The organism is uncultured Traorella sp., from assembly GCF_944327115.1.
Taxonomy (GTDB): domain Bacteria; phylum Bacillota_I; class Bacilli_A; order Erysipelotrichales; family Erysipelotrichaceae; genus Traorella.
Window position 1 is genome coordinate 1 of the sequence record NZ_CALVGS010000113.1, and the last position, 57,671, is coordinate 57,671.

Sequence of the window (57,671 nt, forward strand, 5' to 3'; positions counted from 1 at the left end):
AGTACAAATTACTATTCACTTTTCAAAGAACAGCTCCAGCTAACATACAAAATTAGAAATTTTATATTTTCAAACTTTTTCATCTAAATCTCTTGATTTTTATATAGTTAGCTCCTTTGATTTTTACTGTTATTATGACTGTTTTTCTTTTAGGACCTTTTTTTACTAATATGAGTATTATTGATTATATTACTGACTTAGCTACTTATAAGTATTTGCTTAATGCAATCTTAATTCCAATTCATAGCTTACCTGGTGTCTTTGAGAATAATATATATGGAAATGTTATCAACGGTGCTTTGTGGACATTGCCAATAGAATTTATATGCTATATTGCATTAATGATTTGTTATAAATTGAAGTTATTAAATAAAAACATACTATATACATTTCCAATTTCATTAATTTTTTTCTATCTTTTTTATTATTCAAATATACAATTATTTTCTTCTTTATCTATATATACCTTGCCTATTTTTATATATTATATGGGTATGTTATACTATGTCTTTAAAGATAAAATTATTTTAAATAATGGATTAGCTGCCTTTTTGGTTGTTATATGGTTTGGATTAGTTTATTTTGGATTTGCTGAAATAGCTATGTTTATAATATTTCCATATATTATTTCTGTTATTGTATTTAATAAAAAACAATGTAATAGAAAATTATCAGAATTAGGTAATTTTTCATATGGAATTTACTTATGTGGTTTTCCAATTCAGCAGATAATGGTATATTTATTCGGTGGTAAGATGAATGTGTATATTAATATGATTGTATCAATAGTACTTGCAATTATCGTAGGATATTTTATTTATTTCATAAGTGAACAAAAATTAAAAAAATATAGTGTTTAATTTATTTGATAGGATATAATAAGTAAGGAGGTTTATTATGAACTTTGAAATTTATACAAAATTAAACTATGGTGTATATGTGATCACATCATCACTCAATGGTAAACAGTATGGCTGTGTAGCAAATTGTGCCATGCAGATTACCGATCAGCCTTCAACGATTGCGATCAGTATGAATCATAACAACGAAACACACAAGGCAATCAGTGAAAGCGGATATTTCGGTATCAATATATTACAGGAAAATATCGATCCTTCTTATATTGGTGTATTTGGTTTTTCGAGCAGTAAGGACAAGGACAAATTTAAAGATTTTGATTATGAGATCAAAGACAATGTACCTGTATTAAAAGAAGCTTTAGGCTATTTGACATTAAAGGTAATTAATACGATGGAAACACCGACCCATACAGTCTTTTTAGGAGAAGTTATTGATGGTGATGTCTTGCATTCCGCAACACCGATGACTTATAAATATTATCATGAAGTCATTAAAGGAAAATCACCTAAAAACGCCCCGACTCATATCGTAGATGAAAATGTTACGACAAAAGAACAATGGGTATGCAGTATCTGCGGTTATGTTTATGATGGTGATATTCCGTTTGAACAGCTTCCAGATGACTATGTATGTCCGATCTGCCTCCAGCCAAAAGAAGTATTTGAAAAAAGATAATCCATTCGTGGATTATTTTTGTTATAATGGGGACATATGAAACGATGCAGATGGGTGGATGAAACAAGCGAATTATATATTAGATATCATGATACAGAATGGGGCGTTCCTTCTTATGATGATCATTATCTTTTTGAAATGCTGCTTCTTGAATCCTTTCAGGCAGGATTGTCCTGGATCACGATTTTAAAGAAGCGTGAGGCCTTTAGAGAAGCCTTTGATGATTTTGATGTAGTAAAAGTGAGCCAATATGATGAAACAAAGATATCAGCGTTGATGAAAAATAAAGATATTATACGCAATCAATTAAAAATTCGCGCTGCTGTGAACAACGCGAAGATATTTATTCAGATTCAACAGGAATTTGATCGTTTTTCAAATTATATCTGGTCCTTTACAAATGGCAAGATCATATATAATGAGAATGATGAACTTCCTGCAACCTCTCCCTTATCTGATACGATCTCGGTGGATCTGAAACAAAGAGGGATGAAATTTGTCGGTTCAACGATCATATATTCATATCTTCAGGCCATAGGAATCATTAATGATCATGAAACGACCTGTGATTTTTATAAGAAAAATTAAAGTGTTTTAAGAAGCTTTATATAAGGACCCTGGTCATCACGATCGATCCGGATGATCCTATCAAAACCAGCTTCGATATATAATTTTAATGCAGGATAATTATCTAAATCTACCCCAATGGCTATTTCTTCATAGTCCATTTCTTTTATCTTTTCAATGGCAAAATGCAATAATTGTCTTCCAATTCCCTGATGGCGGTATTCGCGTTTTACGATCAGTCTTGATATATAGATACGCTGGTCAGTAATCGTATAATCACTATCTTTCATATCAAAGACCAAAGAAATTTCACCAATGAATTCACCATCAATCGTATAAATAAAAGTGATTCGGTTATTCGAAAGCAATTCATGATAAAACTGTTCTGCAAGTGCAGACTGTTTTTCCATGTTCCAAATATTGCCACATTTATTAAAATCAGCTATGTCTAATGCAATAATTTCATGTTTCATCATATCCTCCTATGTTAATCAGCCTCATGATTTGTATGGGTATCAATAAAACCAAAATTAAATTTTGAATACATGATTTTCTGTTCGCTGTATAATCCCTGATAGCCGGAAAGCATGTATCCGATCGCAGCTGCAATCAAAAACAGTGGAACAGCCGTGAAACCAAATAATTCAAAAGCAAGGAAAAGGGAAGTCACAGGACAATTGGTAACGGCATCAAAGACGACCATTAGTCCGATGGCGGCACCAAAAGAAGTATCGATACCTAGAATAGGAGCAATCCATCCGCCAAAGCAGGCACCTACAAAGAAACTGGGGACGATTTCACCACCCTTATATCCACAGCCTAAAGTAATTCCCGTAAAAACAGCTTTCAGAAGAAAGGCTTCAGGATGTACGCTGCCTTCCTCAATGGCTTTTTTGATCACAGACATTCCGGCACCATTATAATCCGTACCAACAAGATATGTTAGAATGACGATGATCGTTCCGCCTATAAAAATACGCAGATATTCATTCTTGAAAAGCTTGGAGAAAAGCTTGGAACATTTATGTAAGAAAATACATAAGAGTGAACCGATATAAGCACAAAGCAGGGATAGAAAAGCAATGTGCAGCATATTCAATGTATTGATGTTTGGCAACGATGCAATGATAAAAGCTTCTTTGGTAATACCAAACTGTTGGGCAACCATTGATGCTGCAACACTTGCGATCGCACAGGGAACAAGTGCTCCATAATGCATGATGCCAACGCTGATGACTTCCATTGAAAATATGGCAGCTGTCAAAGGTGTTCCAAATAAAGCTGAAAAAGCGGCACTCATTGAACACATGGTCATGATCTTACAGTCTTTGCTGTCCATCTTAAAAGCTCTGGCTAAATTCTGGCCTAAGCTTCCTCCTAACTGCAAAGCAGCTCCTTCACGACCCGCAGAACCACCAAAAAGATGTGTCAAAACAGTTGATATGAAGATCAAAGGAGCCATCACGATCGGAATTTTATCATCGGAACGAATAGAAACGATGATCAAATTTGTACCTTTATTATTTTCTCTTCCACAGAAATGATATAAAAAAACAATGACAAGACCCGCAATAGGCAGTCCAAGTATGAGCCATGGATCAGCTGTTCGAACAGAGGTTACTAAATTCAAGCTATAAGCAAATATAGCGGCAATGCTGCCTACCAATAATCCGCAAATACTGCCCAGCAGTATCCATTTCAATAAAATAAATAGATGATGAAGATGTATGCTGAATTGATTTATTTTCATTGGATCCCCCTAATTAATTACCTTTTTATTATAATGAGTGTTATAAATAAATACAAGCTGTTAAAAATGAAGTATCCTATATCATGTATGATCAAATTTGTGCTATTTTGAAGTGAATTTGCTTGATCATTTTATCTTCATAAAAAAATGGCATAAAAAAATTAAATTTTTTCTTGCAGTTTATAGAAATTTGATATACAATAGAAAAGCACATTGGGGTGTAGCCAAGCGGTAAGGCAACGGACTCTGACTCCGTCATTCATAGGTTCGAATCCTATTACCCCAGCCATATAGAAAAAGAAGTTGGCAATTGCCAACTTTTATGTTATGTTAAGTGTATGATTAAAATTAAAGATTATTGTGTATTAGATATTGAAACAACAGGATTATCACGTTTCAAGGATGACATTTTGGAAATTGGCTGCATAAAAATCAGAGATCATAAGATCATTGATCAAATGAGCGTCCTGATCAATCCTCATAAGCCGATCTCTCCTTATATCACATCGATCAATCATATTACGGATGAGATGGTTCAAAAAGAGGGAATTGAGCTGGATGAAGCTCTGATACGCTTGTATGACTTTATTGAGGATGATTGTCTGGTAGGTCATAATCTCTCATTTGATATGGGATTTATACGACAAAAGTCTTCTGAGAGTCTAGGACTGTCCTTTGATCATGTTCAATATGATACCTTGATGCTTTCAAGAAAAAGGATCAGATGTGAAAATTATAAGCTTTCAACAGTATGCCGATATTATAACATTCAAAATAAGACAGCTCATCGTGCCTTATCTGATGTGATCGCAACCTATCAGGTATTTGAATGCCTGATGAAAGAAATTTAAATACAAAAAAACTCATCACAGGGATGAGCTTTTTTAATTAGAATTCAGGTTCACCAGTATATTTGGCTCTTTCAGGACTTAGGTTATCCGTATAATAACGAACAGTCAATGCACCGCCACATTTATTTTTTGTTTTTGGAGCAACCAGTATTCGATCTCCTTCCAACAGGGCATCCAGCATGGCCTTACAGCAAACCGTCTGATTTCTTACCCCTGGTTCACATTCCTCCATCAGCTCTTTCGCATTCATTTCAATGAACAGCCACTGCATTTCATGAGCGTCCTTTTTTTTGCCATTGATAATGGAAGCATACTGTTCCTGTGTTAATTTTTCCATATTCATTTCCTTTCTTATTTATTTATGTTTATATTTTAACATATTTTATAAATGTTACAAGAAGCAATGTCCATGAAAAGAATGGGAGTGAAATGCTTGCATGAAAAACAAAGAAGAATGTATAATAAAATCAAAGGAGAAATAGAAATGAAAACATTAGATAATCGTAAAATTGTGTTAGTAGGGACAGGATTCGTGGGAATGAGCTTTGCTTACTCACTTCTTTCACAACCGGGCATTGATGAACTGGTATTGATCGATGTCGCGAAAGAAAAAGCAGAAGGGGAAGCAATGGACCTTTCTCACGGGCTTCCTTATGCTGCCAGCAAAATGCGCATCTATGCCGGTGATTATGCTGACTGCAAGGATGCCAGCATTGTTGTCGTAACTGCCGGTGCCGCTCAAAAACCGGGACAGACACGTCTTGAGCTTACTGCTATCAATACTAAGATCATGAAAGGAATTTGTGAGCAAATCAAAGAAAGCGGTTTTGGAGGTATCTTGGTAGTGGCCAGCAATCCGGTAGACCTGATGACTTATGTCGCTCAAAAGGTGACAGGCTATCCAAAAAACAGGGTGATAGGCAGCGGTACGCTTCTGGATACGGCAAGGCTAAGATATATGGTCGCTAAATATCTGGATGTTAATTCTACAAATGTTCATGCTTATATCATGGGAGAACACGGCGACTCTTCCTTTGTACCATGGATGCACGCGTATATCGGATGTAAATCACTTTTAGAGCTCTTAGATGAGCAGGGCAGAGATATGGCGGATCTATTACAGATCTATCAGGATGTCCGCAATGCCGCTTATGAGATCATCGAAAAGAAAAAAGCAACCTATTATGGCATCGGACTTTCTTTGAATCGTTTGGTTGGTGCTATTTTGAATAATGAAAATGCAATTATGACAGTTTCTGTTTACCAGAATAATGAATATGGAAAAACCGGACTTTATATCGGTGTTCCGGCTATCGTAAATCGTGAGGGAATCAGAGAGATCATTCATTTACCATTAAATGAGGTCGATCAGGGTAAATTTGATACTTCATGTGATAATCTCATGGAAATCATTCGTGAAACCATCGATCCGCTTTTATAAATTTAATAAAGGGCATTCGTTAGCGAATGCTCATTTTTTTATTTGATAAGTAAAAAGAAGATATTTTAGGTTTTTTTTGATCTGAATGTCACAGAGCTGTCATTTTTGAAATGATAAATGTGAGATTTTATTTAAATGTATATGAAAATATATCTCAATAAACGAATAAAAAAGATAATATTATTGTTTCAAATGTGTGAAAATTTGTGAAATGTGACAAAAATGTAAGTTGTGTGTTATAATAGTTCTCGTGTAATGAGGTGATAAACATGGACCATAAGAACTATCTTAGTAATAACATGACTCTAAATCAGCTGATGAAAATTACAGGAAGTGTTTCTTTGGTAACGATGCTGGCTCTGACACAGCGTGGTATTTTACAGGCTGAGGAGGTAACAGCTCCTACAACAAATCGAGTCAATCTGGAACCGATCAGTGTGAATTACAACGATACGGCCGCAATCGCAAAAGTAGCAAAAACAATTTTAAAAGATCATGTGAATTTACTTTCAGAATTCAAGATGGTAGAAAGCAGTCAGTATAGAACTGTTTATTCATTGGAAGATTATATCGTTAGCGTTTATTATGAAGCTAACAGCGGGTTAGGTGTAAAAGACGTAAAATTAACGATCGAAACTAAATTTACGCATGAACGCCCTGATGATCAGAAAATCATTGCTTTAAACGATCAAAGCGAATGTGAGGTTGTTGAAGGAACAGTAAATGTGTACAATGTGAAGATCAATGTCATTGATACGGTTGCACCTGTAATTTCATTAAGTGAGAGCTCTGTTACGATCGACGATACAGATAGCTTTGATATCAATAATTATATCAGTGTTTCTGATAATGTGGATGGTGCGATCGGTTATACCGTTGATGGTGCACTTGAAACATCGGATGATAAATATAAAGCAGGAACTTATACGTTTACGATCAGCGCCGTGGATTCAAGCGGCAATGCTTCTTCAAGCCAAATGAGCGTAACGGTCAATAAAACGGAACCGGAACCTGTAGTTGTAAGTACATCTTCGCTTTATTACGGATCAAATCCTGATCGCAGCAATTATGCTGGGGCTGATGTGCTGGTGAGTGCTGCTTATGCACAGCTGGGAAGAAGTCAGGATTGTACGATGCTGGTAACAAATGCTCTGGCTGCTGCAGGAATTAATTTCCACGGATGGCCGGCAGGTTATTTCAGTCTTGGTTATACAGTCAGTGGTTCAGAAGCCCGTCCGGGTGATTTGATCTATTATGATAATGCTGGTGCAGGGGTTCCACACATCGCTCTGTATATCGGTAACGGTATGGCAATTCATGGAGCATGGCAGGGATCTACGAAGATTGCTCCGGCATATGTCGGAAGCGGACCGGTGTTTATCCGAGTGACAAGAGGTTAAAGATGGCAATGCCATCTTTTTTCTTTTATGATATAATACATCAGGGGTAAAAGTATGATCCAAAAAATGAGTCAAACGAATGCAGAAGAAATTGCGAAGTGGCATTATGAGGCACCTTATGATTTTTATGATATGATCAATGACGAAGAGGATTTACATGAACTTCTTTATGAGCGTGGCGATCATTATTTTGAAGTGCTTGAAAATCATGACTGTATCGGTTTTTATTCAATCATTGAAGATGACGGGCAAATTGAAATAGGACTTGGGCTTCGTCCTGATCTTACCGGTAAGGGTTATGGAAAAGAATTCCTTGAAATGCTTCTTGAGTATATTTCTTTGAATTATGAAAAAAAGAAGATTGTTTTAAGTGTTGCGGCATTTAACTCAAGAGCGATTCGTTTATATGAAAAATGTGGATTTAAAAGAATCAAAAGCTTTTCTCAAACGACTAATGGTTCTATTTATGAGTTTATCAAAATGGAATTATGCAGATAAATTAATTTTGGAGATAGCAGGCCGTATTGAACTTTTACGTCAAAAAGATTATAATGAACATATTAATGGAGGCAAATTATGAATTTAAAGGATTATATCGCATCTGTACAGGATTTTCCGATCGAAGGAATTCTGTTTCGTGACATTACGCCATTGATGGCCAATGGAGAAGCTTTTCAGGAGGCTTGCAATCGTATCCGTGATTTTGCACAGAGCAAAGGAGCAACTGTAATCGTAGGGCCTGAATCCAGAGGATTTATCTTCGGATGTCCGGTAGCCAAAGATCTCGGAATCGGTTTTATACCGGTAAGAAAACCAAATAAGCTGCCAAGAGAAACCGTATCGATCAAATACGATTTGGAATATGGAAGCAATGAACTGCATATGCATGCCGATTCTATCAAAAAAGGTGATAAGGTCGTGATCATTGATGATCTTTTAGCAACCGGAGGTACGGTAGAAGCAACGATCAAGCTTGTTGAAAAAATGGGCGGTGAAGTTGTTGGCTGTTCGTTCTTGATTGAATTGTCTGATCTGAACGGACGTGAACTGTTAAAGAATTATGATGTTTATTCAGTCATGACATATTAAAAGGCGAAAGCCTTTTTTATAAAAGAGAGGTGAGAAGAATATGAAACAAAAATATGTTAATAAAAATTTTGATGACATTATGAATGAAGTCAAAAAATATATGGTGAAGCCTGAAAATCTTGAATTGATCCAGAGGGCATATGAATATGCAAACGAAAAACATTCCGGACAATTCAGAAGGAGCGGTGAGCCTTATGTCACACATGTTTTAAATGTTGGTTATATTCTTGCAACCTTAAGAAGCAGTCCGCAGACGATTGCGGCAGGACTTTTGCACGATACGATCGAAGACTGTGATGTAGATGAAGAAGAATTTAAAAAGCTTTTCGGTGATGAGATCTTTTTGCTCGTACAGGGAGTAACGAAGATCGGTAATCTGAAGTTTAAGGATGAAAAAGAATATCAGGCAGAAAATCATCGTAAGATCTTTATTGCGATGGCAAAGGATGTCCGTGTCATTTTGATTAAGCTGGTAGACCGTCTGCATAATATGCTGACCCTTCAATACATGCCGGAAGAAAAGCAGATGAAGATTGCTGCCGAAACATTAGAGGTCTATGCTCCGATCGCTCATCGCCTTGGTATCAGCGAGATCAAAAATGAATTGGAAGATCTCAGCTTTATGTATCTGAACCGAGAAAAATATTTTGAGATTGCTCATCTTGTTGAAAAAAAGAAGGCAGAACGTGATGGTCAGGTTTCAAAGATGATCGAAGAAATTTCTCAGCTTTTAAATGAACATCATATTAAATTCCGCATTTTTGGAAGAAGCAAGCATCTTTACAGCATTTATAAAAAGATGATCAATAAGCATAAGCGCTTTGATGAAATTTTAGATCTTTTAGCGATCCGTATCATTTGTGACGATGTGGGACAATGTTATGAGATCTTGGGGTATATCCATGCAACCTATCGACCGATCCCGGGACGTTTTAAGGATTATATTGCCATGCCGAAGGTCAATATGTACCAGTCGCTGCATACGACGATCGTAGCGGAGGAAAATATCTTTGAGGTACAGATCAGAACGGAAGAGATGGATCAGATTGCCGAACAAGGTATCGCGGCTCATTGGGCATATAAGGAAAATATTTCGCTGAGTCATGAAAAAGAACAGAAGGAAATTGAAGAAAAGCTGACATGGCTGAAAGAATTTGCATTGATGAGCGGTGAGGATGGTGTCAGTGATGATGCCAAGGAATATATGAATCTGCTTCAGAAAGATATCTTTGAAGCAAATGTCTATGTCATGTCCCCGAAGGGAAGGGTCATCGTTTTACCAAATGGTTCTACACCGATTGATTTTGCTTATCGTATTCATACGGAAGTCGGTCATAAGATGGTAGGAGCTACGGTCAATGGAGCCATTGTGCCTTTAAATACCGTCTTAAAGACAGGAGATGTTGTCAGCATCCGTACGAGCAATCAGTCAACAGGTCCAAGTGAAGACTGGCTGAAGATCGTCAAGAGCACGCATGCCCGAAATAAGATTCGTGCTTTTTATCAGAAAAAAGAAAATGAAAAGAAATCGGCGGCTATTGAAAAGGGTAAGGATATGCTGGCTGATGAGCTGAAACGACGCAGCCTGAATGCGGATGACTACATGGAAAGAAAAAAGATGGAGTCTGTTGTCGGTGCGCTGACCTATCCGTCATTAAATGATCTTTATTATGCCATTGGAACGAAAGCGATATCGGCTGCTGTGGTCGTTGACCGTCTTGTCAATCATACCTCCAGCAAGAGCATGGATAATGAAGAGCTTGTCAAGATGTTCAACCGCAATGAAACAAAACGTAAGCGCCCATCTAAATGTGGTGTCTATGTAAAGGGCATCGATACGATGACGGTCAACCTTGCCGCTTGCTGTAAGCCGATACCGGGAGATGAGATTGTCGGTTATGTGACCAAATCACAGGGAGTAAAGGTACACCGCTGTGACTGTCCGAACATCATCAATGAAAAATCACGAATCATTGATGTTTACTGGGATGATAATCTTGAGGAGAAGGATTATGAGGTCGAGGTCTTGATCGCTTCTACAGACAGATCTTTCTTATTAAGCGATATCGTTACAGTCGTTTCTCAGAATAAAGCAGGTTTGATCCATGTTGACAGTAAGGTCATGGATGACAAGATATCGGTAACGACGATGCTGACGGTGCTTGTGAAAAATGCTGAGCATCTGAGAACACTGATGGCCAATTTGAAGAAGGTCAATAGTGTCATTTCGGTAGAAAGAATGATTCACTAGTTGAATTTCAGCGTAAATTGTGCTATATTAAAAAAAACTGATGAAGTAGAGAATATTTATGGAATGTCAAAGAGAGTGGACGTTGGGTGTGAGTCCATACAGGAAGTAAATAGGGACACTATGGAGGTGCTGTTTGAAAAGAGCAGCCGGGACTCGCCGTTATGAGTTGAGTGCGCAGTCATGCGAACTAAGGTGGTATCACGTTAAGCGTCCTTAGATGGGCGCTTTTTTTGTTTTAAAGGAGAGAGAACATGACAAATTATCAGATGCCAAGAGGTACGCAGGATATTCTGCCAAATGAAATTGAAAAGTGGCATGCATTAGAAGAATATCTGCAGAAATTTACAACCCTGTATCATTATAAGGAAATCCGTACACCGATCTTTGAACATACGGAAGTCTTTAAGCGCGGGAATGATTCCAGTGATATGGTCAACAAAGAAATGTACACATTTATGGATAACGGTGCCCGCTCTTTGACACTGCGTCCGGAAGGAACGGCCGGTGTATGCCGCAGCTTTGTGGAAAATAAGCTATATGGCAGTCCTGATCTGCCGGTCAAACTATATTATATGGGCCCTATGATGCGCTATGAACGTCCGCAGAAGGGCAGACAGCGTATTTTTAATCAGTTTGGGGTCGAGGTACTGGGGGTCAAGAATCCTTATCTGGATGTGGAAACGATTGCTTTAGGATATTCGATTCTTAGCGGTTTAGGACTTAAGGATCTTGTTGTCCAGCTGAATACGCTGGGTGATGATGAATCGCGAAATAATTATCGTGAAGCCTTGAAAAAACATTTTCATGGTTATTTAGATGAATTGTGTGTCGACTGTCATCGCCGTTATGAGCAGAATCCTTTGCGGATCTTGGACTGTAAGGTAGATCATGATCATCCGGCGATGAAAAGCGCACCTAAGATCAGCGATTATCTGAATGAGGAAAGCCGTGATTATTTTGAAAAGGTCAAAGCAGGCTTAGATGCCTTGGAAATTCCTTATACCGTAGAAGATCGTCTTGTCAGAGGGCTTGATTATTATACTCATACCGTCTTTGAAATCGTGTCTGTCAATGAAGACATGGGCGCTCAGGCAACGCTTTTGGCCGGTGGACGATATGATGGCTTAATCGAGTATTTCGGTGGTCCTGAAATGTCCGGAATCGGCTGGGCTCTTGGAATGGAACGCATCTTATTGGCGCTTGAAGCAGAAAATATCGAGATAGCAAAGGATGAAGGCATTGATGCATATGTTCTTTGCCTTTGTAAAGAAGCACAGTTAGAAGCCTTCAAGCTTACTACGATGCTGAGAAGCCATGGCTTTATTTGTGACACCGATTATCAGCAGCGTTCTTTCAAAGCACAGTTTAAGAGCGTTGAACGTATGAAGGCTAAAATAGCGATCCTTGTCGGTGAAGATGAGCTGGCATCCCATACCCTTTCTTTAAAGAAGATCGATACGCAGGAACAGTTCAAAATTCCGGCAGATGAGATCATAACGAAGATGGATGAATTATTAGAGGAGAGATTTTAAATGGAAAGAACACATACCTGCGGTGAATTAACACTGCGTCATGTTGGTGAAACCGTTACTTTATGCGGCTGGGTCAATAAAAGAAGAAATTTTGGAGCTTTGGTCTTCATTGATCTGCGAGATCGTGAGGGTCTGACACAGTGTGTCTTTGATGAAAAAATATCAGAACAAATTGTCAGCGTTCGAAATGAATATGTTCTTCAGGTAACAGGAACAGTAGTTGAACGACAGGATAAGAACCCAAAGATGAAAACAGGCGATATCGAAATCAGCGTCAGTGAGGTAAAAATCATCAACAGTGCTGAAACAACACCTCTGATCATCGCCAATCAGACAGATGCCCTGGAAGATACACGTTTGAAATATCGTTATCTGGATCTTCGTCGTGAATGTCTGCAGAACAATTTAAAATTAAGACACCAGGTAACGATGTGTGCCCGTAATTATTTATCCGATCTGGGCTTTTTGGAAATCGAAACACCGATCCTTTGCAAATCGACACCTGAGGGAGCCCGTGATTATTTAGTACCAAGCAGGATTTCAAAAGGAAGCTTTTATGCTTTACCGCAGTCACCGCAGATTTATAAACAGCTGTTGATGATTGCCGGCATGGATAAATATTTTCAGATTGCCCGCTGCTTCAGAGATGAGGATCTGCGCTCAGACAGACAGCCTGAATTTGATCAGATCGATATTGAAATGTCATTTGCCGATGAAAATGATATCTTTTCTGTCGTTGAAGGTCTGATGAGAAAGATATTTAAGGATACCAAGGGAATTGAAGTAGATGAATTTAAGAGAATTCCTTATGATGAGTGCATGTCAAGATTTGGTTCAGATAAACCGGATCTGCGCTTTGGTATGGAAATTGTTGATCTTTCCGAAATATTTAAAGATACTGACTTTACGATTTTTAAGAATATCTTGCATGATAAGGGCATGATCAATGGTATCGTGGCAAGAAATGCCGCTGATAAGTTTTCACGTAAGGACTGTGACCACTTAGGTGAATTTGTGAAGGTATATGGAGCCAAAGCTTTATCTTTCTTAAAGTTTACGGATCATAGCTGGAGCGGTTCGATCCATAAGGTATTAAGTGAGGATGAAAAAGCACGATTGCAAGAAAAATTACAGATTGAAGACAATGATATCATCTTTATTGTTGCGGATAAGCCAAAGATCTCATTGACCGCTTTAGGCGCTTTGCGCGTTAAATTAGGCAAAGAGCTGCAGCTGATCGATGAGAAGAAATATTGTTTCTTGTGGGTCACGGATTTCCCGATGTTTGAATATGATGAAGCTGAGGCCCGTTATGTAGCGGCCCACCATCCGTTTACAGCACCTAAGGCTGAGGATGTCGATAAGCTGATCAGTGATCCTGCACATTGTTATTCAAGAGCCTATGACCTTGTTTTAAACGGTTATGAGCTTCTCAGCGGTTCGATCCGTATCCATGATCAGCAGCTTCAGGAAAAGGTGTTTGAAGCTATCGGGCTGACACCAAAGCAGGCTGAAGAAAAATTTGGTTTCTTCCTTGAAGCCTTTAAATACGGCGCACCTCCTCATGGCGGTGTGGGGATCGGATTAGAACGTTTGATCATGATCCTGGCCGGTACGGACAATATTCGTGATGTCATTGCTTTCCCGAAAACTGCCAGTGCCAGCGATCTGATGAGCGAAGCACCTTCTGAGGTTGATGAAAGTCAGCTTGAAGAGCTTGGCCTGATGATCAGAAAAAAGGATGGGAAATAATTCCTTTGCTCCCATACCAAATAATTTATAAAAAATCAAGAGTATACTTTTGATTTTTTTATAATATAATGGAATTGTCCAAAAGGTTCAAATTTTTCCTCAAAGTTGAGATAAGGGAGTCCGGACGTTGAAATTTGGTGTTGAATGCCTGTGTTTCATAGGAATCCTAAAGATTTTCACAGGACACCCACCTGTATATACAGGGAAAGATCTCACCTTTTGGGTAAGCGGGTTTAATCCCGCTTTTCTTTTGTGTAAAAAGTTGTTATAATAGGCGAGAGGTGTTATATGGAAACATGGATTGTTGAATTTATCGAACAGTTTGGATACTTAGCGGTATTTTTACTGATTGCGGTGGAAAATATATTTCCGCCGATCCCAAGTGAAATCATCTTGACCTTTGCAGGTTTTATGATCACCAAAAGCGGATTGGGATTTTTTGGAATGGCCTTTTCTTCAACGCTGGGGTCATATATCGGAGCCCTTGTCTTATATGGGCTGGGTTATTTTTTGCGGCCGGAGAAATTTGAACGATTTTTAAATCTTTTTAAATTTAATCTTGAGGATGTTGAAAAGGCACAAAAATGGTTTAATGATAAGGGATCGCTGACCGTCTTCTTTTGCCGGTTCGTACCGATCATTCGTTCACTGATCAGCATTCCCGCAGGTATGAGTCGTATGAAAATGCTTCCTTTTTCGTTATATACGGTTGTAGGAAGCCTGATATGGAATTGTGTGCTGATCTATATCGGAACAATACTTGGAGATCATTATGGCTTGATTTCCGGCTATATGGAGCAGTATGGAATCGTTGTGGGCATCGTTATCGTAATTATTGGTGCTGCATGGCTGACCATGAAGCTGATGAAAAAGAAGAAAGGTGCTTAAAAGCAGCCTTTAAGGTAGAGAAATGGAAAATCTAAACGGACTTTTACTTGTTAATAAACCGCAAAATATGACTTCCTTCGATGTTGTTGCCATCATGCGAAAAAAGCTTCACGTGAAAAAGATCGGTCACAGCGGTACATTAGATCCGATGGCCGAAGGGGCTTTGTTATTGCTGATCGGCAAGGCTACCAAGATCCTTCCTTATCTGGAAAATACCGATAAAGAATATATCGCAACCTTTGAGCTTGGAAAACAAACCGATACGGAGGATATATGGGGGAATGTCATTGAAGAAAAAGAAGTGAGGGAAATTGATGATCTTTCTTCGCTCTGTCACTCTTTCATCGGCAAGCAGAAGCAATTACCGCCAATGGTCAGTTCCATTAAAGTGAATGGTAAAAAGCTTTATGAATACGCCCGTGACAAGATCGAAGTTGAACGCCCTTTAAGAGATATCGAAATCTATGATATTGAAGTTCTGGATAAAAATAAGATAAGGGTCAGCTGTTCAAGCGGTACATATATCCGTTCTCTGATTCGTGATATGGCGCTTCAAAGCGGTAATATCGGTTGTATGAGCTCACTGATCAGAACACGAATAGGAAATTTTACGCTCGATGACTGTTATCAGCTGGATGAGGTGGACGTTGATACGGTTCAGCTTCATTCCATCTATGAGGCATTAAACTATCTGCCTATGATCGAAATTGAGAATGAACGGGATGTCATGAACGGCAAAAAGCTGCGTTTGGATACAAAGGAAGACCGGGTGTTGATGGTAAAGGATAAAGAAGCTTTGGCAATTTATCAACGTCATCATCAGAATATTTTTAGCTGTGAAAGAGGTTTATGGTAATGAAAGTAATACGTATGGATTTAAATGAGATAGAGCAATTAGAAGATTTAGCGGCCTGTATCGGCTATTTTGATGGAATGCATGTGGGACATATGCGTTTGATCGAGAAAACGCTTGAACAGGCTGATAAAAAAGGCTTAAAGAGTGCCTGTATTACTTTTGATCCGGATCCCTGGTGCGTTATCAAGCAGATGAAGGATATTGCTCATATCACTTCTATGGAAGAGCGTATCGAAATCGGACGTCAGTGCGGATTGGATTATTGGATCATCCTTTCCTTTACAAAGCAACTGGCATCTTTATCGTATCGTGATTTTGAAAAAATGCTGGATCAGATGAATGTCAAAGTATTGATTTGCGGTTTTGACTATTCATATGGCTATAAGGGTGAAGGAAATGTTGAAACATTGAGAAAACAGTCTTATTTTGATGTGATAGAAGTTGAAGAAGTCACATATGAGGATGAAAAAATATCTTCGAGCCGTATTGAGGAAACGATACAGAAAGGGGATATGCGTACGACGACACATTTGCTGGGAAGACCTTATTCTATTAAGGGAACGGTTGCTGAAGGACGTTCTTTGGGACATACGATCGGTTTCCCTACGGCGAATCTGAAGATGAAGCATCATTCCATCCTGCCTCTTGTAGGAGTATATATCGGTTATGCCTATGTGGAGGGAAGGCATTATAAATGTATGATCAATGTAGGTCATAATCCGACCTTTAATTATAAAGAGGATATTGCGGTAGAAGCCTATTTGGTTGATTTTGATCAAAAGATCTATGGCGATGAGATGGAGCTGATCTTTATTGAAAGAATACGGGATGAGAAGCGCTTTGCCAGTAAGGAAGAACTGGTGGAACAGCTTAAATGTGATGTGCTGAAGGCAAAAGCACTTTAGGTATAAACCTCCTTTTGTTTCATATAATGAAATGCAAGGAGGTTTTTTTGATGAATAAACAAGCCCTCGCTTTTATCAGCATGTTTACATTAGTGCTGATGCTTTCGATTTATTATGTATCGCTGGAAACGATCACTCCTCAAGACAATACGCCTGTCAGTGATGTTACGAGCGTGATGGCTGTTTTAAATGAGCAGAATCTGGAAAAAAAGAATGCTTTGGTATTGCAGCTGAAGGAACAGCTGGGAAGCAGTGAAACAAGTGAAGAAAAGAAGAAAGAGGTTCTTTCGAAGATCGAAGCGATCGAGAGTAATAAACAGATAGAAGAAAGGATCGTCGATGCACTGGAACAAAAAGGTATAAAAGGTGTTGTGAATATTGAAGATGACATCGTAAAGACCCATGTTTTTGAAACAGAGAAAAGCAATGAAAAAGCTGATGAGATCATGCGTTTGATTTATCCGCTGATTACCTCGGATCAGACGATCGAATTAGTTTTTAGTTGAAAGATGTTCCACTTTCAAGTATAATAGCAATAGAAGGTGATAAAAGTGGCACAAGAATATATTTGTATCAAAAAATCAAATGATTACGGACAGATAGCAATCAATAAAAAAGTATTTGAATCAATTGCATTGATCGAAATCGGAGAAGAAGAAAAAAAGGTCGTACCGGATTCTTCAAGATTTAAGAATGCTGTAAGCTGCAGGGTTTCTAAGAATTCGCTGGTACTGAATGTTGATGTGAAGGTAAACTATCAGCTGAATGTGAATGAGATCTGTTCACGTCTTCAGGATAAGATTTATAATTCGATCCTGCATATGACAGGTGTGAAGATGGATATGATAGATATCAAGGTGACCGGATTCATTTTCTAGCTTAATTACACCCTAACGGGTGTTTTTGAATGGCATATGTGTTAAAATGAATAAACGGAGGATATTATGAGCAGACATACATTACGAGAAACAGCGATGACCTGTCTTTATCAGTATTTTCTTTTACATGGTGATATCAAGTCGATCGTTTATGAAAATGCCGGAAATGAAATCGATCCGTTTCTTTATACGGTAACGATCGATGCATTGAAGCATAAGGATTATTATATACAGAAAATCAATGATGTATTGAGTGATGATTGGGAATTTGACCGTCTGGGCTGTGTTGAAAAGGCAATTCTTTTAATGGCCGCTGCAGAGCTTGATTTTGAAACGGCAAATAAGGCCATCGTCATTGATGAAGCTGTGACCCTTTCTAAAAAGTATTGTGACAGTGATACTTATAAGCTGATCAATGGAGTGCTGGATAAGCTATGATGAATCGGATGTGGTCAGTTTCCGCATTGGTTTCTTATATCAAACGAGGAATCGATCATGATGAGAATTTAATGCAGCTTCTGGTACGTGGTGAAATCAGCAATCTTGTGAAGCATCGTTCAGGACATTATTATTTCACATTAAAAGATGATAAAGCTCGGATGAGCTGTGTCATGTTTTCAAATTATGCAAGACTCGTTCGTTTTGATCTTGAAAATGGCAGCAGGGTGATCGCACAGTGCAAGGTCAGTGTCTATGAGGCTGGCGGCAGCGTGCAGCTTTATGTCAATGGTCTGCAGCCGGATGGCATCGGTGAGATGTATCTGCAGCTGGAGGCCTTGAAGAAAAAAATGATGAGTGAGGGTTATTTTGATCCCGCACATAAAAAGAAGCTGCCGATGTATCCGATGGATATTGCTTTGATCAGTGCGAAAGAAGCTGCTGCGGCAAGTGATGTCCGAACAACGATCGCCCGTCGCTGGCCATTAGCCAAAATTACGTTCTACCCATCATTGGTCCAGGGAAGTGAGGCTGCAGCGATGCTGATCGAAACGATAAAAAAAGCAGATCAAAAGCACCATGATGTTATTTTGCTGGTGCGGGGCGGCGGCAGCATCGAAGATCTTTGGGCCTTTAATCAGGAGGCATTGGCAAAATGTATTTATGATGCGGCAACTCCTATCGTTACCGGAGTTGGTCATGAAACGGATACAACGCTTGTCGATTATGTCAGTGATGCCAGAGCAGCGACACCTACTGCAGCAGCAGAATTGGTGACGCCGGATATTCAGGAAGTGAGCGATCAGCTTCAGCGGTATAAAAAGATGATGGCGGATCGGTTAAAGATGCTTCTGGATCGTTCAACGCATCGTCTTGATAAGGTGAAAAGCCATCCTTATATAAAAAATCCGATGGCATATATCGAAAACAGCATGATGAGCCTTGATCTCAAAAGAAATGCTTTTGAAACATATATCCATGGTATGATGAATTTACATAGTGATGTTGAACAAAAACGTATCCGTTTTGCACATGCAGGCAGTCTGATGGTACAGAAGATGGAAAATCAGCTTTGGCAGCAAAATGATAAGCTGCTTATGCATACAAAGCGATATGGTTTGGACAGTGAAAGAGAATTAAGAGGGAGGATCCAGCTTTTAGATGCTTATTCGCCCTTGAAAATACTGCTTCGCGGTTATTCGCTGACAAAGATAAACGGACATTGTATCAAAAGCATTGATGACGTACAGGTAAATGACAGGATCGTAACGACTTTAAGTGACGGTGAAATATATTCAAATGTTTTGAAAAAGGAGAAGAAACATGAGTGATAAATTATCTTTTAAACAGTCTATGAATAGAATAGATGAGATTTTGGATCTTTTGGAAAAGAACGAAATCGATCTGGAGGAAGCAATCTCTCTTTTTGAAGAAGGATTGAAGCTTGTTCATGACTGTGATCAGCAATTAATTGCTTTTAAGGACAAGATGAATGAGCTGATCCAAAGCTATGAAGGTGAAGACCATGCATGATTTTGAAGAAAAATTGGCACATTCACTCGATCATCTTGAAGCATCAAGAGTAAAAGAGGCCATGCTTTATTCATTATGTGCACCGGCCAAGCGCCTGCGTCCACAACTGCTTTACGGCGTTTTGAAAGCATATGGGGTCAATGAATCACAGGGTGATAACTGTGCCATTGCGATTGAGATGATTCATTCTTATTCTTTGATCCATGATGATCTTCCTTGTATGGATAATGATGATCTTAGAAGAGGACAGAAAACCTGTCATAAACAGTTTGATGAAGCCACTGCTCTTTTAGCCGGTGATGCTTTGTTGAGCGAGGCTTTTGGATATGTGGCCAATGCCACTTATCAAAACAGCATCAATAATGATCTGGTAGGAGAATTTGTAAAGGCGATCGGTGCTAACGGGATGATCTTAGGACAGATGATCGACCTGTTAAGCGAAAACATAAAAACGGATCTGGATACGATCAGCAAGATCGATCTTCTGAAGACCGGCTGTCTTTTTTCCTTAGCGCTTGTCAGCGGCTGCTTGATTGCCAACAAGAAGGGGGATATCGAGGTTTGGCGAAATATCGGTTATAAGGCAGGTTTGGCTTTTCAGATTCAGGATGACTGCCTGGATATCACGAGCAATGAAGAAAAGCTTGGAAAGAGCATCAGTGATGAGAAAAATCAAAAAAGTACCTTTGTTTCCGAGCTGGGTTTTGAAAAAGCCCAAAAGCTTTATCTTCAGTATTTTGATGAAATTGAAAATGATCTTAAAAAATGTAATATTCACAGCGAATCAATTTTAAATATCTTTCAGATGATAAAAAATCGCGATCATTAAGGAGTCTTATGAAAATCAATGAATTAAAAAGTCCTCGTCAGCTAAAAAGTCTGAATATAAAAGAACTGAACGAATTGTGTGATGAAATTCGTACTTTTCTCATAGAAAATATCTCTCATACAGGCGGACATCTTGCCAGTAATCTGGGAGTCGTTGAGCTGAGCGTGGCCATTCATAAGGTTTTTGATTCACCGAATGATAAGATCATTTTTGATGTAGGTCATCAAAGCTACGTGCATAAGATATTGACCGGAAGAGCCAATCGTTTCTATACGCTGCGTCAATATAAGGGACTCTCCGGCTTTCAGAAGCGTGCTGAAAGCGAACATGACTGCTATGAAGCAGGTCACTCCTCGACAGCTTTAAGCAGTGCTTTGGGCTTTGCGATGGCTAGAGATTATAATCATGAACAGCATCAGGTCATTGCAGTGGTCGGTGATGCCTCACTGATGAGCGGCATATCCTTGGAAGCTTTGAATACGATCGGTGAACGGCAAAGCAAGATGATCATTATCTTAAATGACAATGGGATGTCGATATCAAAAAATGTCGGGGCGCTAAGTGATACTTTGACAAAGATGCGTACTTCTGAAGTATATAATAAAACAAAAAAAGTGGTCAGCAGCTCACTCAACAAGAATAAGGCCGGCCAAAATCTTTATCATACCATTTCAAATATAAAAAATTCAGTAAAGCGTAATGTCGTGGAATCCAGCTTTTTCGGTGATTTTGGTCTTGATTATCTTGGACCAATCGACGGCCATAATCTTCATCAGCTGATCCAGACGCTGGAAACGGCAAAGAATCATCAAGGACCGATCGTTGTCCATGTATGTACGAAAAAAGGCAAGGGATATAAATACGCTGAAAATGATACAACCGGCAAATGGCATGGTGTTTCTGCTTTTAATGTCCGTACCGGAGAGCTTTTACATCAGATTCCGAAAAATGCGCTGTCATGGAGTCAGCTGATCAGTGATACGCTTTTGCAGTTGGCGGCTGACAATCCGGATATCATTGCGATTACACCGGCCATGATCACCGGCAGCAAGCTTGAAAATTTTCAAAAAAAATATCCGGATAGATTGATTGACTGTGGAATTGCGGAAGATCATGCGGCTATTTTGGCGGCAGGACTGGCCTGTGCCAAAAAGCGTCCTTTCCTGGCAATCTATTCTAGTTTTTTACAGCGTGCTTATGATCCGATCAATCATGATATCTGTCGAATGGATCTGCCGGTCGTCATCGGTATCGATCGTGCCGGTCTTGTCGGTGAAGATGGAGCTACGCATCATGGCTGCTTTGATATACAGCTGTTAAGAAGCCTGCCGAATATGATCCTCTCACAGCCCAAGGATGCACATGAGGCCCGCAATCTGCTTTATACGGCTTTTTCTCAAGATCATCCTTTTGCGATACGTTATCCGCGAGGAAATGTAATAAAAGATGAAGAAAAAATGGAAAAAATTGAAATTGGCAGCTGGTGTGAATATCCGATCACAGGCAGATGTGAACTTTATGTCGTTTCATATGGAAGTGATGTCGATGCCGTTATTTCAAAGGCTCAGGCAAATCATTTAAATTTAAATGTGGTCAATGCTCGTTTTTTCAAGCCATTGGATACGATCATGCTGGATCATATGGCAGCGAGTCATCTGCCGATCATTGTTTATGAAACCGATATTCTTGCCGGCGGTTTATCAAGTGCCATGCTTGAATATTATAATGATACACGGCAGACGGTACCTTTGATCCGTATCGGCATTGATGATCATTATGTTGCCCAGGGAAGCATCAGTGAATTAAGAAAGTCTGAAAAAATTGATTTAAATTCACTTTTTGAAAAGATCGGAGAGCTTCTTCATGAGGCTTGATGTTTACTTATGTGAAAACAAGCTGGTCAAGTCACGCACCTATGCACAGGATGCCATTCGTGAGGGAAGGGTCAGCGTTAATGGAAAGCTTATTTTTAAGCCTTCGTATGAAGTAAATGATGGTGAGGTTCAGCTGCTGTCCAAAGAAATCGAATTCGTTTCCAGGGGCGGTTATAAGCTGTATGATGCCTTAAAAGATTTCAATATTGATTTAAAAGATAAGAATGTTGCCGATATCGGTGCCAGTACCGGTGGCTTTAGCGATGTTGCCCTTCAAAGCGGTGCTAATCATGTATATGCCATTGATGTGGGTACTTTGCAGCTGGATGATTCATTAAGACATCATCCGCGTCTGACGAGCATGGAAAATACCAATGCTCTTGATTTAAGCGCTGATGATTTTATGCATGAAATCAATTTTGTGGTCATGGATGTTTCCTTTGTTTCTGTAAAGGCGCTGTTGCCTCATTTGATTGCTTTATTTCCTAAGGCTCAATTTCTTGTTCTTATCAAACCTCAATTTGAGGCGGGAAAAAAATATATCGGAAAAAACGGTATCGTGAAAGATAAAAAGGTTCATGAGAGGGTTTTAGAAGATATCTATTATTTTCTTTTATCAAATCAATGTTCACTATTGCATATAGGTAAATCTAAAACAAAAGGAAAAGATGGAAATCAGGAATATTTCATCGACTTTATCGTTCAGCCTTCCTCTTCTTCTTTTCCGATATCAGAGATAAAAAAGCTAGTCAGATAGCTTTTTTTCTTTTTATCTTTTGGTTTTCATTATCTTTAAAAGATGATAAAATAAGTAAGGATAAGTAGAAAGGAATCTCATGTTTAAAGAAATATACGTTAAAAATTTTGTTCTGATCGATGATCTTCATCTGGAATTTTCTGAAGGACTCTCTGCTTTTACCGGTGAAACTGGTGCCGGTAAAAGTCTTTTGATCGATGCAATCTCTTTATTGTGCGGAGCAAGAGCCAGCAGTGAATATGTTGCGATAGATAAGGATTATGCACTGATCGAAGGAGTCTTTACATTGGATGAGAAGCATCCGGCAGCAGTGCTATGTGAGGAGATGGGGATCGAATTGGAAGATGAAATGATCGTCACCAGAAAAATAAACAGTGACGGCAAAAGCAGCATCAAGATCAATCAGCGAAGCATTCCTTTATCATCGCTGCGTATGATCATGTCCCAGCTGATCGACATTCATTCCCAGCATGATACACAGTATTTATTGAATAAACAATATCATATCACTTTGCTTGATGAATACTGTCACATGGAAAAGAAGCTGGATGAGTGCAAAAAGAAGTATCAGAGCTATCAGAAGGCATTACATGCTTATGAAGAATTTCAGAATAATGAATTAAGTGATGATCTTGATTTTCTAAGGTATCAGGTCAATGAGATCGATCAGGCAGAATTGAGTGAAGAGAAGCTTTCTGACATGAATGAAGAGTTGAATCAGTTAAATAACTTTGAAAAGCTGAATGAACATCTTTCAAATGCCTATGAACATCTGACTAATACCGATAAAACTCTTGAAAATCTTTATGAAGCCATTCATTCGCTTGAATCATTAAAAGAATTTGAATGGGTCGATGAGCTGACTGAGAAGCTGAATGATTGTTACTATGAAATTGAAGAAGCTTCATCACAGATCAATGATCACCTGCAGCATTTGGATTATGATGAAAATCGTGTCAATGAGATCAATGAATATCTTTTTCTCTACAATAACCTTAAACGCAAGCATGGAAATAGCGTAAAAGAAATTCTGGAAAAACGGGATCAGCTCATGCAGCGGATCGAAATGATCGAAAATCGTGCAGAGATGCTTGAAAAGCTGAAATATCAGGTGGATGAAGCCTATGGCAGCTTTGAAAAGACGGCACTTGAAATTTCTGCGATTCGTAAGGAAAAGGCGAGATTGCTGGAAAATGAGATCATGAAGGAATGTTGTGATCTCTATCTGGAAAAGGCACGTTTTGAGGTTCGCTTTGAAGCGTGTGATGCGAATGTGCGAGGACTTGACAGGGTAGAGTTTTATGTTTCAATGAATCCCGGGGAACCTTTAAAACCTCTTTGTAATGTCGCAAGCGGAGGGGAATTGTCACGCTTGATGCTTGGACTAAAAACGATCTTTACGGATCTTACCTCGATTGAAACGATCATCTTTGATGAAATCGATACCGGTGTTTCGGGAAAGGTTGCTTTAGCTATCGGCAGAAAAATGCGTCAGATTGCCCAACGTCATCAGTTATTTGCAATCACCCATCTTTCCAGTGTCGCAGCCTGTGCCCACCATCATTATGTGGTAGAAAAGACGCAGTCTGCCGATTCGACAAAGACGCATATTCGTGAGCTGGACAAGGAAGAAATCATCGCTTCACTTGCCCTTATGTCTACAAATTCGATGAGCGAGAGTGCACTTATGGCCGCCAGAGAGCTTTATGAAAGTGCTCAGGTAAAATAAAGAATAAAGATATGACCTCCCATCCATACTAGATGTGGGAGGTTTTTATATGAAAAGAAAATATGTCATATTTCTACTTCTCCTAGGACTTTTTACGGTTTCCGTTCAGTCCAGAGAAGTTTATCTAGGCGGTGAAAGCATTGGCATTCAGCTGCAATATGAAGGTGTGCTGATTACTGCCACTTATCAGGTGGATACCAAAGATTTTTCGTATAATCCTTCACAGAGTGATATTCAAAGCGGTGATACGCTCAAGGAGATTGATGGCAGAAAGATCGACACCTTGGAACAGCTCAATGAAATTCTATTACAAAAAAAGAATCAGACAGTTGTATGTACCTTAAAAAGAAAAAATGAAATCATTTACCGTAATCTCAAGGTCATCGAAGATCATGGCAAGATCAAAACCGGCTTATTCGTAAAAGATGAGATCATGGGCATAGGTACCTTGACTTATATCGATCCTGCAAATTCTACCTATGGATCCTTAGGTCATGAAATCATCGATCAGGACACTAAACAAACCATTCGCTTTGATCAGGGAATCCTTTATACATCAAGCGTGAAAGATATACAAAAAGCCCAAATATCACGTGTTGGCGAAAAACAGGCCTTGATTCATTTTGATCATTCTATCGGTAATATTTTAAAGATCAGTCGCTTTGGTGTATTTGGAAACAGTTATGAACCTTTGTCAGAGCGTTTGATCGAAACAGCTTTACAGGAAGAGATCAATATAGGAAAAGCAACAATGTATACCGTATTAAATGATGAAAAAGTAGAAGCGATCGAAATTGAGATCATAAAAAAATATAAGCAGAGCGAAGCAGATATCAAAAGCTTTGAATTTGTGATCATTGATGCGCAAATATTAGAAAAAACAGGCGGTATCATACAGGGAATGAGCGGATCACCAATCGTACAAAATGAAAAGCTGATCGGAGCGGTCACGCATGTATCTGCCCAAAATCCTGCAACCGGCTTTGGTGTTTATATCGAATGGATGCTGGAAGAAAGCGACTAAAACCGACAATATGTCGTTTTTTTTCCATAAATCGTCAGCATTTGCACTTTTGAAAGCGTTCACGCTTGTTTAGTTGACGTATTTCGACACGAAATCCTATCATTACTGTTTTTTATCAGATATAATGAAGATAGGAGGACATAACAATGACCAATAAAATGAGTGTTTATGTCGTAGATGATAATAACGAAGGCTGTAATCGCATGAAGGATGAATTAAGAAAATCAGATCGGTTTGAAGTGGTAGGAAGCGCAAGCAACGGGGAGCAGTGCTTAAAAGAACTTACCAATCGCAGCATCGATTTTCTTATTTTAGATCTGATCATGCCTATTAAAGATGGCTTTCAGGTACTTAGTGAATTAAAGCAGCATCGTATCAACATCAAGCATATCATCGCCACAACTCCTCTTATCAATGACGCTATGATCGTTGATCTTCAGAAATACTCAATTGCCTATCTGCTGATGAAGCCTTTTGAGGTAAAACAGATTCTTAACAAAATGATCGCTATAAGTGGGGTTGAAACAAATGGTAATGTCATATCATTAAATGTTTCTGAGCGCGATAAGCTTTTGCATCTTGAATTAGAGAAGGATGTAACGGAAATTCTGCATGAAATCGGTATTCCGGCACACATCAAGGGGTATCTCTATTTACGGACCGCTATTCTTGAAACTTATGAAAATATTGACTTTCTGGGACAGATCACAAAGGTTTTATATCCGGAAATAGCACGTCTTTATGCAACGACATCTTCACGTGTCGAAAGAGCCATCCGTCATGCGATCGAGGTTGCATGGAACAGGGGAAATGTCGATGCCATTGACGAGATCTTCGGATATACGATTTCCGCAAGCAAGGCCAAGCCGACAAATTCAGAATTTATTGCGATGATATCCGATAAATTACGTTTGGACAATAAAGTAAAAAATAGCGACAGATATTATCGTTAAACCGTCATTGACGGTTTTTTTATTGGTAATTCATGTGAATCATATTTCATATTATAGATGTTAAATTAGATGTAAATATAAAAATATAAAATAATCATATCATAAATGATTGTTATATGATATAATTGATACAGCTTCATTCAGTTTGCTGATGATACTTGTGAAGAATGAAGATATCATTAATTTACAGAAATAAAGATCGTGATATAATACATAGTATGTGTCAGAGCAGGGAGGATGTATGGCAAGAGTCTTATTTCATATTGATTTAAATGCATTTTATGCCAATGCGGAAATATTAAGAAACAGTTCTTATGAAGGTGTGCCGCTGGTTGTCAGCGGTCTTTCAAGACGAGGGGTCGTCTGTACTGCCAGTTATAGTGCCAGAGAGCTGGGAATCCATTCCGCAATGCCGATCCAGCAGGCTCTTCAGATCTGTCCGCATTTGATAGTGGTACCTGTTGATTTTGACTGGTATGAAACACTTTCACAGCGTTTTTTTGATTATATCCGCGAATATTCGATGTATGTTGAACCTGTCAGCATTGATGAATGCTTTGTCGATGTCACAAGGATCATTCAAAACTATAAACGGCCGTTGGACCTTGCGTGGCAGATCCAGCAAGGCTTAAAAGAAAAAATCGGTCTAAGCTGTTCCATAGGGGTCGCACCGAACCGCTTTTTGGCGAAGATGGCGTCCGATATGCGCAAGCCTATGGGAATCACGGTATTGCGAAAACATGAGGTTCCTAAAAAGCTCTGGCCGTTACCTATTGAAAGTATGTGGGGAATCGGTAAAAAAACGGCACCAATCTTACGACAACATGGCATTGAAACGATCGGTGACCTGGCAGATGAGAAAAATGAAGCCATTGCCTTGCGTATCTTAGGAAAAAACGGTTATCATCGTATTGAAAATGCTCGGGGCAATGATTCCAATAAGTTAAGCTTTACGACCAGCGTCCAATCTATTTCACAAAGTACGACCATGAATCGTGATGTTGAAGATTATGATGAGATCAAGAATGTTTTAAAAACGCTGGCACATGATCTTTCACTGCGTGCCAAGGAAGAAAAGGTACAGGGAAAGACAATTTCTGTCAGTATTCGTTATGCTGATTTTTCAACGATCGTGCGTAGTTATACGATGGATCAAACGACTGCTGATATGAATACGCTGTTTGAATATGCACTTTTTCTTTTTGATAAGAATCACATCAGCAATCAGCCGATTCGTCATCTGGGAATCTCTCTTGGCTCGCTCATCGATCAAAATCATTCACTTGAACAGATTTCGATCTTTGAACCTCATGTCGTGACGCATGAGGATATATTAAATGAATTAAATAAGAATTTTGAGGCTCCTCTTTTAGTATATGCCAGTGATCTCTTGAATAAAAATAAATAACATCTGTGCCTTCTTTTGATCCATCATTTTTTCTATGGTAACGGCATAGACTGAAATATGAAAAAAATACATAAAAATCAGCTTCTTTTTATTCTGATCGTTTTATTTGGCGGTATCCTTATCGGATGTATCGGTTCCACTTTTCTGGAAATGGAAAATCTGAATCAGCTGGATGTGATCTTGCTTCCGATGAATGATGCCTTTGATCTGTATCCGACTTTTCTGTTTCAGTTTGCTTTACAGATGCTGTATATTATCGGTATAGTGATCTTAGGTACATCGATACTGGGAACCTTTCTGATTGCTTTTCTTTTATTTACGAAAGGTTTTCAGATCGGCTTGACTTGTATGATGTTCATCTATACCTATGAGCTAAAAGGAATATTGGGAATCTTTTTGACATTGCTGCCGCAAGTAGCTTTAGAAATGATCCCGATTGTGATTATTGCCATCTATTCTATAGAATCCAGCAATCACATTCTGTATTCTTGTCTAAATCCTCATAAGCTTAAATTGTCATTGGAGCTCAATAAAGGTTTAAATTACTTATTGCTTTCAATTGGCAGTGTTTTGATTGCCAGCTATTTAAAATCTACTTTAATTATCATGCTTATCCGTTTCTTTAATCAATTTTAAGTGATATAATAGATACGGAGGTTTTATGGAACTGAAGGAAGCATTGGAAAATTATCTTCATTATATTACTTCTGTTGATCAGAAAAGTCTTGCTACGATTTCGTCTTATCAGCACGATCTTGAAAGATATATCCATTATATGGAGTCAAATCATGTCCATGACATTGAAGATATTTCTTATGAAATGATTCATGGATACATATTGAATATGAATCATGGCTATGCTGCCGCAAGCGTAAATCATGCGATCACTTCGATTCGAATGTTTCATGAATATAGTGCGATTTCTTATAATATTCCGAATCCGACTATTTTTATCAAAACTAAAAAAAAGGAACAAAAGCTGCCGCGTTATTTGAGCGTTGAGGATGTCAATAAGCTTTTGGCTTATCAGAATGATAGCGATCAGGAAATCTGTGATGTAGCAATCTTAGAAACGATCTATGGATGTGGTCTGCGAGTAAGCGAATGTGTTTCTTTGAAGATCAGCCAGCTTTCCTTGGCACAGAAAGTTGTCAAGGTCATCGGAAAGGGAAGTAAGGAAAGACTGATTCCTTTAAATAGCAGAAATGTTGATGCTATAAAAAAATATGTGGAAATCGTTCGCAAAAAAAGGGATACGCATAAAAGTCCTTATTTATTTTTGAATCAGCATGGAAATCCATATGCAAGGGAACAGATACATACGATGCTGAAGAAAAGATGTCGAAGCGTTCAAGTAGATGAACGTATCAGTGCCCATTCTCTTCGCCACTCTTTTGCTACCCATCTTCTGGATGGTGGTGCAGATTTGCGCAGTGTTCAGGAACTTCTTGGTCATAGTGATATCTCTACGACCCAGATATATACACATGTCCAAAACAAACGTTTAAAAGATGCCTATGCATCGTTTCATCCACGAAACAGAAAGGATTAACATGAAATACAAACGTATATTTACTATTATTATTGACTCATTGGGTGTCGGTGAAATGCCCGATTGCAAAAAATTTGGTGATGAGAATGTAGATACGCTTTATCATCTTTCGAAAGCTGTCGATTCTTTTCATATTCCAAATATGCAGAAGCTGGGCTTTGCGAACCTGCATCCCATCGAACATGTGGAAGCGGTCGATGAACCGCTTGGCTATTATACGAAAATGATGGAAATCAGCAATGGCAAGGATACCATGACAGGACATTGGGAACTGATGGGATTAAAGATTACAACACCTTTTAAAACATTTACAGAAACAGGTTTTCCGAAGAGCCTTTTAGATGAGCTGGAAAAAAGGACCGGTCATAAGATCGTCGGCAATAAGAGTGCCAGCGGAACAGAAATCTTAGATGAGCTGGGTGAACATCAGATGAAAACAAATGATATGATCGTTTATACATCGGCTGATTCTGTTTTACAGATTTGTGGCCATGAAGAAACTTTCGGATTAGAGGAGCTTTATCGCTGTTGTGAGATTGCCCGCGAGCTTACGATGAAGGATGAATATAAGGTTGGTCGTGTCATTGCCCGTCCTTATATCGGTGACGGAAAGGGTCATTTCACACGCACGAGCAATCGTCATGATTATGCGTTGAAACCATTTGGCAGAACGGTATTAAATGAATTAAAGGATCATGGCTATGATGTAATTTCTGTCGGCAAGATCAATGATATTTTTGACGGTGAGGGTATTACGGAGGCGTATAAGTCAAAAAGCTCTGTTCATGGCATGGAACAGACCATTGAAATCAGCGAGAAGAATTTCAATGGACTTTGCTTTGTCAATCTTGTTGACTTTGATGCTTTATGGGGTCATCGCCGTAATCCTCAAGGATATGCAAGCGAGCTTGAAAAATTTGATGTTAAGCTTGGTGAACTTTTAAGCAAGCTTAAAGAAGATGATCTTTTGATCATCAGTGCTGATCATGGTAATGATCCTACTGCCAAAGGAACGGATCACACCCGTGAGATGGTACCGTTTGTGTGCTATTCACCATCGTTTAGCGGACATGGAAAAATGCCGCTTAGTCAAACATTTGCATCTCTTGGATGTACGATAGCTGATAATTTTGGTGTTAAGCTGCCGGATATCGGTGAATCATATTTGGAATATTTGAAATAATATAAATAGGAGGAATCTTTTATGTCGAATTGTGACGGATGCCCAAGTCAGGGCAATTGCGGTAAAAATCAGGATGAATGCGGTGTAAAGCTTAATCCAAACAATCATATCAAAAAGGTTATTGCTGTCATGTCAGGAAAAGGCGGAGTCGGCAAGTCAAGTATGACGACGCTTTTAGCTAAAGCGGCAAATGCCAGAGGACTTCATGTAGGTGTCATGGATGCTGATATTACAGGTCCTTCTATTCCGCGACTTTTTAATCTTCAACATGAAAAAGCATATGGAGATGGTCAGAAGCAGATCTATCCTGTTGTAGATGAAGATGGTATTAAGACCATGTCGATCAATTATTTGATCGAAGAAGAAAATACTCCTGTAATATGGAGAGGCCCGATTATCAATAGTGCGATCCAACAGTTTTGGAATGATGTGCTTTGGGGCGATCTGGACGTACTTTTTATTGACATGCCGCCAGGTACAGGAGATATCGCATTAACGATCATGCAGACATTGCCGGTGAGCGGAGTCATCATGGTATCGACACCTCAGCCGATGGTTTCGATGATTGTATCCAAAGCAATCAATATGTTGAATCAGATGAATGTACCGGTATTAGGTGTCATTGAGAATATGGCTTATGTAGAATGTCCTGACTGCGGAAAGAAGATTGAGCTATATGACAATAATGTAGATGAGTTTATTAAAGAGAATCATGTACCATTATTGGCAGAATTACCATTTAATAATGGAATTTCTCGATTAAATCATGAAGATCAGATAAATGAATCAGATACGGAAGCAATTAAGAAATGGATATTTCCGGTGGTTGATCAGCTGTTTGTCAATCAATAAATATAAAATAAAGAATGCTGTAAGTCACAGACATTCTTTTTTATTAAATAAAGATAAACAGATTTATAACATAATATAGATTATGCGAAGTAACGTAAGCCTCAATCTGAGGCTATAGATGTATGCTCTTCCTTATAAATTCTTTAGGGGATTGAAGTTGTTCTATAAGATAGTGAATCGCTGATATCCAATTAACAGGGATTTCTTCTTTATAGAAGAGTCTTTTTTCATTTGTAGAGATATAACGTATCTTTTCTTTAGGGTTGCGTATCACATGGATAGTAATCGTTTTAGAAGCAGAAAGCCCTTGTCGATCATGTGCATGATACGTTACTTCATATTGACCGATAACAGCAGTGTTAACATTCCCGCTATACGTAAGCGTATCTGATACATCGCCATCTTGTTCATCATATGCAGATACATTGTTGAAGTAATCAAATTCTTCATACTGGTAGATCGTAATATCTTCTGCCAGGATAAAAGGTGGTGTATTTCCCTGCACTACGGTGACATGTAAAATATTTTCTGCTTTTTTTCCGTCACTGTCTTTGACCTCAAGATGCAAGTCATATTCACCGGGGAGAGAAATATCAACAGGATGTTTCATAGTGACTTTATCTGTAATTATTCCATCTTCAGGATCACTTGCCTTTATGTATTCTTTAAAATTAAATTCATGTACTTGTAAGGTTGTAATCGTAGGATGGTTTAAAATTTCGATCATTGGCGGCTGATTGGTGTCAATGACATGAATCTTTAAAGCCTCTCCAGAAAAGTCTACCCAGTTTCCGGCAATCCATGAATCAAATGCATTTCCCTCAGAAACAACATTCCTTCCAAGCTTGCAGACACTGCTATTCCCTGTTTTTACCTTATAGTAGATTGTAGATTCATTGACATGACGATCATAGACATGAGTGAAGGTACTGCCTTCATCAAAAAAACGATTATATCCGTACATTGCATTACATAATGATGAAGCTTGTCTTATCTTTGAACTTTTTGCCGGTGAAATACGCTCAAAAACTGCATAATCAGCAACAGTTAATCTTGTATCATAAAGATTCGAAGATATCTGATACTCGATTTTGCCTTTTTTTAAGACGACCGGTGTAAGTATTGGATAGAACACATCTGTATATTTTGTAAATCCAAGGATATTGGAATGTACGGCAAGCTGTGCTTTATACGATTCATCAATTTTTAAATCTTTTAACGGAATATTAAAAGAAAATCCTACCTGATCATAATTATAGTAGCAGCTGCCACCCTGCTGATAATACTCATTCTCTTTACATCTTCGTACATTTAAGACCTTCATGGTATTTGTCTGTGAATTGTATGAAGGCTTTGAGTGATAGGTAATCTTATCATTGGCAGAAGTTAGGATCAATGCATAATCATGTGTTGATGATGTGTTGTAATGATGTGTATTTACAGCCATTCCCCACCCTTGTATCTGTATAGAGGAATCGGTGATCCTTACAGAAGTAATTTCAAAAGGAAAATTCTTTTTGTCTGTTGAAGATGCTTTGACAGGCATGGTAAAAAGGACAATAAATACAAATAAAAATAGTAGAAAAGTTTTTTTCATAAAATACCTCCTACTATTTTATATGCATCAAATGTTCAAAATTCCCAAAATTAATCTCGATTTCTGCTTCCGCGAATCAATAAAATACGCAGAATATTTAAAACTGTCGTAATCAATGCTGCAACATAGGTAAATGCTGCTGCTCTGAGCATCTTTTTCGAAGAAGAAATTTCACTATCCTCGATGATACCATTTGCTTTCAGCTGAACGATAGCACGACTGGAAGCATTAAATTCAATCGGTAATGTTACCAGCTGAAACAACATGATAAGTATTAGGGCGAAGATACCAAACATCAGCAAGAAATCAATATTCGATATGAGTCCGATAAAAATTGAAACCCATCCGAGCTGAGAAGCAATCTGTGTTGCCGGGAGCATCTTATTACGTAAAGCAATAAAGCCATAACCTTCAGCATGCTGGAGCGCATGTCCCACCTCATGGGCAGCGACAGATACACTGGCAATTGATGAATTGTAGTATATATCACTTGACAGATTAACAACCTTTTTCGTTGGATCATAATAATCTGATAATGTTCCTCTATTGCTTGGAACGATTGAAACGTCGTAGATACCGTTTCTTTCAAGGATCAGCTTGGCAGCATCACATCCGCGCATCTGATGAAGCGTTGGCATCTTACGATATTTTTGATAAGAGCTGGAAAGAAAAGACTGCGATATCATCATGATGACGATAATAAATATCCAAATGAAATAGTCCATATCTATTCTCCTTTCTTTTTATTCTATTATACCACAGTTAACAAATATTTATATGACAGAATCGTAACCGCAGATTAGAATCGATTTTCTTTTCAAATATGCATTTTCTTATATATAAAAAAGAAGCGCTGTGCTTCTTATTTAACTGCTTCTTTTAAAGCCTTGGCAGCCTTAAAACCAGGAGCCTTTGTTTCAGGAATCTGGATCGTTTCTTTTGTAGCAGGATTGATACCTGTGCGTGCAGCACGTGTTTTTACTTCGAATTTTCCAAATCCGCTGATATCTACTTTATTTCCTTCTACTAATGAAGCAGTAATCGTATCGAATACTGTTTCAACAGCTACCGTAGCATCCTTTTTTGTCATATCCAATTTATTTGCTACTACATCAATCAGACTTTTTTTGTTTAAAACTTCACTCATTTAAATTACCTCCGTGACAGGGGTATCATACCATTATCACAGACATTATTCAATCATTTTTAGGAATTTTCATAAAATTTTCACATTAAAGAACGATTGCGATAACATTGCCTTTTCCTTTATTTACCAGCTTTGTCAAAATATCCTGCAAACGGACGCGTGCGGTTTCCGGAATCATGGATAATTTTACATTCAGACCATCTTTGATCAGATCAGAAAGCTTACGCCCAAAAATATCTGATTCCCAGATTGTCTGTGAATTTTCACTGTCCCTTGTCAGATATCGAATCAATTCTTCGCTTTGCTGTTTGGAGCCTATGATCGGTTCAAAGCTGCTTTCGACATCTACCTTGATCATATGGATGCTTGGTGCAACAGCCTTCAGCTTGACGCCATAGCGGCTTCCCTGCTTGATGATTTCCGGCTGTGATAGCTCGATCTCATCCAGTGATGCACTTGCAAAGCCATAACCTGTAAGCTTCACCATCTTTAATGCATTGGAGATAGCATCATATTCCTTTTTAGCTTTTGAAAAATCCTGCATCAAAGAAAGCAATGAAGCTTTATCTACGACATCGACATGGATGATTTCCTTCAGGATTTGGCTGTATAAGCCTTTTTGTACTTGGATTTCGACATTGACATTACCGGTTCCGGGATCAATGCTGGCAAGATGCGATGACTCGATGTATTCATTTTCATTTAAAGCGAGGGTCAATGTTTCGACTTCCTTTAATTTTTCAATGATCGACATTCCCTGTTGGATCGAATCATTGATCGTCTTTTTCAGCCAGTGGCTCTTATCCAGTACATCGACCCATGTCGGAAGCTGAATGCTAATTTGAGCGACCGGAAATTCATACAAGGCTTCCTTAAGCAGCTGTAAGATATCGCTTTCCTCTAAACGGTTGACAGCGAGAGCTAAAACAGGAGCATGAACTTTTTCCTTTAAACGGGCAACGACATTTTCACATTGCGCAGAGGCAGGATTTTTTGAATTAACGATGATGATAAATGGTTTTCCGATCTGATCCAATTCTTCAATAACTTCCATTTCTGCCTGTAAATAGGCTTCTCTTGGAATATCGGTAATCGAACCGTCGCTTGTGATGACGATACCGATCGTTGAATGATCTTGAATGACCTTCTGGGTCCCTACCTTTGCGGCCTCATCAAATGGAATCGCATCATCAAACCATGGTGTACGAACCATTCTTATACCGTTTTCATCTTTATAGCCCTTTGCTTCTTCAATCACGTAACCCACACAGTCAACCAGACGTACATTGACCTTAAAACCATCTTCAAATTCAATTTGTGCTGCACTATTTGGCACAAATTTAGGTTCAGCAGTAAGGATCGTTCTTCCTTCGCCCGATTGTGGCAATTCATCCGTCATGCGGGCTTTTTCATATTCATCATGTACGTATGGAAGGACTGCCTTTTCCATAAATTTTTTAATAAAAGTACTTTTACCGACACGCACAGGCCCTACGATTCCTAAATATATGTCACCGCCGCACCTTTGTGCAATATTTTTATAGACTTCCAGTGTATTCATTTCAATCCTCCTAGTCATTAAACCTTATGAGAATCGGTAGTCCTTTATTACAATAAAAAGCAGATTACTCTGCTTTTAGTTCTCGTAGCATCAAATCCTTGGCACTTTGGGAAGGCTTTTTATTTTCATAAAGAACCTGGTAGATTTCTTCAACGATCGGCATTTCGACATGAAGATCTTTCTTTAACTGATGAAGCACCTGAGTCGTACGGATTCCTTCTACGGTCTTATGATTATTCTCCCAGTACACCTTTGATGTATCTGCTTTTCCGATCTGATAACCGGCTTCAAAATTACGGGAATGGGTACTTGTACAAGTAACGATCAGATCACCCATGCCTGTAAGCCCCATAAACGTCTTTTCCTGACCGCCGCTGGCAACCCCAAAGCGGATCATCTCTGCCAGTCCTCGGGTAATCAGGGCAGCTCTGGTGTTGTCACCATAGCCCAAACCTGCCAGCATCCCGCTTGCTAAAGCAATTGAATTTTTAGTGGCAACTCCCAATTCACTTCCAATTTCATCATTTCCGGTATAAACCCTGAAATAATTGTTGGAAAAAACATTCTGAACAATTTTAGCGTCCTCTTCATTTAACGAAACAGAGCATACGCTTGTCAGCATACGGATCACGACTTCCTCAGCATGTGAAGGACCGATCAAAGATACGACACTGCTTAATTTCTCTTTATCGAAAACAGAACGTATGGCTTCTGACATTCGCTTTCCGGTTGTTGGATCAAAACCCTTTGATGTATTTACAAGAATAATCTTTTTGTTAAGAAAAGGCTGTATCTGAGCACAAACTTCAGATGTGACCGCACTTGGAACAGACATGACGACAATATCGGCATCAGCCACTTTAGAAATGTCCAAGGTTCCCTGCAGTTTTTCATTTAAGACTACATCATCGAAATATTTGGAATTTGTATGAAACGTATTGATTTCATTAATTTCTGCAGCATTATTTCCATAAATCAAGACCTCATGTCCATTATCCACGCAAATCTGTGCAAGGGCGCTTCCCCAGCTCCCACTTCCAATTACAAATACTTTCATCTTATTTCTCTCTTTCTCTAGCAATGATACGTAATGTCGTACCGGTAAAATTAAAGGCTTCACGAAGCTTATTTTCTAAAAATCTGCGATAAGAAAAATGCATCAGTTCAGGATCATTGACAAACAAAACAAATGTCGGCGGTGCAACGCTTACCTGTGAAGCATAATAGATACGCAGACGTTTTCCATTGTGCGTCGGTGGCGGCGTCATCAGCTGAGCATCCATGATGACCTCATTTAACACATTGGTCTGTATGCGCATCAGGGAATAATCATGCACCTCATCGATCAATGGCAATATCTGATGGATCCGTTGTTTTTTCAAAGCACTTACAAACAAAATCGGCGCATAACCTAAATAAATAAATTCATTTCTGATCTTCTTTTCAATTTCAATCTGGGTATGACTGTCCTTTTCAACACAATCCCATTTATTATACAGGATGATGATGCCCTTTCCTGCCTCATGCGCATAGCCGGCAACATGCTTATCCTGCTCCCTTATTCCTGTTTCACCATCCAGCACCACACAAACAACATCGCTTCTCTCAATAGCACTCATAGCACGCAATACCGAATATTTTTCGATATTCTCATAAACCTTGCCTCTTTTTCTTATCCCTGCAGTATCAATGACGACATATTCCTTGCCATCATGCTTAAAAGGCGTATCAATAGCATCACGCGTAGTCCCTTCGATATTGGAAACGATCGTTCGGTCTTCATTTAAAATAGCATTCACTAAGGAGCTTTTACCGACATTAGGCCGTCCGATAAATGCAAAAGAAGTAATCCCTTCATATTCACGGCGATTTTTTTCAGGAAAAGTTTTTACAAGCGCGTCCAGCATATCACCGATACCGATGCCGTGAATACCGCTGACCGCAATAGGATCACCGACTCCTAAGCTGTAAAATTCATAAATATTTGAAAGCAGATGATTGTCATCAATCTTATTTACCGCTAAAATCACAGGCTTTTTTGAACGTATCAGCATTTTCGCAATATATTCATCATCATGCGTGACACCCTCTGTTCCACTGACGATGAAAATAATAGAATCAGCTTCTTCAATCGCTATTTCAACCTGCATTTCAATTTCTTTTTGAAAAGGCTGGTCCGCCAGCTGAATACCTCCGGTATCGATTACTCGAAACTCTTTCGTCAGCCATTCTACCTTGCCGTAAATTCGATCACGGGTCACACCCGGAGTATCTTCGACAATGCTCTTTCTTTCACCGATAATGCGGTTAAAAATCGTACTTTTGCCCACATTCGGTCTTCCTACGATAGCACATACACCATTAATCATATACGACTCCCAAACGATTCAATTCGTTTTCGATCTTTGAAACGACTTCATCGATCGTTAAATCAGAGCTATCAATTTCAATAGCATCTTCAGCTTTTTTTAAAGGCGAATGTTCACGATGCATATCCTGATAATCTCTTTTTTCAATATCTTTGATGATCTCATCTCTATCAAAATCAATTCCTTTTTCTATGTATTCCTTAATACGACGATCTGCCCTCGCACCAGGTGAGGCAACCAGATATATCTTTAATTCGGCATCCTTCAACACAACCGTACCGATATCACGTCCATCAAGGATGTAACCTTTGTTTTTGGCAATCTGCTGCTGGAGTTCGACCAAACGCTTGCGTACCTTGAAATGTCTGCTGACACAACTGGCACCCATAGAGATATCATTCGTACGAATCTTATCCGAAACATCTTCATGATCCAGATATACATGACCTTCTTTATCAAAATCGATCTCCATTCCTTTGATCATTTCTGCCAGCTTTTCTTCATCATCCCAGTCAATACCTTCTTTTTTTGCTTTATAAGCCACACAACGATACATGGCACCGGTATCCAGATGAGAATAGCCTAACAGCTTGGCACACCTTTTGGCGATGGTACTTTTTCCGGCAGCACTTGGCCCATCAATTGCAATATTAATACGCATGAAACCACCTCATCATATTCTTCCGCTATTACGAAGGATCATAAATACCGTAAAACCGATCACCGCAAATAAGGCAATGACCAAAATCAGCAGGATGATGTTCAAAAGGCGATTGGTCTTATCAATATCGCTGCTTAGCTCATTCATTTCTTCTTCCTGCTTTTCTATTTTAATCTTCATCTGCTGTGTCTGTTCATTCAGCATCTGGATATGCTGGGCAGCCTCAATGTCCTTTGATACCGCATTTTCATCTTCATCGGCTTTTAGCTCCTCATCGCTTTTAGATGCTGTTGCTTCTTCAGCAGGTTCAACCTTGGTTACGTTCATTCCGCTCGTATTTTCTTCCTTCAGAAGCTCCTGAATCTGCATCGCAATTTCCTTTTTTGACTGGACAAGAGTATTCTCATCGATCTTTGGTTCTTCTTCAATTGTTTTCACATAATCCTCTCTTCTTAACCGAGCCGGATTTTTCAATTGATTTAAAATGTCGATTTCTGTAATATCGCTTTGTAAAAGTCCTTTTTCACGATTATACTGCTTCACATCCCTGATCAGATCATCCATATATTCGTTTACAAAGGTATCTGAATCTTTTTTCGGCAATGAGAATTCCCTCTCTCTGCGTGGCGGGACTTCTTCAGTCAGCTCCATTTTTTTAAATAATACAGGATCGCTTTTTTCAGTATTGTTTTCTTCAATTGTATTGGTATCGATCTGACGGCGCAGATTCTCATATTTTTTCACTCTGGATAATTTTTCCATAATGGCCTCCTCAACTCTCTTTATTATAACAAATTTCACTCTCTATTGATATGAATTTTTATTTTTATTTCAATATAACTGCCGATAACATTTCTTATCCCACCGCTGATAAAAATAAAAGAAGATCAAAAGAAAGACACCTAAAAGTAAAATAAGGATCCAAACAAAATGAATCGAATAGATATCGACAAGAGAACCCACAGTAACGTTTCCCAATGACCCGATGATCATAGAAGTGATATTTTGAATGGAAAGGATACGTCCGCGATGGGTCGAAGGAATTCTTTTGGTAAGATAAGGTGTCGATGAAATCGTACAGATGATCTCTCCAAAAGTAAAAAGAACCATGGAAATGATACATAAGTAAAACTGATCACGTATAAAGATATAAAAAGATAATGCCAATATTTCTAAAAAATTCCCCAGATATAAGCGATGAATATCTTTCCAAGCTAAAAAGATTCTTGTAAGCAGCGGTGTCCCTATGATAACGACAGCAGCATTGATGCTTGTCAGAAAGCCAAAATACAAGGCACCTTTTTCAAAAAAAGCAGCTTCCAGATGAAGCGGGATCAAAAAATTAAACTGTGCATAAATCAAACCGCTGATGCTGGCTATCAAAAAATAAACAAGCAGCAGCTTTCGTTTGCAAAGCACTTGCCATAATGCATCGCTTTCCTTTTTTTCATAAAAGCCTTCCTCCGCTTCTGTTTCTTTTTTTATATCTTTGACAAGGAAAAAGATCAGGATCGTTGATGATAAATCAGCGAATCCGCTAATGATAAACGCCAGGGCGAGATAATTTTCAAAAAGCAAACCACCAAGGGTCGGTGCCAGAACAAGTCCCAGATTCATCGAAAGATAGCTCAGCGAATATGCCCTCTCACGCTCATCGGCACTTGTCAGATCAGCAATCAAAGAATCAAAGCTGGGTCCCTCCATCTGTTGAAAAATGCTTCCTAAGGCATAAATGAGGATGGTCACGATGGAAAGCTGCATGAATCCGCATATGAGGAAACATGTCACACCTAATAAATCCAGGGTCACGATGATCGTCTTTTTATTATAACGGTCTGCCAGTTTACCGCCAATCAGATTACAAGGAATCATGATCAGTGAAAGTACCATCATATAAAAACCGATCTGGGTTGCATCAAATCCAAGCTTATTTTTCAGGATCAAGGTCAGCATGGGCCATATCAGCGAGCCCATCGAGGTCACGATGCGTCCGAAACATAAGATATATATTTCTTTTTTTAAACCGCCATACATGGCAAACAGATGTCTTGCTATATTCATGAACCTATTTTATCACATCCAAACACAAAGAAAAAGGAATCTTATGATTCCCTAGTCTTTTGCTCTTCCTGAATATTTTCCATCTATTGTTGTTACTAAAACCGTTTCACCTTCATTGATAAAAAGCGGTACACGAATATTTAAACCGGTTTCCAGAACGGCATTTTTCTGAGCACTCGTTGCGGTATCCCCTTTAACTGCCTGTTCTGCTTCCGTAATCTTCAAAGCCACCTTATCAGGTAAGATCACTCCAAGCACTTCTCCCTCATATAAAGAAATGTTCACATTTGTATTTGGTTTGATGAAATTTAATTCCCATGTCAGTCGTTCCATCGGAATTTCCAGCTGATCATATGTTTCATTATCCATAAAGATACAGTTTGTTCCATCATCATATAAAAACTGCATCTCTCTTTTATCGATATGAGCCGGCTCTACCTTATCGCCGCCCGTAAAAGTCAGATCAGAAATCGTACCGGTACGAAGATTTTTGCTTTTGACCTTAACGATCATCTGACGCATAGCTGTCTTGTTATGGGAAACATCAAGAACAGTATAAATACCATTTTCATATTCGATCGTATTGCCCGGTTTCAAATCATTTACAATAATCATAGTTTTCTTCCTTTCGATATCCTCTTTCATTGTAATGAATTTATGATTTTTGTCAATCTTTTTGGTAAGATTCCATCCTGATCCTTCGGGTACAGCCAACATTAACCATTGCGATAAATACTGCACTCAATAAGATCATGAGCTGATCTGAATCAAGCGTTTTATGAAACAAACGGTAAAACAGATACAAGAGGAACACAAAGCATAAGGTAAAGATTCCATCCTTAAATTCAAGTATTCGCCCGTTTGCTTCATAATATTGAACAAGCATGAGCTGATATAAAGAAAATAAGAGGGTGATCAATAGGACAGACGGCTCGAAAAAACCGGTTAATACAAATGGAAACAAAATGAGTAATAAAAGAATTGAAGCTGCGATATTTTTCCACATGCTGATAGTATGCTCATCTTTCATAAACATATTCCACTGATGCAATGCACAAGTAAACCTCATCATATTGAATGATCATGCGGAATTCTGCCTTACCGCTAAAATCAAGCGTGCATTGGCTTCCTTCATAAGATGCACTTACGGTAATATCCTTTTCTTCAAAGACAAAGTCATCGCAATTTTGTTCATAAAAGTCATTTTTGATACGTCGAAGCACTTTTATTTTAACGACTTCAAGATCCGTATCTATATTTTTCAAGGTCGTAAGATGAGCAAGCTGTAAGGAAAAGTAAATAGCTCCGGCAGCCAGCAAATGAAAAAGTCCAAGGGCCAGTATCAATACATTCCCTTTATCAGTTGCATCCAAGAAAGCGTTCTTTTCTCTTTGCGTCTTTTTCATAGCTGATATAGAAACAATCTCCTTTCTGAATAAAAGAACCTTCTTTGATATTTTCCATATAGATCACATAACCGTCTTTACGGACAAGTCTGTTTTTTTCCAAGATCAAACGAGCCTCTTTTTCAAGATAAAAGAAATTCAATTCATCTTCATGGCAGCGAATCTCACTAGCGATGAGAAGGAGATGGCGAAGCTGGTAAAGAGCAATCTCATCCTCAACGGCCACATGAAAATTCTGAAGCTTATGCATAAGCGGCAATACCATCGTCAAAAGAGAGATCGAAAGCGAGAAGACAAAAAGACTTAAAAGCATTTCAAGCATGGTATATCCCTTACTGGCTGGCTTTTTCATAAATGGGATCATGATTGATTTCAACATTTTCTATCCTTTCGATAACATGAATGGTCATCAGCAGATAATTGATGATGAGAAGCACGCTGCTGAATAGAAGCAGGCTTTCAAGAAGACTGTGCCCCTTCTCATTCATTGCTGATCCACCCGCTTCCAAGCTGAAAAACAGCTTTATATCCATTGCATCTCATTGTAAATGCTTTTGAGATATTGCCCTGTTCATTGTAGTGGAACAGCAAGGGATCACAGACAAGGGGTGAAAAGAAATAATCTTTATCATTGATGGTGACCTTATTTTGATTGATGTGGATCTCATGACGTTTCTGCTTGCTGATCCCTTCAAGCTGGCTCTGTCGCAAAAGTGCTTGCAAAGCTTTAAAATGAAGATAAGAGGAATCAGGAATATGGCGGATCGTCATGCCTGTCATCACAATGAGCATAGTAAGTACAAATATCATTTCTATAAGCGTATATCCGCTATTTTTGTACACTTGCCTGACCATTGACGATTTCGATCATAGAACCGTTTGGGCAGCGGTTCTGTCCTTCCTTCAAATAGCCTTTTTCAATCAAATCACTGATTGAACCGGGTGTGACAAGATTTTCAACCTCATAAAGAAGTATCTGAGAATCAACGACGCTTGTAAGTGCCTCACATCCTTTTGTATGGATGACTTTATTTTTCTGCTGGATATTGGGTAATGTAATTAAGAAAATCAGAGAAATGACAGATAAAACAAGGATCATTTCTAATACCGTAAAACCTTTTTTCATTTCTACCTCCTATAGTTGAGTGATCATATCCAATGGCATCAGCAAAAGCTGATAGATTGAAATAACAAGGATCGCAATCAGCGCATAAGCGATGCTGCTGACAAGCTTTGATGATGTTTTCAGAATTTTTTTAAATTCTCTTTTTTGAAATTCACAGTAATCATACAAGCATCCTTCTAAATTCTGTGTGTAAAAGCCTATTTTAAAAAAGCGTTTAAAGGTCAGATCAAGATAAGGCATCTGTTCGATCACCTGCAGCATTTCTTCACCCTGTTGAAGCTTCATGCTCATTGCTTTGATGTTGATCTGCAAGAAGGTATCTTTTTTCAATTTTGTCAGACATTCGAATACCTGTTTGGTCGAATACCCTCTTTTCATGAGGATGAGTGAATGAAGGGCAAAATCATAGGAGATGATCTTTTTGATGAGAAAAAATCTTCCAAGATAATTTAAATAAAGCTGCTGATATTTTTGGTGCTGTTTCTTTTTTATAAAAAACAGAAAGATGGACAAAAAAATGATACCAGCCATGAATATCAGCAAGACGCTTAAAATAAAATAGAAGAGCTGATGCAGATGAAAACCTTTTTGTACATCGATCATCATGCTTAGCTGAGGATAGATCTGAACTTCAAAAAATATAAAGACCATGAATGCGAAAAATAAGACAAAAAGCGGATAAGCTGTTTCTTTTAACCAATCCTCACGCAGCTGTTTTTTTATCTTATGATAATCATAAGCTGAAAGGATCGCCTGATCTAATGTCGAGATTTCCATAAAAAACTGAAGGGAGGCATAAAACGGATCCTTTGAATGGAAATCAATGAACTGTTTAAAATCAGCCCCTTCCTCAAGCTGACGCTGAATACTTTCATAACGCCCGAGAATGGTCAATGATGAAAAGAGTGAATATCCTTTGCTTAGAAGAAGAGAAAGCTGAATAAGATCTTCTTTAGTAATCGTTAAGGTCGATCTTCGCATCGGTTGAACGAATGATTTTTTTCTTGACTGCTTCTCTGATCTCTTCCTGAATCGTTTTATGATTTTCAATTTTTCCGTATTCAAGATATCTTTGAAGCTCCTGCTGGGCAAGAATTTCATAAATACAGACTCGCTCCTTTCTTTTGATATCGGGATATAGACGCTGATTGACGACAGCAGTGAGCGTTTCTTTCAGATCAAAAGCTGAAAGACCTAACTCTGAGAGCCTTTTTATTGCTTCTGTGGCACTTTTCGCATGAAGCGTAGAAAATACCAGATGTCCGCTCAAAGCAGCCCTATAAACCATTTCTGCACATCTCGGATCTCTGATCTCTCCGATCATGATGACATCCGGATCATGACGCAGTAATTGCTTGATGCCCTCTTCATATGTAAAATTCATTTTTTCATTGACCTGAAGCTGAAGATAATTGGAGCTGACGATCTCAATAGGATCTTCTAATGTAATGATCTTTAATTTCTTTTGCCGGGCAATTTCCTCAAGCAAGGCATGTAAGGTCGTTGTTTTCCCGCTTCCTGTCGGTCCGCTAAACAGGATCAAGCCGCTTCTTAATGAACACCACCGTTTAAATTGAATATTCTGTGTTTTTTTCACAGAACATTGACTGATCGTGATCGGTGAATGATTATTAAGGATACGCAAGACTCCGGTTTGGCTCTGATAAGAAGAAATACAAGAAAAGCGAAAATAATATTCTTTTTCTTTCAGCTTCATCCGAAAAGTCCCGGACTGAGGAACTGTTAAATTACCAAGATCAAGATTCGCACAATATTTGAGATATTGAAAAAGAGCGTCAACCTGATCATCTTCAAAGGGCTTGAAGCCGCTGATACCGCGCATCTCACAGGAATGCCTGGTATCAGAAATTAAAAAATGAATATCCGTAGCTTTTACTTTCTGTGATTCAAAAATCAAACGATACAATATCTTTTTCATAATCCCTCCTACTATTTTATATGCATCAAAGCTTCATTTTTCCCAAAAAAAATAAAAAAAAACAGCATTTTTTTAATGCTGTCCTAAAGCTCTTTCAAATAAGGATTATTTTTAAACTCTTCAAAAAGAGTTGTATTCTCACCATGACCGCAATAAATCTTATAATCCTTATCAATTTTCGCAATTTTTTTCAATGTTGCTTTCATCTGTGAAAAACTACCGCCATAAAGATCACATCTGCCAATGCCCTCTTTAAATAAAACATCTCCGCAAAACATCAGATCATCAATCAACAGCAATACGCTTCCCTTGGTATGTCCGCTCGCTTCTATGACTTCAAATTCAAAGGGTCCTATTTTTGTAACAGGCTGATAGTGAGATACCGCAGCCTTGACTGTAAAAGGCTCAGCCATCACGCTGGCATTCTTTTTGCTGTCGCGCAGCATCTCTTCATCATCCTCAGAAATATAAACGTCACAATGCAATTGTTTGACTAACGGATCCACAGCTTGAATATGATCAAAATGACCATGTGTCAAACAAATCGCATCAACGCAAAGTCCTTCAACCTCTTTCAGGATCCGTTTTGGATTCGCTGCGGGATCAATGATGATGCAATGATCAGCTTCCTTTAAGATATAGGTATTGGTAAATACATTTCCCAATACAAGACGTATGACTTCTTTCATCACGTACAATATAAAAAAAGCCGATAAAGGCTTTCTTTATTTCTTCTCCTTATGTTCAGTTTTCTTATTGCAGCGTGGGCAGTATTTGTTGACTACCATGCGGTCAGGATTTTTCTTTTTATTTCTTGTTGAGATGTAGTTTTCTTCTCCACAGACTGAACATTTTAATGTTAGACGATCTCTCATAATTCCTCCTATTCATTAATTTGCCTACAAATTATAACACAGTATTTCTTAAAATACCAGCCTTTATTCGTAGGTTTTATAGTATTCTACCAATGCATCATACACGATAGACATACATACGTTGGATTCCAAATTGCCTGTTGATGAGGTCGGAGCAACACAGGCAAAGGCAATGGTCGGATTCTCACTTGGTGCAAAACCGATCATGATCGAGTTTGACGTATCATCGCTGACCGTTCCTACCTCGGCAGTTCCTGTCTTTGCGGCAATGTCCTTATTCAATGAGGCAAAGCCTGCACCACAGGCACCGGAGCTGATACATTGGCGCATACCTTCCTTGACACGCTCCAGATATGCTTCATTTCCGTTCAAAACATCAATGACCTGCGTACCAAACTGTTCAACGATCGTTTCATCATCATTGATCTCATAGATCTGCTTCATGAAATGCGGTCTGACCTTGACTCCCGTACCTACCGTTGACACATATTGCAAAAGCTGAATCGGCGTATAGCTTTCATACTGACCGATTGAAAAGTCAAGCAGATGTCCGGAGGTATCATCCGTACCCGGATAGCCGCTTTCTTCATATGGAACATCTAATTGTGTTTCCGTTCCCAATCCGAACATACTGAAATATTTACGGTAAAGCTCATAAGCATTTTCAACGTTTGGCAGATTTAAGGCACCATACGGCGTATAATAGCCCCCGCCAAGACGGATCGCGATATGGAACATATAAACGTTACTGGATTGGCGGATCGCTTCGATATCGTTGATCAGGCCTTTATTGTTGTAACTTCCCTTCACAAGACCACCGGCAAAGTACATGGTCGTATCGTTGATAACTTCTCCGGGCTGTACTGCACCTTCATTAAGCCCCATATACAAGACCGCCGGTTTTACGGAAGAACCCGGAAGAAAGCTTTGCAGATAATTACCGCTGGCAAAAGGAATAAAGGACCCATCATCCTGAATTTGCTGGCCGCTCATAGCCAAAATTTCACCATTCTGCGGATTCATCATCACCAAAAACGCCTGTTTAAAGTCTTTTCGATAAACGTTGCTGCGGGCATTTGTAAGATACTTCTGCAAGATAGCATCAACCCGCTGCTGCAGATCGATATCGATGGTCAGCTGGATGTTATATCCTTTTTTACCTTCCTGGATCGTCGTAAAGATAGGACTTCCCGTATCCTCGTCATAGGTGATCTGCTTGATCGTTTTTGTGCCGCTGAGATAATTTTCATATTCTTTTTCCAAACCGCTTGTTCCGAAACGATCATTCAATGCATAATCATTTGCAAGATAATAATCTTTGCTGCCTTCTTCAAGACCTGTGGTCGATACACGGCCGAAGACATCGCGCAAAACACTGCCATAAGGATAAACACGCTGTGAATCCGTAGAAATGTCAAAACCGACGAATTCCTCTTTGTGTTCGATCAGATATGCCGTATTTTCTTCAGAAGCGTTCTCAACCACAACTGCACTGCTGATCAGCGTCGCCTGTTCCATCTTGTACATGACCGGCCAGGCGATATATTTCTGCTCATTGGTCAAATATCCCCGATTCGCATCAGCTTCATCCTGCGCAGCATTTCTTAATTCTTCGATCATCTCAGAAGTGATCTTTGAAATCTTGATGGAATATTGTTCACTGTCAGAAAGCTTTTTCTGGTCATCGCTCAATAACGAAGCACCTCTGTCTTTCGCAACCATGATATAATAATCCTTCCATTCACGTTCCGTGATAGAATCGCTCTGAATATCAAACTGTACCGCAAATTTATAAGCAAGCTGCCATTTGCTTTCGCTGTAAGAGCTCAGATCCTTTTGAGGATAATATGTAATGTTGACGATTTCCTCGCTGGAAACTAACACATTGCCATTCCGATCGATCATATCACCTCTTGGAGGCGAGGAAATCTGATTCTTTTGCGTAAATGCCGCTAATTTCACGATATACTCATCCTGTGAAAAATATTGAATTTGGATCAAACGTACGGCAATCACAAAAAAGCAGGCAAACACCGATAAAATCAAGATCCTTGCCCTTTTATTCACGACCTTATTAAAATCCATGTTGGATCGTAACAGATCGGAGCTTCTTTTTCTCATTCTTGCATCTAATTCTTTAAATGGATTTCTTAACATGAAAATATTATACATCATTCTTTTGATTCTTGCATCTAAAAAATTATGTGATATTCTATTAGTGAGGTGAAAAAAATGACAACACGTTCAGAAACAAGAGCCATCATGGTAAATGACCTGCAGATCGGTCATCAAAATAAAGTTATCATCCAGTCGATGTGCAATACAAAAACAAGTGATATCGAAGCAACCGTTAAACAAATACTCGCTTTGGAAAAGGCCGGCTGCCAGCTTGTCCGTTTAGCGGTGGTCAGCATTGATGAAGCCAAAGCTATTTCTGAAATCAAAAAAAGGGTTCATATTCCTTTAGTTGCTGATATTCATTATGATTATCGCATCGCAATCGAATGCATCCATCAGGGGATCGACAAGATACGGCTGAATCCCGGAAATATCGGTTCAAAGGAAAATGTCCGTAAGGTAGTGAACGAATGTAAGAAATATCATATTCCGATCCGTATCGGTATCAACGCCGGATCTTTGGAAAAGGATATCCATGATAAATACGGCAGGCCTACTGCTCAGGGAATGATCGAAAGTGCCCAAAGACATGTGAATATCTTAGAAGAGCTGGATTTTCATGATATTGCACTTTCATTTAAATCAAGCGATGTCAATCTCTGCATCGAAACCTATGAGCTTGCTTCCAAGACCTTCGATTACCCTCTTCATTTAGGCGTGACCGAAGCAGGTACCGTGTTTACCAGCTCTATCAAATCGAGTGCAGCTTTGTCTGTTTTGCTTCATCAGGGAATCGGTGATACGATCCGTATCAGCGTCAATGGTGATCCGGTTCAGGAAATCATGATTGCCAAGCAGCTTTTAAAGTGCCTCCATCTCATCGATCATGTACCAAATCTGATTGCCTGTCCGATGTGCGGCAGGACCAGCTATGACATTGAAAGCGTCATAAAAGAAATCGAGCCGTTTTTGATGAACATAAATGCTGATATCAATGTAGCCATCATGGGCTGTGCTGTAAATGGTCCGGGAGAAGCCAGACATGCGGATATTGCGATCGCAGGAGGAAAGGATGAAGGTCTGCTTATCAAAAAAGGCAAGATCATTGAAAAGCTCCCAACTGAAAAGATGGCAGATCGTTTAAAAGAAGAAATACTTAAAATGACAGCTTCGAAGGATGAAGCATAAAAGGCTTGTAAAAAGATGATTTCTGTACTGAAATCATCTTTTATTTGATATTGACAAACTGCTGGTTACGAAGCATTTCAATTTCTTCCTTATAAGGAGGCTTCTTTTCGATATAAGGAGTTTCCAGGATGATCGGGATATTTTCCAGCAAAGGGTGATGGGCAATCTGACAAAGCTTTTCAAAACCGATTGCACCATGTCCTAAATTTTCATGACGGTCTTTCCGTGCTCCGCAAATATTTTTAGAATCATTTAAATGAACGACTTTCAAATAGCTCAAACCGATGATCTCATCAAACATCCGTAATATTTGATCAAAATCACTGAGATCGTAACCGGCATCATGAATATGACAGGTATCCAGACAGACCCCCAGCTTCTTTATATGTACACCGTCGATCATTTGTCTGATTTCTTCAAACGTACGGCCACATTCACTTCCCTTGCCGGCCATCGTTTCTAAACAAAGAATACATTTCTGGGAATCGTCAAGAGCAGCATTTAACCCCTGTATGATGCTTTGAATACCGACATCGCTTCCGGCATTCACATGACTTCCCGGATGCAGGATCAAATAAGGAGATCCGATAGCGTCTGTTCGGATAATTTCATTTTTTAATAATTCGATACTGTTCTCATAGGTCTGCGGGTTCAGCGTATTTGCCAGATTGATCAGATAAGGGGCATGCACAACGACATGTTCCATTGAAAGATGATTTTCTTTTAGCAGAGCTTTTGCTTCATCAATTTTTAATTTTTCGATAGGAACCCTTCTGCCATTCTGCGGCGGTCCCGTATAAATCATGCAGGCATTGGCATGATAGCTGAGCATCTCTTTTATGCTTCCTAAAACATAATCAGGAGATGACATGGATACATGTGAACCTATGATCATTCTTCATGACCTCTTTTTTGGATCTGTGAAGCAATGGCTCTTTCTTTTTTCTGTTTTCTTATTTCCTCCTGGATCATGGCTCGTTTTGCTTTTCGTTTCAATTTTTCAACCTCCTGCTTACGCTTCTTTTTATATCCCGGCTTTACTGTTTTTTTCTTACGGTTGACGATCATGCTGACTTTTTTATCAAGCTCGCTTTGTTTATGTTCTTTTGGCTTATTTTTATCCTTTAAAGTGATCCATTGTCCGTCTTTAATATTCATATATTGAAAATGGATTCCCTTATTGGTCAGCTGGCGGATGGCATTTTCATCTTCTTTTTTGTAAAGGGAGTAGCAGATACCGCTCATACCTGCTCTGCCGCATCTGCCGGCACGATGGATATAGAAATCAATCTCACTTGGAAAGCCCAATGAAATAACATGTGAAATGCCCTTGATATCAATTCCTCTTGCAGCAATATCACTGGCAACGATATAGGTCTTATCCAGATTCATCAGGTTTTTCATGGCATTCTTACGTGCTCTTGAAGGCATATCGCCATGAAGCTCGATCAGATCATAACCATGATCACGCATTTCCTGAGCCACCTTTGCGGCTTCGCTGCGTGTATTGGCAAAGATCAGACAAACATAAGGCTTAAAACCTTTTAATACTTCCAAGAGCTTTTCATGGTATTCCTGATGCTTGCACGGGATACAGATATGTTCGATCTTAGGCGCGCTGATATGCGTATCATCTTCGATTTTGACCGTTACCGGATTATGCATATATTTTTTTAGGAAAAGCTGTAATCCCTGGGGCATCGTGGCACTGAAGGAGAGCATCTGAAGATCCTTTCGCATCTTCGAGGCAAAGGCATCAATATCCTCAAGAAAACCGAATTCCAAAGTCATATCCGCTTCATCAATGACCAGCAGCGATGCTCTGTCAATACGAAGCGTCTTTTCTTCGAGAAACAGATCCTTGATCCTTCCCGGCGTACCGATGACGACATGCGGCTGTATCCGTAAGGTCGTATTTTGTTTGTTTTTATCTATACCGCCACTGATCAGGCGAACACGACATCCCTTTAATGCTTCAGAAAGATCGGCAGCCCGCATATACAGCTGTAATGCAAGTTCACGGGTAGGGGCCGTTATGACCACCTGGACCTCATTTAAGCTTGGATCGATTCTTTCAATGATCGGAATCAGAAAAGCATGAGTTTTTCCAGTACCGGTATCACTGATGCCAATGACATCCTTTCCTTTACAAACCAGCGGAATTACTTTCTGCTGGATGGGGGTCGGAGCTATGAATCCGTTATGTTCGATAAAATCTTTTGTTGTTTGTTTGAATGTATAATCTGAAAATTTGCTCATAACTTTTCTCCTTTTTCTTGTTTATAATTATAACATAATTTTCCCAGATATGATATGATGATGACGAGGTGAAACAATGGAAGTAATCACAATTACCCCAAGAGGCTACTGCAAAGGCGTAGTCAATGCGATTGAAATCGCCAAAAGAACCAGAAAACAGCATCCCCATGATAAAATAACGATCTTAGGCATGCTGGTCCATAATCGCTTTGTCGTAGAGGCTCTTCAAAAATATCAAATATACAGCGTCGACACGGATAAAAAAACACGCTATGAGCTTTTAGACGAAATAGATGAAGGCTATGTCATCTTTACCGCCCACGGCGTCAGCGAACGTGTTGTCAACAAGGCAAAAGCCAAAGGATTAAAGATCGTTGATGCCACATGTGAATATGTTTCATTTATCCATACGCTGATCAAAGAAAAATTAGATGAAGGTTATACGATTGGCTATATCGGTAAAAAACATCATCCCGAAAGCGAAGCAGTGCTTGAAATCAGCGACAAGGTTCATTTGATCGAAACAGAAGATGACCTAACCTTCACAAATGAAAAGCTCTTCTTTACAAATCAGACGACACTCTCTTCTTATCAGACTGCTGCTCTTTATGAAAGCATCGCCAGAAAATATCCCCATGCACTTATCAGCAATGAGATCTGCAGCGCGACACGATGTCGTCAGCAGGCAGTCATGAAGCTTGAAAGAGCAGACGCTTTTATTGTTGTCGGTGATCCTAAAAGCCATAATACACAGAAACTGGCACAGCTGGCACAAAACAAAGCCGATCATGTTTTCTGCGTTGAAAATCTGGAGGCATTATTAAAAGAAGATCTGCATGCATTTCAAAAAGTAGCCGTAACAAGCGGCGCATCAACGCCTACTAAAATTACTCAGCAGATCATCCATTATCTCCAGACAGAAGAAATCATTCCCTTAAAAACAGAAGATGTCATTTAAAAACAGATGCTAAGCACCTGTTTTTCTTTGAATCATTTTTAGAAGATGAGTCAGCTCATCCGTCTGCTTTGAATCATGTAACATCTGAAGGATCTCCTGTATTTTTTGTTTACGAAACTTCCAATAATCCTGAAAGGTATCGCCCTGCAGATATTTTCCAAAAATATAATCTTCTTCGGTATAATGATCATGTCCGTGCTGACAGACCAAGATCGTATAATAATGTCCTTCATGAATGATTCTTTCATCAGTGATCTTCATATCATGTGCAATGATCCATTTTCTCAGATCATAGACATCTCCATTAATTTGCAGAATGAGCATCTCAAACTGATCAAGATCATGCTTTTCAAGAATCTTTTTGAGCGTATCAAAGCCCATACCGCTGATGACGCATACATTCGCATCGGCCGGTACATGTTCAAGGCCATCAGAAAGCACAGGAAAAATACGATCTTCAAGATTCATTTCCCGAATCGTCCTTTTCGCATTTTCTAAGGGTCCTTGTGCGATATCACAGGCATAGCATTTAACCGCTTTTCCATGAAGAACCGCAAGCGTGCACAAATAGGCATGGTCACAGCCGATATCTGCGACAATGCTGTTTTGCGGTATCAGCTTTTCGATTTCACGGATCCTTTTTGAAATTCTCATTGTGCTTTATCAACAAAATCCTTTAACCGTTTTGAGCGTGTAGGATGTTTCAGCTTACGTAAAGCCTTTGCCTCGATCTGACGGATACGTTCACGGGTCACATTAAATTCACGACCAACCTCTTCCAACGTCCTTGTACGTCCGTCATAAAGACCGAAACGAAGACGCAGAACCTTTTCCTCACGATCTGTCAATCCCTGCAGCACAAGGTTGATCTCATCCTTCAAAAGCTGGTTGTTGGCATATTCATCCGGTGACATCGCATTCTCATCTTCAAGGAAGTCACCCAAATGTGAATCATCCTCTTCACCGATCGGCGTTTCCAGCGATACCGGTTCAAGGGCAATCTTTTGAATTTCACGTACCTTTTCAGGAGTAATGCCATCCATCTTTTCCGCAATTTCCTCAGCTGTCGGATCTCTGCCAAGATCCTGTACCAGCTGGCGCTGGATACGGGTCAATTTGTTGATCGTTTCGACCATATGTACAGGAATACGAATCGTTCTGGCCTGATCGGCAATTGCACGTGTGATTGCTTGACGGATCCACCATGTCGCATATGTTGAAAACTTAAATCCTTTGGTGTAATCAAATTTTTCAACCGCCTTCACAAGACCCATGTTACCTTCCTGAATCAAATCAAGAAAGAGCATGCCGCGCCCAACGTATTTTTTAGCAATGCTGACTACCAAACGAAGGTTGGCAGCGATCAGCGTCTTTTTCGCTTCCTCGTCGCCTTCCTGAATGCGTCGTGCAATTTCCGGCTCATCTTCCGGATTCAAAAGATCGACACGTCCGATTTCTTTCAAATACATCTTGACCGGATCATTGATCTTAGCCTGAGAAGAATTCGCAAACGACTGTTCAAGCGATTCGATATCGCTTGCTAAAGCATCATCTTCATCAAATTCATCATCAAGATCCAAATCATCAAAATCACCGATATCATCCGGCTCATCAAGCACGATCGATGGATCATTCAGATTCAGATCCTCATCATCAGAAACTTCGATATCATTCTTGGTCAGCCAATCAAACAGCTCATCTGTGTCATCATCGCTTAAATCCAAGTGTTCTGTCGCACTAGCAATATCCTTCTGATACAAAACATGATCCTTCTGATACTTTTCCAAAAGATCTTCTTTTATTTCATCCAATGTCTTCAAACTATTGATTTCCTTTGTTTTTTCTTGCTTCATAATTTCTCCTAACTGATCCTACAACTGACTGCTTTTTCTACGCAATTCTATGATCTCATTCATCAATCTGGCCTTATCCAGCGGATTCGACATTTTTTTAGCCAGCTCAGACATTTCCTTGATTTTAGCTTCAATGCACTTATCATGAATCTTACGGATGGCATCCTTCAAGACCTCCATATTAAAGGCTTTCGGTGCCAATTCCCATTCACACAGATCGATCAGAAGCTTTTTGACTTCCTCCTCTTTGATCTGATTCAACAGATCCGCTGCCTGTATCGTATCGGAAAGCCGATACTCATTGATCAGATATAAGGCAAGCTGATTACAAACAGGATGAATCAGAAAGCCAAGATCATTTTTAAATACATTGACCGCCTGACGTGAAAGAAGCATTTGGCCTAATATTTCATATTCAGCCGCTTCCCCATATCTAAATTGAATATTTTTAGATATATTTCGTAAAACAGTTTTTGGCTTAACAGTCCTTTGACTCATATCAAAGCCTGTAATCTCATAAAGCTTCTTTAAATAGTTTTCTCTTAAAAAAGCTTCTTTTACACGTTCAATTTCAACGCTCATCTCCTTGGCATATTCAACTTTCTGCGAATAATTCTCCAAATGATATCTGCTTTGAAGATATTCGAAACAGAAATCGATCCATGAAATCGTTTTGTAAGACAGGGATCTTAATTCATCGATCCCATATTTTTCAATGATCTCATCGGGATCAAGACCGCTCTTATTATCGACAACCTCAAATACAAGAGCGCTCTCACTCGCCATCTTGCCGAATTTATAAATGGCATTGATGCCCGCAGCATCACCATCGTAACAGACATCTACCTTGACATGCATCTGTTTCAACAGTTTTAGCTGCTCCTTGGTACAGGCTGTTCCCAAAGTGGCAACCACATCTTCAATGCCTGCCTTATAAAAGGCTATCGTATCCATGGCTCCTTCTACCAGAAGTACCCGCTGGGTCTTCTTGCAGACCTCTAAAGCACGATGATAATTGAAAAGAACATTTCCCTTTACATAACATGGCGTTTCTGACGTATTGATATACTTCGCTTCATCCCCATCGCCGATTCTTCTTGCGGTAAAGGCAATGGGATTGCCATAGCGGTCATGAATCGGAATCGTGATCCTTGATGAAAAAACATCATGGATTCCCTGACTGGTCAAACGTACGAGATTGGCTTCTATCATTTCATCGTCTTTAAATTTTTTCGCCTTCAAGTAATGATATAGCGCATCTTCTTTAGGATTGTAGCCAATTTCAAACTTTTTAATCAAATCATCACGAATTTGCCGCTTATGCAGATAATCCAGAATATCGTTATGACCGCCCGATAGAAGCATGTAATGCGTATAATCGATAAACGCCTGGTTAAGCTTATAATAAGGTGCCAGATGAGCGTTGACATGATTTGAAGTGATTTCGATATCACCAACATCAATGTTACAGATCTTGGCAACCTTCACGACACTCTCAACAAAAGAGATGTTCTCATAGCGTGATACAAAGTTAAAGACATTGCCCCCTGCACCACACGCAAAGCATTTAAAGATCTGCTTATCCTGTGAAACGCTCATCGAAGGGTCGTGATCATCATGAAAAGGACACATTCCCACATAGCTTTTTCCTTTATGTGAAAGCGGGATATATTTTGAGATGACCTCAACGATATCACTGCGGGAACGTATTTCATTGATTTTGTCTTCACTTAATCTAGCCATCAGCTTTCCTTCCTAAAATGCGATCTTTGAAGAAATATATTCATTTAAATCTTCGATCTTGATTCTTTCCTGCTCCATGGAATCACGATCACGAACCGTAACACAACCGTCATTCTCAGTATCGAAATCAGGTGTGATGCAGAATGGCGTTCCGATCGCATCCGCTCTGCGATAACGCTTGCCGATGCTGCCTGCATCATCAACATCAACAGCAAAATCAACACACAGCTGTTCAAAAAGCTTCATAGCCAGATCATTCTGTTTTTTACTAAGCGGCGTGATACAAGCCTTGACAGGTGCTAAGGCCGGATGCAGATGCATTACGATACGCGTATCCTTATCGTTGATGACCTCTTCATCATAAGCATCCGCAAAAACACTGAGGAAAACTCTTTCCACACCCACTGCCGGTTCAATGCAGTAAGGGATATACTTCTCATGGGTCATCGGATCCATATATTCCAGATTTTCCTTGGAATGTTCCATATGACGCTTTAGATCGTAATCCGTACGATCTGCAATGCCCCACAGTTCGCCCCAGCCGAACGGAAAGTTATATTCGATATCACAGGTCGCTTTGGAATAGAAGGACAGCTCTTCCTTCGCATGATCACGGAAACGCAGATTTTCCGGCTTGATTCCATAATGCGTCAAGAAATCCATGCACGTCTTTTTCCAATAATCGTACCACTTCAGATCTTCGCCGGGCTTACAGAAAAATTCCATTTCCATCTGTTCAAACTCACGTGTCCTGAATATAAAATTACCGGTCGTAATTTCATTTCTTAAAGATTTTCCTACCTGGCAAATACCAAAAGGAAGCTTTTTACGCATGGTTCTTTGAACGTTCTTAAAATTCACAAACATTCCCTGCGCAGTTTCAGGACGGAGATAGATCGTGCTCTTCGCATCCTCCAAAGTCCCCTGAAATGTTTTAAACATCAAATTAAACTGACGGATCTCTGTGAAGTCATGGGCACCG

General features: G+C 39.1%; 62 protein-coding genes, 1 tRNA gene and 1 other annotated feature (1 of these 64 running past the window's edge). Of the genes, 33 read left to right on the forward strand and 30 right to left on the reverse strand.

Annotation, left to right across the window (positions count from 1 at the left end; genetic code table 11):
* Positions 1-134 precede the first annotated feature (134 nt).
* From Q0K35_RS09660 to Q0K35_RS09670, 3 genes are read left to right on the forward strand one after another with little or no spacing between them, the layout of a single operon-like run.
* The gene (locus Q0K35_RS09660; RefSeq protein ID WP_365936223.1) at positions 135-860 is read left to right on the forward strand and encodes an acyltransferase family protein; all 726 of its coding nucleotides are present in this window, start codon (positions 135-137) and stop codon (positions 858-860) included.
* A gap of 37 nt (positions 861-897) precedes the next feature.
* Entirely contained in the window at positions 898-1,536 is a 639-nt protein-coding gene (locus Q0K35_RS09665; protein WP_294562608.1) for a flavin reductase, read from the forward strand.
* A gap of 36 nt (positions 1,537-1,572) precedes the next feature.
* Positions 1,573-2,124 (forward strand): DNA-3-methyladenine glycosylase I, encoded by a 552-nt coding sequence (locus Q0K35_RS09670; protein ID WP_294562610.1) that lies wholly within the window; start codon positions 1,573-1,575, stop codon positions 2,122-2,124.
* Here the strand turns inward: Q0K35_RS09670 and Q0K35_RS09675 are convergent.
* Together Q0K35_RS09675 and Q0K35_RS09680 are read right to left on the reverse strand one after the other, a co-directional pair.
* Positions 2,121-2,576 carry a GNAT family N-acetyltransferase gene (locus Q0K35_RS09675; RefSeq protein ID WP_294562612.1) on the reverse strand — a complete coding sequence of 152 codons (456 nt, stop codon included), beginning with the start codon at positions 2,574-2,576 and terminating at the stop codon, positions 2,121-2,123. The two genes, Q0K35_RS09670 and Q0K35_RS09675, sit on opposite strands and share 4 nt — an antisense overlap.
* A gap of 14 nt (positions 2,577-2,590) precedes the next feature.
* Positions 2,591-3,853, reverse strand: coding sequence for a chloride channel protein (locus Q0K35_RS09680; protein ID WP_294562613.1), 1,263 nt, complete (start codon positions 3,851-3,853; stop codon positions 2,591-2,593).
* A gap of 214 nt (positions 3,854-4,067) precedes the next feature.
* On the opposite strand from Q0K35_RS09680, the gene Q0K35_RS09685 reads away from it, so the two are divergent.
* Together Q0K35_RS09685 and Q0K35_RS09690 are read left to right on the forward strand one after the other, a co-directional pair.
* Positions 4,068-4,142: transfer RNA gene (locus Q0K35_RS09685), tRNA-Gln, on the forward strand.
* Between the two features lie 49 nt (positions 4,143-4,191).
* On the forward strand, positions 4,192-4,704 hold the full coding sequence (locus Q0K35_RS09690; RefSeq protein ID WP_294562615.1) for a 3'-5' exonuclease: 513 nt from the start codon (positions 4,192-4,194) through the stop codon (positions 4,702-4,704).
* A 37-nt stretch (positions 4,705-4,741) separates the two neighbouring features.
* Here Q0K35_RS09690 and Q0K35_RS09695 read toward each other — a convergent pair whose 3' ends face one another.
* Positions 4,742-5,041: a hypothetical protein gene (locus tag Q0K35_RS09695; RefSeq protein ID WP_294562616.1), complete on the reverse strand. Its 300-nt coding sequence runs from the start codon at positions 5,039-5,041 to the stop codon at positions 4,742-4,744.
* Between the two features lie 147 nt (positions 5,042-5,188).
* Here Q0K35_RS09695 and Q0K35_RS09700 point away from each other — a divergent pair, with 147 nt between their 5' ends.
* From Q0K35_RS09700 to Q0K35_RS09825, 26 genes are all read left to right on the forward strand, one after another.
* Complete coding sequence (locus Q0K35_RS09700) at positions 5,189-6,145, forward strand: L-lactate dehydrogenase (protein WP_294562618.1); 957 nt, start codon at positions 5,189-5,191, stop codon at positions 6,143-6,145.
* 269 nt (positions 6,146-6,414) lie between these two features.
* Positions 6,415-7,545: an NlpC/P60 family protein gene (locus Q0K35_RS09705; protein WP_294562620.1), complete on the forward strand. Its 1,131-nt coding sequence runs from the start codon at positions 6,415-6,417 to the stop codon at positions 7,543-7,545.
* Between the two features lie 54 nt (positions 7,546-7,599).
* A complete protein-coding gene (locus Q0K35_RS09710; protein WP_294562621.1) occupies positions 7,600-8,043 on the forward strand; it encodes a GNAT family N-acetyltransferase in 444 nt (147 codons plus the stop codon).
* 78 nt (positions 8,044-8,121) lie between these two features.
* Complete coding sequence (locus tag Q0K35_RS09715) at positions 8,122-8,634, forward strand: adenine phosphoribosyltransferase (protein WP_294562622.1); 513 nt, start codon at positions 8,122-8,124, stop codon at positions 8,632-8,634.
* 40 nt (positions 8,635-8,674) lie between these two features.
* Positions 8,675-10,885 carry a bifunctional (p)ppGpp synthetase/guanosine-3',5'-bis(diphosphate) 3'-pyrophosphohydrolase gene (locus Q0K35_RS09720; RefSeq protein WP_294562623.1) on the forward strand — a complete coding sequence of 737 codons (2,211 nt, stop codon included), beginning with the start codon at positions 8,675-8,677 and terminating at the stop codon, positions 10,883-10,885.
* Positions 10,886-10,916: 31 nt separating this feature from the next.
* Positions 10,917-11,103, forward strand: a binding site (T-box leader).
* Positions 11,104-11,136: 33 nt separating this feature from the next.
* Complete coding sequence (gene hisS, locus Q0K35_RS09725; protein ID WP_294562625.1) at positions 11,137-12,417, forward strand: histidine--tRNA ligase; 1,281 nt, start codon at positions 11,137-11,139, stop codon at positions 12,415-12,417.
* Entirely contained in the window at positions 12,418-14,169 is a 1,752-nt protein-coding gene (gene aspS, locus Q0K35_RS09730; RefSeq protein ID WP_294562626.1) for an aspartate--tRNA ligase, read from the forward strand. It begins immediately after the preceding gene.
* 288 nt (positions 14,170-14,457) lie between these two features.
* On the forward strand, positions 14,458-15,057 hold the full coding sequence (locus Q0K35_RS09735) for a DedA family protein (protein WP_294562628.1): 600 nt from the start codon (positions 14,458-14,460) through the stop codon (positions 15,055-15,057).
* Positions 15,058-15,079: 22 nt separating this feature from the next.
* Positions 15,080-15,913 (forward strand): tRNA pseudouridine(55) synthase TruB, encoded by an 834-nt coding sequence (truB, locus tag Q0K35_RS09740; RefSeq protein ID WP_294562629.1) that lies wholly within the window; start codon positions 15,080-15,082, stop codon positions 15,911-15,913.
* Positions 15,913-16,818 carry a bifunctional riboflavin kinase/FAD synthetase gene (locus tag Q0K35_RS09745; RefSeq protein ID WP_294562630.1) on the forward strand — a complete coding sequence of 302 codons (906 nt, stop codon included), beginning with the start codon at positions 15,913-15,915 and terminating at the stop codon, positions 16,816-16,818. The genes truB and Q0K35_RS09745 overlap by 1 nt, the downstream gene beginning before the upstream one ends.
* Positions 16,819-16,868: 50 nt before the next feature.
* Positions 16,869-17,324 carry a hypothetical protein gene (locus Q0K35_RS09750; RefSeq protein ID WP_294562632.1) on the forward strand — a complete coding sequence of 152 codons (456 nt, stop codon included), beginning with the start codon at positions 16,869-16,871 and terminating at the stop codon, positions 17,322-17,324.
* Positions 17,325-17,369: 45 nt separating this feature from the next.
* Positions 17,370-17,696, forward strand: coding sequence for an Asp23/Gls24 family envelope stress response protein (locus Q0K35_RS09755; protein ID WP_294562634.1), 327 nt, complete (start codon positions 17,370-17,372; stop codon positions 17,694-17,696).
* A 66-nt stretch (positions 17,697-17,762) separates the two neighbouring features.
* A complete protein-coding gene (locus tag Q0K35_RS09760) occupies positions 17,763-18,134 on the forward strand; it encodes a transcription antitermination protein NusB (RefSeq protein ID WP_294562636.1) in 372 nt (123 codons plus the stop codon).
* The gene (gene xseA / locus Q0K35_RS09765; protein WP_294562637.1) at positions 18,131-19,465 is read left to right on the forward strand and encodes an exodeoxyribonuclease VII large subunit; all 1,335 of its coding nucleotides are present in this window, start codon (positions 18,131-18,133) and stop codon (positions 19,463-19,465) included. The genes Q0K35_RS09760 and xseA overlap by 4 nt, the downstream gene beginning before the upstream one ends.
* A complete protein-coding gene (gene xseB / locus Q0K35_RS09770) occupies positions 19,458-19,667 on the forward strand; it encodes an exodeoxyribonuclease VII small subunit (RefSeq protein WP_294562638.1) in 210 nt (69 codons plus the stop codon). Before xseA ends, xseB begins: the two co-directional genes overlap by 8 nt.
* Complete coding sequence (locus tag Q0K35_RS09775; protein WP_294562639.1) at positions 19,660-20,496, forward strand: polyprenyl synthetase family protein; 837 nt, start codon at positions 19,660-19,662, stop codon at positions 20,494-20,496. The genes xseB and Q0K35_RS09775 overlap by 8 nt, the downstream gene beginning before the upstream one ends.
* Before the next feature lie 8 nt (positions 20,497-20,504).
* Positions 20,505-22,370, forward strand: a complete 1,866-nt coding sequence (gene dxs, locus Q0K35_RS09780; RefSeq protein WP_294562641.1) for a 1-deoxy-D-xylulose-5-phosphate synthase — start codon at positions 20,505-20,507, stop codon at positions 22,368-22,370.
* Complete coding sequence (locus tag Q0K35_RS09785; protein ID WP_294562643.1) at positions 22,360-23,127, forward strand: TlyA family RNA methyltransferase; 768 nt, start codon at positions 22,360-22,362, stop codon at positions 23,125-23,127. Before dxs ends, Q0K35_RS09785 begins: the two co-directional genes overlap by 11 nt.
* 79 nt (positions 23,128-23,206) lie before the next feature.
* Positions 23,207-24,856 carry a DNA repair protein RecN gene (gene recN, locus Q0K35_RS09790; RefSeq protein WP_294562644.1) on the forward strand — a complete coding sequence of 550 codons (1,650 nt, stop codon included), beginning with the start codon at positions 23,207-23,209 and terminating at the stop codon, positions 24,854-24,856.
* Between the two features lie 49 nt (positions 24,857-24,905).
* Positions 24,906-25,880, forward strand: coding sequence for a SpoIVB peptidase S55 domain-containing protein (locus Q0K35_RS09795; protein ID WP_294562645.1), 975 nt, complete (start codon positions 24,906-24,908; stop codon positions 25,878-25,880).
* Between the two features lie 146 nt (positions 25,881-26,026).
* Positions 26,027-26,833: a sporulation transcription factor Spo0A gene (spo0A, locus tag Q0K35_RS09800; protein ID WP_294562646.1), complete on the forward strand. Its 807-nt coding sequence runs from the start codon at positions 26,027-26,029 to the stop codon at positions 26,831-26,833.
* A gap of 241 nt (positions 26,834-27,074) precedes the next feature.
* Complete coding sequence (gene dinB, locus Q0K35_RS09805; RefSeq protein ID WP_294562647.1) at positions 27,075-28,241, forward strand: DNA polymerase IV; 1,167 nt, start codon at positions 27,075-27,077, stop codon at positions 28,239-28,241.
* Positions 28,242-28,298: 57 nt separating this feature from the next.
* On the forward strand, positions 28,299-28,877 hold the full coding sequence (locus Q0K35_RS09810; protein WP_294562648.1) for a stage II sporulation protein M: 579 nt from the start codon (positions 28,299-28,301) through the stop codon (positions 28,875-28,877).
* A 25-nt stretch (positions 28,878-28,902) separates the two neighbouring features.
* The gene (locus tag Q0K35_RS09815) at positions 28,903-29,793 is read left to right on the forward strand and encodes a tyrosine recombinase (RefSeq protein WP_294562649.1); all 891 of its coding nucleotides are present in this window, start codon (positions 28,903-28,905) and stop codon (positions 29,791-29,793) included.
* 1 nt (position 29,794) lies between these two features.
* Entirely contained in the window at positions 29,795-30,976 is a 1,182-nt protein-coding gene (gene deoB / locus Q0K35_RS09820; protein ID WP_294562650.1) for a phosphopentomutase, read from the forward strand.
* 21 nt (positions 30,977-30,997) lie between these two features.
* Entirely contained in the window at positions 30,998-31,828 is an 831-nt protein-coding gene (locus Q0K35_RS09825; protein ID WP_294562652.1) for an Mrp/NBP35 family ATP-binding protein, read from the forward strand.
* 112 nt (positions 31,829-31,940) lie between these two features.
* On the opposite strand, the gene Q0K35_RS09830 is transcribed toward Q0K35_RS09825, so the two are convergent.
* The 21 genes from Q0K35_RS09830 to Q0K35_RS09930 all read right to left on the reverse strand — a co-directional run bounded on the left by Q0K35_RS09830 (position 31,941) and on the right by Q0K35_RS09930 (position 48,727).
* On the reverse strand, positions 31,941-33,425 hold the full coding sequence (locus Q0K35_RS09830) for an immunoglobulin-like domain-containing protein (RefSeq protein WP_294562654.1): 1,485 nt from the start codon (positions 33,423-33,425) through the stop codon (positions 31,941-31,943).
* Between the two features lie 50 nt (positions 33,426-33,475).
* On the reverse strand, positions 33,476-34,150 hold the full coding sequence (locus tag Q0K35_RS09835) for a zinc metallopeptidase (RefSeq protein ID WP_294562656.1): 675 nt from the start codon (positions 34,148-34,150) through the stop codon (positions 33,476-33,478).
* Positions 34,151-34,287: 137 nt separating this feature from the next.
* On the reverse strand, positions 34,288-34,572 hold the full coding sequence (locus tag Q0K35_RS09840) for an HU family DNA-binding protein (RefSeq protein WP_071442736.1): 285 nt from the start codon (positions 34,570-34,572) through the stop codon (positions 34,288-34,290).
* Positions 34,573-34,657: 85 nt separating this feature from the next.
* On the reverse strand, positions 34,658-36,133 hold the full coding sequence (gene spoIVA / locus Q0K35_RS09845) for a stage IV sporulation protein A (RefSeq protein ID WP_294562658.1): 1,476 nt from the start codon (positions 36,131-36,133) through the stop codon (positions 34,658-34,660).
* 64 nt (positions 36,134-36,197) lie between these two features.
* A complete protein-coding gene (locus tag Q0K35_RS09850; RefSeq protein WP_294562660.1) occupies positions 36,198-37,190 on the reverse strand; it encodes an NAD(P)H-dependent glycerol-3-phosphate dehydrogenase in 993 nt (330 codons plus the stop codon).
* Between the two features lies 1 nt (position 37,191).
* Entirely contained in the window at positions 37,192-38,502 is a 1,311-nt protein-coding gene (gene der, locus Q0K35_RS09855; protein ID WP_294562661.1) for a ribosome biogenesis GTPase Der, read from the reverse strand.
* Positions 38,495-39,163, reverse strand: a complete 669-nt coding sequence (gene cmk / locus Q0K35_RS09860) for a (d)CMP kinase (RefSeq protein WP_294562663.1) — start codon at positions 39,161-39,163, stop codon at positions 38,495-38,497. The genes der and cmk overlap by 8 nt, the downstream gene beginning before the upstream one ends.
* A gap of 12 nt (positions 39,164-39,175) precedes the next feature.
* On the reverse strand, positions 39,176-39,925 hold the full coding sequence (locus tag Q0K35_RS09865; RefSeq protein ID WP_294562664.1) for a hypothetical protein: 750 nt from the start codon (positions 39,923-39,925) through the stop codon (positions 39,176-39,178).
* A gap of 69 nt (positions 39,926-39,994) precedes the next feature.
* Positions 39,995-41,224, reverse strand: a complete 1,230-nt coding sequence (locus tag Q0K35_RS09870; protein WP_294562665.1) for an MFS transporter — start codon at positions 41,222-41,224, stop codon at positions 39,995-39,997.
* A gap of 51 nt (positions 41,225-41,275) precedes the next feature.
* Complete coding sequence (gene efp, locus Q0K35_RS09875) at positions 41,276-41,839, reverse strand: elongation factor P (RefSeq protein WP_294562666.1); 564 nt, start codon at positions 41,837-41,839, stop codon at positions 41,276-41,278.
* A 52-nt stretch (positions 41,840-41,891) separates the two neighbouring features.
* Positions 41,892-42,254 (reverse strand): hypothetical protein, encoded by a 363-nt coding sequence (locus Q0K35_RS09880; RefSeq protein WP_294562668.1) that lies wholly within the window; start codon positions 42,252-42,254, stop codon positions 41,892-41,894.
* Entirely contained in the window at positions 42,244-42,597 is a 354-nt protein-coding gene (locus tag Q0K35_RS09885; RefSeq protein ID WP_294562669.1) for a hypothetical protein, read from the reverse strand. Before Q0K35_RS09885 ends, Q0K35_RS09880 begins: the two co-directional genes overlap by 11 nt.
* Positions 42,584-42,952 carry a hypothetical protein gene (locus tag Q0K35_RS09890; protein ID WP_294562670.1) on the reverse strand — a complete coding sequence of 123 codons (369 nt, stop codon included), beginning with the start codon at positions 42,950-42,952 and terminating at the stop codon, positions 42,584-42,586. Before Q0K35_RS09890 ends, Q0K35_RS09885 begins: the two co-directional genes overlap by 14 nt.
* Positions 42,953-42,962: 10 nt before the next feature.
* Positions 42,963-43,118 carry a hypothetical protein gene (locus Q0K35_RS09895; RefSeq protein WP_294562672.1) on the reverse strand — a complete coding sequence of 52 codons (156 nt, stop codon included), beginning with the start codon at positions 43,116-43,118 and terminating at the stop codon, positions 42,963-42,965.
* Complete coding sequence (locus tag Q0K35_RS09900) at positions 43,111-43,422, reverse strand: hypothetical protein (protein WP_294562673.1); 312 nt, start codon at positions 43,420-43,422, stop codon at positions 43,111-43,113. The genes Q0K35_RS09895 and Q0K35_RS09900 overlap by 8 nt, the downstream gene beginning before the upstream one ends.
* Before the next feature lie 37 nt (positions 43,423-43,459).
* Complete coding sequence (gene comGC, locus Q0K35_RS09905) at positions 43,460-43,756, reverse strand: competence type IV pilus major pilin ComGC (protein ID WP_294562675.1); 297 nt, start codon at positions 43,754-43,756, stop codon at positions 43,460-43,462.
* Positions 43,757-43,765: 9 nt separating this feature from the next.
* Positions 43,766-44,821 carry a type II secretion system F family protein gene (locus Q0K35_RS09910; protein WP_294562678.1) on the reverse strand — a complete coding sequence of 352 codons (1,056 nt, stop codon included), beginning with the start codon at positions 44,819-44,821 and terminating at the stop codon, positions 43,766-43,768.
* The gene (locus Q0K35_RS09915) at positions 44,709-45,695 is read right to left on the reverse strand and encodes an ATPase, T2SS/T4P/T4SS family (RefSeq protein WP_294562680.1); all 987 of its coding nucleotides are present in this window, start codon (positions 45,693-45,695) and stop codon (positions 44,709-44,711) included. The genes Q0K35_RS09910 and Q0K35_RS09915 overlap by 113 nt, the downstream gene beginning before the upstream one ends.
* A gap of 83 nt (positions 45,696-45,778) precedes the next feature.
* A complete protein-coding gene (locus tag Q0K35_RS09920) occupies positions 45,779-46,384 on the reverse strand; it encodes an MBL fold metallo-hydrolase (RefSeq protein ID WP_294562682.1) in 606 nt (201 codons plus the stop codon).
* A gap of 36 nt (positions 46,385-46,420) precedes the next feature.
* A complete protein-coding gene (gene rpmG, locus Q0K35_RS09925) occupies positions 46,421-46,570 on the reverse strand; it encodes a 50S ribosomal protein L33 (protein WP_071442751.1) in 150 nt (49 codons plus the stop codon).
* Between the two features lie 63 nt (positions 46,571-46,633).
* Positions 46,634-48,727 carry a penicillin-binding protein 2 gene (locus Q0K35_RS09930; protein WP_294562684.1) on the reverse strand — a complete coding sequence of 698 codons (2,094 nt, stop codon included), beginning with the start codon at positions 48,725-48,727 and terminating at the stop codon, positions 46,634-46,636.
* Positions 48,728-48,802: 75 nt separating this feature from the next.
* On the opposite strand from Q0K35_RS09930, the gene ispG reads away from it, so the two are divergent.
* Positions 48,803-49,876, forward strand: a complete 1,074-nt coding sequence (ispG, locus tag Q0K35_RS09935) for a flavodoxin-dependent (E)-4-hydroxy-3-methylbut-2-enyl-diphosphate synthase (protein WP_294562686.1) — start codon at positions 48,803-48,805, stop codon at positions 49,874-49,876.
* Positions 49,877-49,916: 40 nt separating this feature from the next.
* Here the strand turns inward: ispG and Q0K35_RS09940 are convergent, their stop codons facing one another.
* Entirely contained in the window at positions 49,917-50,771 is an 855-nt protein-coding gene (locus Q0K35_RS09940; RefSeq protein WP_294562688.1) for a deoxyribonuclease IV, read from the reverse strand.
* Positions 50,768-52,135: a DEAD/DEAH box helicase gene (locus Q0K35_RS09945; protein WP_294562690.1), complete on the reverse strand. Its 1,368-nt coding sequence runs from the start codon at positions 52,133-52,135 to the stop codon at positions 50,768-50,770. Before Q0K35_RS09945 ends, Q0K35_RS09940 begins: the two co-directional genes overlap by 4 nt.
* 76 nt (positions 52,136-52,211) lie before the next feature.
* Here Q0K35_RS09945 and ispH point away from each other — a divergent pair, with 76 nt between their 5' ends.
* Positions 52,212-53,093 carry a 4-hydroxy-3-methylbut-2-enyl diphosphate reductase gene (gene ispH / locus Q0K35_RS09950; protein ID WP_294562691.1) on the forward strand — a complete coding sequence of 294 codons (882 nt, stop codon included), beginning with the start codon at positions 52,212-52,214 and terminating at the stop codon, positions 53,091-53,093.
* Between the two features lie 9 nt (positions 53,094-53,102).
* Here the strand turns inward: ispH and Q0K35_RS09955 are convergent, their stop codons facing one another.
* The 4 genes in view from Q0K35_RS09955 to Q0K35_RS09970 are tightly spaced (at most 18 nt apart) and all read right to left on the reverse strand, a layout consistent with a single transcriptional unit that may run on beyond the window.
* Positions 53,103-53,747, reverse strand: coding sequence for a class I SAM-dependent methyltransferase (locus Q0K35_RS09955; RefSeq protein WP_294562693.1), 645 nt, complete (start codon positions 53,745-53,747; stop codon positions 53,103-53,105).
* Entirely contained in the window at positions 53,744-54,946 is a 1,203-nt protein-coding gene (gene rpoD / locus Q0K35_RS09960; protein WP_294562695.1) for an RNA polymerase sigma factor RpoD, read from the reverse strand. Before rpoD ends, Q0K35_RS09955 begins: the two co-directional genes overlap by 4 nt.
* A gap of 18 nt (positions 54,947-54,964) precedes the next feature.
* Complete coding sequence (gene dnaG, locus Q0K35_RS09965; RefSeq protein WP_294562696.1) at positions 54,965-56,689, reverse strand: DNA primase; 1,725 nt, start codon at positions 56,687-56,689, stop codon at positions 54,965-54,967.
* A gap of 12 nt (positions 56,690-56,701) precedes the next feature.
* On the reverse strand, positions 56,702-57,671 hold the 3' portion of the coding sequence (locus Q0K35_RS09970; protein WP_294562697.1) for a glycine--tRNA ligase. Its footprint extends 407 nt past the window's final position; the window shows 970 of its 1,377 coding nt (coding positions 408-1,377); the start codon falls outside the window, past its right edge; its stop codon occupies positions 56,702-56,704.

Coding starts and splice junctions, on each gene's coding strand:
- Q0K35_RS09670 (WP_294562610.1), top strand. CDS start 1,573: ATGAAACGATGCAGATGGGTGGATGAAACAAGCGAATTATATATTAGA.
- Q0K35_RS09690 (WP_294562615.1), top strand. CDS start 4,192: ATGATTAAAATTAAAGATTATTGTGTATTAGATATTGAAACAACAGGA.
- Q0K35_RS09830 (WP_294562654.1), bottom strand. CDS start 33,425: ATGAAAAAAACTTTTCTACTATTTTTATTTGTATTTATTGTCCTTTTT.
- Q0K35_RS09785 (WP_294562643.1), top strand. CDS start 22,360: ATGAGGCTTGATGTTTACTTATGTGAAAACAAGCTGGTCAAGTCACGC.
- Q0K35_RS09810 (WP_294562648.1), top strand. CDS start 28,299: ATGAAAAAAATACATAAAAATCAGCTTCTTTTTATTCTGATCGTTTTA.
- Q0K35_RS09915 (WP_294562680.1), bottom strand. CDS start 45,695: ATGAAAAAGATATTGTATCGTTTGATTTTTGAATCACAGAAAGTAAAA.
- xseA (WP_294562637.1), top strand. CDS start 18,131: ATGATGAATCGGATGTGGTCAGTTTCCGCATTGGTTTCTTATATCAAA.
- Q0K35_RS09920 (WP_294562682.1), bottom strand. CDS start 46,384: ATGAAAGAAGTCATACGTCTTGTATTGGGAAATGTATTTACCAATACC.
- Q0K35_RS09895 (WP_294562672.1), bottom strand. CDS start 43,118: ATGAATGAGAAGGGGCACAGTCTTCTTGAAAGCCTGCTTCTATTCAGC.
- Q0K35_RS09840 (WP_071442736.1), bottom strand. CDS start 34,572: ATGAGTGAAGTTTTAAACAAAAAAAGTCTGATTGATGTAGTAGCAAAT.
- xseB (WP_294562638.1), top strand. CDS start 19,458: ATGAGTGATAAATTATCTTTTAAACAGTCTATGAATAGAATAGATGAG.
- ispH (WP_294562691.1), top strand. CDS start 52,212: ATGGAAGTAATCACAATTACCCCAAGAGGCTACTGCAAAGGCGTAGTC.
- der (WP_294562661.1), bottom strand. CDS start 38,502: ATGATTAATGGTGTATGTGCTATCGTAGGAAGACCGAATGTGGGCAAA.
- cmk (WP_294562663.1), bottom strand. CDS start 39,163: ATGCGTATTAATATTGCAATTGATGGGCCAAGTGCTGCCGGAAAAAGT.
- deoB (WP_294562650.1), top strand. CDS start 29,795: ATGAAATACAAACGTATATTTACTATTATTATTGACTCATTGGGTGTC.
- Q0K35_RS09720 (WP_294562623.1), top strand. CDS start 8,675: ATGAAACAAAAATATGTTAATAAAAATTTTGATGACATTATGAATGAA.
- Q0K35_RS09695 (WP_294562616.1), bottom strand. CDS start 5,041: ATGGAAAAATTAACACAGGAACAGTATGCTTCCATTATCAATGGCAAA.
- Q0K35_RS09660 (WP_365936223.1), top strand. CDS start 135: ATGACTGTTTTTCTTTTAGGACCTTTTTTTACTAATATGAGTATTATT.
- spoIVA (WP_294562658.1), bottom strand. CDS start 36,133: ATGAATACACTGGAAGTCTATAAAAATATTGCACAAAGGTGCGGCGGT.
- Q0K35_RS09815 (WP_294562649.1), top strand. CDS start 28,903: ATGGAACTGAAGGAAGCATTGGAAAATTATCTTCATTATATTACTTCT.
- Q0K35_RS09665 (WP_294562608.1), top strand. CDS start 898: ATGAACTTTGAAATTTATACAAAATTAAACTATGGTGTATATGTGATC.
- spo0A (WP_294562646.1), top strand. CDS start 26,027: ATGACCAATAAAATGAGTGTTTATGTCGTAGATGATAATAACGAAGGC.
- Q0K35_RS09865 (WP_294562664.1), bottom strand. CDS start 39,925: ATGGAAAAATTATCCAGAGTGAAAAAATATGAGAATCTGCGCCGTCAG.
- Q0K35_RS09870 (WP_294562665.1), bottom strand. CDS start 41,224: ATGAATATAGCAAGACATCTGTTTGCCATGTATGGCGGTTTAAAAAAA.
- Q0K35_RS09890 (WP_294562670.1), bottom strand. CDS start 42,952: ATGCTTGAAATGCTTTTAAGTCTTTTTGTCTTCTCGCTTTCGATCTCT.
- dnaG (WP_294562696.1), bottom strand. CDS start 56,689: ATGGCTAGATTAAGTGAAGACAAAATCAATGAAATACGTTCCCGCAGT.
- Q0K35_RS09775 (WP_294562639.1), top strand. CDS start 19,660: ATGCATGATTTTGAAGAAAAATTGGCACATTCACTCGATCATCTTGAA.
- dxs (WP_294562641.1), top strand. CDS start 20,505: ATGAAAATCAATGAATTAAAAAGTCCTCGTCAGCTAAAAAGTCTGAAT.
- Q0K35_RS09940 (WP_294562688.1), bottom strand. CDS start 50,771: ATGATCATAGGTTCACATGTATCCATGTCATCTCCTGATTATGTTTTA.
- Q0K35_RS09850 (WP_294562660.1), bottom strand. CDS start 37,190: ATGAAAGTATTTGTAATTGGAAGTGGGAGCTGGGGAAGCGCCCTTGCA.
- Q0K35_RS09930 (WP_294562684.1), bottom strand. CDS start 48,727: ATGTTAAGAAATCCATTTAAAGAATTAGATGCAAGAATGAGAAAAAGA.
- dinB (WP_294562647.1), top strand. CDS start 27,075: ATGGCAAGAGTCTTATTTCATATTGATTTAAATGCATTTTATGCCAAT.
- Q0K35_RS09745 (WP_294562630.1), top strand. CDS start 15,913: ATGAAAGTAATACGTATGGATTTAAATGAGATAGAGCAATTAGAAGAT.
- efp (WP_294562666.1), bottom strand. CDS start 41,839: ATGATTATTGTAAATGATTTGAAACCGGGCAATACGATCGAATATGAA.
- Q0K35_RS09835 (WP_294562656.1), bottom strand. CDS start 34,150: ATGGACTATTTCATTTGGATATTTATTATCGTCATCATGATGATATCG.
- Q0K35_RS09705 (WP_294562620.1), top strand. CDS start 6,415: ATGGACCATAAGAACTATCTTAGTAATAACATGACTCTAAATCAGCTG.
- recN (WP_294562644.1), top strand. CDS start 23,207: ATGTTTAAAGAAATATACGTTAAAAATTTTGTTCTGATCGATGATCTT.
- aspS (WP_294562626.1), top strand. CDS start 12,418: ATGGAAAGAACACATACCTGCGGTGAATTAACACTGCGTCATGTTGGT.
- Q0K35_RS09700 (WP_294562618.1), top strand. CDS start 5,189: ATGAAAACATTAGATAATCGTAAAATTGTGTTAGTAGGGACAGGATTC.
- Q0K35_RS09735 (WP_294562628.1), top strand. CDS start 14,458: ATGGAAACATGGATTGTTGAATTTATCGAACAGTTTGGATACTTAGCG.
- Q0K35_RS09945 (WP_294562690.1), bottom strand. CDS start 52,135: ATGAGCAAATTTTCAGATTATACATTCAAACAAACAACAAAAGATTTT.
- Q0K35_RS09880 (WP_294562668.1), bottom strand. CDS start 42,254: ATGAAAGATGAGCATACTATCAGCATGTGGAAAAATATCGCAGCTTCA.
- Q0K35_RS09955 (WP_294562693.1), bottom strand. CDS start 53,747: ATGAGAATTTCAAAAAGGATCCGTGAAATCGAAAAGCTGATACCGCAA.
- Q0K35_RS09715 (WP_294562622.1), top strand. CDS start 8,122: ATGAATTTAAAGGATTATATCGCATCTGTACAGGATTTTCCGATCGAA.
- Q0K35_RS09710 (WP_294562621.1), top strand. CDS start 7,600: ATGATCCAAAAAATGAGTCAAACGAATGCAGAAGAAATTGCGAAGTGG.
- Q0K35_RS09795 (WP_294562645.1), top strand. CDS start 24,906: ATGAAAAGAAAATATGTCATATTTCTACTTCTCCTAGGACTTTTTACG.
- Q0K35_RS09750 (WP_294562632.1), top strand. CDS start 16,869: ATGAATAAACAAGCCCTCGCTTTTATCAGCATGTTTACATTAGTGCTG.
- comGC (WP_294562675.1), bottom strand. CDS start 43,756: ATGAAAAAAGGTTTTACGGTATTAGAAATGATCCTTGTTTTATCTGTC.
- truB (WP_294562629.1), top strand. CDS start 15,080: ATGGAAAATCTAAACGGACTTTTACTTGTTAATAAACCGCAAAATATG.
- Q0K35_RS09675 (WP_294562612.1), bottom strand. CDS start 2,576: ATGAAACATGAAATTATTGCATTAGACATAGCTGATTTTAATAAATGT.
- Q0K35_RS09760 (WP_294562636.1), top strand. CDS start 17,763: ATGAGCAGACATACATTACGAGAAACAGCGATGACCTGTCTTTATCAG.
- rpmG (WP_071442751.1), bottom strand. CDS start 46,570: ATGAGAGATCGTCTAACATTAAAATGTTCAGTCTGTGGAGAAGAAAAC.
- Q0K35_RS09900 (WP_294562673.1), bottom strand. CDS start 43,422: ATGCTCATTGTGATGACAGGCATGACGATCCGCCATATTCCTGATTCC.
- Q0K35_RS09680 (WP_294562613.1), bottom strand. CDS start 3,853: ATGAAAATAAATCAATTCAGCATACATCTTCATCATCTATTTATTTTA.
- hisS (WP_294562625.1), top strand. CDS start 11,137: ATGACAAATTATCAGATGCCAAGAGGTACGCAGGATATTCTGCCAAAT.
- ispG (WP_294562686.1), top strand. CDS start 48,803: ATGACAACACGTTCAGAAACAAGAGCCATCATGGTAAATGACCTGCAG.
- Q0K35_RS09825 (WP_294562652.1), top strand. CDS start 30,998: ATGTCGAATTGTGACGGATGCCCAAGTCAGGGCAATTGCGGTAAAAAT.
- rpoD (WP_294562695.1), bottom strand. CDS start 54,946: ATGAAGCAAGAAAAAACAAAGGAAATCAATAGTTTGAAGACATTGGAT.